The organism is Hydrogenophaga sp. IBVHS2 (assembly GCF_002127215.1).
Classification (GTDB): Bacteria; Pseudomonadota; Gammaproteobacteria; order Burkholderiales; family Burkholderiaceae_C; genus Hydrogenophaga.
The window spans coordinates 662703-718102 of sequence record NZ_NFUT01000001.1; the positions used below are offsets into that span (position 1 = coordinate 662703).

The window sequence follows — 55400 nt, forward strand, 5'->3', positions numbered from 1 at the left end:
GCTGGTGCTTCCCGTGGACGGTGGCCGCGCGGGCCGGGGTGAACGTGTGCCTGCGCCGGGTCGAGGCCCAGGCCATCTTCGATGCCATGCGCCAGCACGGCGTCACCCACTACTGCGGCGCGCCCATCGTGCATGGCCTGCTGGTCAATGCGCCGGCGGCCCTGAAGGCGGGCGTGCCGGCCGGTGTGAAGGCCATGGTGGCCGGTGCCGCGCCGCCGGCATCCATGATCGAGGGCATGGAGCAGATGGGCTTCGACCTGACCCATGTGTACGGCCTGACCGAGGTGTACGGCCCGGCCACCGTGTGCGCCAAGCACGAGGCCTGGGACCGCCTGGACATCGGCGAGCGCGCCCGCCTCAATGCCCGTCAGGGCGTGCGCTACCACCTGCAGCGCGACGTGCGCGTGCTCGACCCGCAGACGATGCAGCCGGTGCCCCAGGACGGCGAGACCATGGGCGAGATCATGTTCAAGGGCAACATCGCCATGAAGGGTTACCTCAAGAACCCCAAGGCCACGGCCGAGGCCTTTGCCGGCGGCTGGTTCCACAGCGGCGATCTGGCGGTGCAGTACGGCGACGGCTACTTCAAGATCAAGGACCGCAGCAAGGACATCATCATCAGCGGCGGCGAGAACATCTCGTCCATCGAGGTCGAGGACGTGCTCTACCGCCACCCCGATGTGCTGGCCGCCGCCGTGGTGGCCCGGCCCGACCCCAAGTGGGGCGAGACGCCGTGTGCCTTTGTGGAGCTCAAGGCCGGCGCCACCACCCGACCCGAAGACATCGTGGCCCACTGCAAGCAGCATCTGGCCGGCTTCAAGGTGCCGCGCGCCGTGGTGTTCGGCGAACTCCCCAAGACCAGCACCGGCAAGATCCAGAAGTTCGAACTGCGCAAGCAGGCCGGATCGGCAGCCGCCATCGACGTCTGATCAGTCGCCGGCCACCGCCCCTTCGCGGCGCGGGTCGGCGCCGCCCAGCCAGGCGCCATCGCGCCGCACCAGCGCCTGGGCGCCGCTGGTGAGTTCGCCTTCCTGCACCGTGTGGCCGCGCTGGCGCAGCTTGTCGGCGGTGGCGGCCGGGAAGCGACCCCCCTCCAGCACCAGCGGCCCGCCCAGCGTGCCGAAGTTGGGCAGGTCGACAGCGGCCTGCGGATGCAGGCCCCACTGCAGCACGCCGTGCAGCACCTTGGCGGTGTAGGGAATGATGAAGCTGCCCCCGGGGCTGCCGGCCGTCAGCAGTGGCTCGCCGGAGCGCTCGTCGAACACCAGGGTGGGCGCCATCGACGAGCGCGGTCGCTTGCCCGGCTCCACCCGGTTGGCCACCGGCAGGCCCTGCGCGTCCCTCGGGCTGAAGCTGAAGTCGGTCAGTTCGTTGTTGAGCAGGAAGCCGCCCGCACGGGCCGGTTGGGTGGTGACCATGCGCCGGCTCCCGAAGGCCGCCTCGATGGTGGTGGTCATGGCCAGCACATGGCCCTGGGCGTCCACCACGCCGAGGTGGCTGGTGCCCCATTCGGGCTGATCGGGCATGGGGGCCCAGCTCAGGGTGGTCCGCCCCGGCCGGCCCGGCCCCACCCGGGGCGCGCGTTGCGGGCCGATCAGCCGGGCGCGCTGGTCCAGGTAGTCGGCATCGAGCAGGCTGCCCCAGCGGCCGGCCGGGGCGGGCACGAAGTCGGGGTCGGCCAGGTACTGGCCCCGGTCGGCCATGGCCAGCCGCGAGGCCTCGGTGAAGAAGTGCAGCCATTCGGCGCTGGGCCGTCCGTCCTGCAGCGGCCAGGCGGCGGCCGGCGTACGGGCCATCAGGCCCAGCATCTGACCCACCGCCACCCCGCCCGAGCCCGGCGGCGGAAAACCGCAGATGCGCAGATCGCGCCCGTCGGCCCTGTGGCGGTGGCACAGGGGTGCGCGGCGTTTCGGCTCGTACCGCCGCAGGTCGTTCAGGGTCATGGCACCGGGCAAGGGATCGCGCTGGACGGCCGCGACGATGGCACGCGCCACCGGCCCGTCCTGCAGCGCACGCGGACCGAGGATGGCGATCTGCCGCAGCACCTCGGCGTATTCGGGATTGCGCAGCCGATGGCCCACCGGGTGGGGCGTGCCGTCGGCGCGGTAGAAGTAGGCCCGGGCCACCGGGTCCTGCCTCAGGGCCGGGTCGAGCGCCAGCAGGGTGTGCAGCCGGTGGCTCACCTCGAAGCCTTCGCGGGCCAGGCGGATGGCCGGCTCGAACAGGTTCACCCACGGCAGGCGGCCATGGTCCCGGTGGGCCAGCGCGAGCATCGCCACCGTGCCCGGCACACCGACCGCCCGGCCGCTCACCACCGCCTGTTCGAACGGCAGGGGTCGACCCTCGGCATCCAGAAAGAGCTGCTCGTTGGCGGCGGCGGGTGCGGTCTCCCGGCCGTCGTAGGCCACCACGCGGCGCCCGTCGAAGTGCAGCAGGAAGGCGCCACCGCCAATGCCGCTGGACTGAGGCTCCACCAGCCCCAGCACCAGCTGGGTGGTGATGGCCGCATCCACCGCGCTGCCGCCTGCCCGCAGCACATCGGCACCGGCCTGGGCCGCCAGCGGGTGGGCAGCGGCCACGGCCTGGCGTTCGTGGCGCCAGCCGGGCTGTGCACCCAGGCCGGAAGCGGCTTCTGGGACGCCGGGGAGCAGGGCGGCCGCGCGGGGCGGCGACGCCGGTGCCGCCACTGCAGGGGTTGGCGGGGGCGCGGGCGGCAGGCCGGCGGTGCACCCGGCCAGCAGCAGCGACACCAGCAGCGTCGCCCGGACCATGGTCAGCGCGGAGCCAGGCGGATGGCACCGTCCAGGCGGATCACTTCGCCGTTGAGCATGTCGTTTTCGATGATGTGCCGGGCCAGTCTGGCGTAGTCGGCCGGGGTGCCCAGGCGGCTGGGGAAGGGCACGCTGGCGGCCAGCGCGTCCTGCACCTCCTGCGGCATGCCGAACAGCATCGGCGTGCCGAAGATGCCGGGGGCGATCGTCATGTTGCGGATGCCGTTGCGCGCCAGATCGCGGGCGATCGGCAGCGTCATGCCGACCACGCCGCCCTTGGACGCCGCATAGGCCGCCTGGCCGATCTGGCCGTCGTAGGCGGCCACGCTGGCGGTGCTGATGAGCACGCCGCGTTCGCCGGTGGGCTCGGGCTCGTTCTTGCACATCGCCTCGGCGGCCAGACGGATCATGTTGAAGCTGCCGACCAGGTTGACCATGATGGTCTTGGTGTAGACCGACAGGGCATGGGCGCCGTTCTTGCCCACCGTCTTCTCGGCCGGGGCGATGCCGGCGCAGTTGACCAGTCCCACCAGCTTGCCCATGGCCGTGGACCGGGCCACCACCGCCTGGCCGTCGGCTTCCTGGCTCACGTCGCACTGGACGAAGGCGCCGCCGATCTCGCGGGCCACGGCCTCACCTTTGTCGACCTGCATGTCGGCAATCACCACCTTGCCACCGGCCGCGGCCAGCATGCGGGCCGTGCCTTCGCCCAGACCGGACGCGCCGCCGGTGACGATGAAAACCTTGCCTTGAATCTCCATGGGGTGCTCCTCGGGTGGATCGCGCGTTGCGCTTGACGTTGACGTAAACGTCAATTATGGCCCACAAAAAACCCGCCGGGAGGCGGGTTTCGGGGCTGGTTGAACGGATCGTTCACTTGAAGCCGACGCGGTCCAGCATCTGCTGCACCTTGGTCATGTTCTTGGCGACCGAGGCCAGCGGCACGTTCTCGGCCTTGAAGTTCTCGCCGCCCATGGCCTTGAGCGCGGCGTTGTCGACCTTCACGCCCTTGGCAGCGGCGAACTCGTTGTTGCCGTCGGCAAAGTACTGCTGGGCGAACGGGCTGGCCAGGTACTCCATGAACTGCACGGCGGCGTCACGGTTCTTGGCGTGTTTGGCCACTGCGGCGCCGGCGATGTTGACGTGGGTGCCGGTGGTGCCCTGGTTGGGGAACACCACACGCACCCGCTCCACCACCGCGCGGTCTTCCGGCTTGGTCGACTTGACCAGGCGCGCCATGTAGTAGGTGTTGGTCAGTGCCACGCCGCACTCACCCGAGGCGACAGCCTTGATCTGGTCGGTATCGCCGCCCTTGGGAGCGCGGGCCATGTTGTCCACCAGGCCCTTGAGCCAGGCTTCGCCCTTCTGGTCGCCCAGGCGCTCGACCACGGTCGAGAACAGCGACAGGTTGTACGGGTGCGAGCCGGAGCGGGTGCAGAGCATGCCCTTGAGCTTGGGATCGGCCAGCTGCTCGTAGGTGGCCACGTCGGCGGCCTTCACGCGGATCGGGTCGTACACGATCACGCGGGCGCGGGTGGAGAAGCCGGTCCAGGTCACGCCGTCGGCGGTGGGGGCGGCGCGCAGGTTGGCGGGGATGGCGGCGTCCAGCTTGGCCGACTTGATCGGCTGGAACAGCCCCTGGGCATCGGCGGCGGCCATGCGGGCGGCGTCCACCAGCAGCACCACGTCGGCTGGCGAGGCGGCACCTTCGGCCCGCAGGCGGGCCACAATGCCGGCGTCGTCGGCGTCCACCCGGTTGATCTTGATGCCCGTGGTCTTGGTGAAGGTGTCGTACATCACCTCGTCGGTCTGGTAATGGCGGGCCGAATACACATTGAGCACCTTGTCCTGCGCCAGCGCGGGCAGTGCGGTGGCAGCGGCCAGGGAGAGGGCAATGGCAGAAAAGCGGATGTTCATAAGACGCTGGGGTTGGGTGGAACGGGAGGGGAGTGAAGCTTGCTGCGGTGCGGCAGAATGATGATCATGGTAACACAAACGCGAATTGTTCTTAATAACTTTATGGGCATCAGGGCTTCATGGGTGGCGATGCTGCTGGCCTTGTGGCTGGCGGGCTGCTCCAGCGTGGCGGTGCGGCCGGAGGGCGCGCCCGGGCCGGTGCCGGGGCAGACCTCCGACCCGGCGGTGCCACCGGTGGTGGAGCCCGCCGTGCCGCCACCGGTGGTGGCTCAGCGACCGCCCCGTCTGGGTCTGGCCCTGGGCGGGGGAGCGGCCCGGGGCTTTGCCCATGTGGGCGTCATCCAGGTGCTGGAGCAGAACGGCATCCGGCCCGATCTGGTGATCGGCACCTCGGCGGGCAGCCTGGTGGCGGCGCTGTACGCCAGCGGCATGAACGCCGCCGAGCTGGAGCGTGCCGCGCTGGCCATGGAAGAGGCCACGCTGACCGACTGGACCTTGCCGTTCCTGGGCCGGGGCATGCTGCGGGGCGAAGCCTTGAGCCGTTATGTGCGCAAGGTGGTCAACGGCAAGCTGATCGAGCAGATGCAGATCCCGCTGGGCGTACTGGCCACCGACCTGTCCAACGGTCAGGGCATCGTGTTCCGGCGGGGCGACACCGCGCAGGCGGTGCGGGCGTCCAGTGCGGTGCCGGGCGTCTTCTCGCCGGTGCCGATTGCGGGTCGGGAGTATGTGGACGGCGGCCTGGTGGCGCCGGTGCCGGTGCGCCAGGCGCGCGACATGGGTGCCGAGGTGGTGCTGGCCATCGACATCTCCAGCGCACCGGATGGCAACCGGGCCGACGGCAGCCTGGAAGTCCTGCTGCAGACCTTCGCCATCATGGGCCAGAGCATCAACCGCCATGAGCTGGCGGATGCCGACGTGGTGGTCCGGCCTGCGCTCAAGGGCGTGGGCAGTGCCGACTTCGCCGCCCGCAAGCGGTCCATCGAAGCCGGGCGCGCCGCCATGAAGGCGGCATTGCCCCAGCTGCAGGCCCAGCTGGCCCGGCTGCGTCCCCGCTGAACGCCGACGGCCCGGGCATAAAAAAAGCCCTCACCGATTGGTGAGGGCTTGGAAGGGGTCCCGTGAAACCGTTTCCATCAGCGACCCGAGGAGACAACCAGAAACTGGGGTGGATGAGGCACGATTCAAGTATCAACGGACCGCTTCGGGGTCGATGCCCCGATCAGCGGCCCGTTTCGGGGGTTGATCAGCGCTTGCGGGCAGCCGTCTTGGTGGCGTTGACCGCGGTGGCGGTCACGGTGTTGAAGTTGGCTTCGGCCATTTCGGTGGCCTGCTTCACGGCTTTCTGCACCGATTCCATGGCGTTGTTGGCGGCGGACACGGCGCTCTTCATGACGGCCACGGCGGTCTCGGAACCGGCGGGAGCGTTCTTGGCGGCGTTGTCGACGACGGCCAGGATCTTCTTCTGGGTGTCGGCGGCGGTGGCTTCAGCGGCCTTGGTGAACTCGGCACCGGTGCCCGAAGCGATGTCGTACAGGTGACGGCTGTAGGCCACGGTCTTCTCGGCCAGGGGCTGCATCAGGCTGGCTTGCAGGGTCAGCAGTTCCTGGGCGTCCTTGACGCTGAGCAGCGCCTGCGCGTTGGAAGCGGATTCGGTCAGTGCGGCCTTGGTGGCCTGCACGTTGAGTTCCACCAGCTTTTCCACGCCTTCGAAGGCTTTGTGGGTGAGACCGAAGAGGGTCTCGAGGTGGGCTTTCTGGGCGGCAACGATTTGTTCGGCGGTCAGCATGTTCAGGCTCCTGAGGTGGGTGGGTGACAAGGATCTGTTGAAGGCTGCCGGTCGGGCCGTGTGGGCCGTTTCCGTTTTGCTGCGCTGCAACATGGAACGAATGATAGGGGCATGAAACCCGGTCTGCAAGCACTTTTTGCTGCGTTGCACCATTTTTGAGGGGCTTGCCTAAATCCGAGCCCGGGCGGACGTTGGAAGCCCCGCCCGACAATCCGGCGGTGCACGCCTTCTACGCCGACCATTTCGTCCTGCCGCTGCCCCCGGGGCACCGGTTTCCCATGGCCAAGTACGCCCGGCTGCGCGAGAGGCTGGCCCAGGAGCTGCCGCAGGTCCGGATGCACGAGGCCCTGCCCGCCACCGACGGCGAACTGGCGCTGGTGCACAGCCCGGCCTACATCGATGCCATTGCCCAGGGCACCCTGGCGGCCCCGCTGCAGCGGGAGATCGGCTTTCCCTGGAGTCCGGCCATGGCCGAGCGGGCGCGGCGCTCGGTGGGCGCCACGCTGCAGGCGGCCCGCGAGGTGATGGCGCATGGCGGGGTGGCGGCCAATCTGGCCGGTGGCACCCACCACGCTTACGCCGACAAGGGCGGCGGCTTCTGCGTCTTCAACGACTTTGCGGTGGCCGCCCGCCTGATGCAGGCCGAACATGCCCGGCAACGGGGCAGGGCGCCCTTGCAGGTGGCCATCATCGATCTGGACGTGCACCAGGGCAACGGCACCGCCCGCATCTTTGCCGACGACCGTTCGGTCTTCACCCTGTCGCTGCACGGCGCCCGCAATTTCCCGTTCCGCAAGGAGCCGAGCGACCTGGACGTGGAGCTGCCGGATGGCTGTGCCGACGACGAGTACCTCGATGCCGTCGACCGCGCGCTGGACGAGCTGGCCCACCGGTTCGATCCCGGCCTGGTGCTGTACCTGGCCGGTGCCGACCCGCACGAGGGCGACCGGCTGGGCCGGCTGAAGGTCAGTTACGACGGCATGGAGGCGCGCGACCGGCGGGTGATGCACTGGGCCTGGCAGCGGCGGCTGCCGGTGGTCATGGCCATGGGCGGCGGCTATGGCCACGATCTGGAGACCACGGTGCAGGTGCAGGTCAACAGCTACCGCGTGGCACTGGAATACCACCAGCGCCTGCAGCGCCAGCCCGGGGCGCTGGCGACAGCGCCGTGATGGCGGCGCTGGCACAATCGCGCCCCATGCCGTCCAGCCCGTCGTCCCGTCCGCAAGCCTTGCCCCGCAGCCATTACCGGGCTTTCCGCGCCATCGGCACCCGCTGGGCCGACAACGATGTGTACGGCCATGTGAACAACGTCGTGTACTACAGCTGGTTCGACACGGCGGTCAATGCCCACCTGATCGAGGCCGGCGCGCTGGACATCCACCAGGGCGAGGTCATCGGCCTGGTGATCGAGACCCAGTGCAACTACTTTGCGCCGCTGGCCTTCCCCCAGACCGTCTGGGCCGGCCTGCGCGTGGCGCACCTGGGCACTTCCAGCGTGCGTTACGAGGTCGGCCTGTTCGCCGAGGGCGAGGACCTGTGCGCCGCCTGCGGCCATTTCGTGCATGTGTATGTGGACCGCCAGACGCGCCGCCCGGTGCCGCTGCCGGACCGTCTGAAAACCACCCTGGAGACCCTGCGATGACCTCTGTCCCCGCCGCCGTGATCGATGCCGCCAGCGTCGACGCGGCCATCACCAGCCGGATGTCGGCCCGTGCCTTCCTGCCCGAACCGGTGCCGCGTGCCACCATCGAGCACATCCTGCAGGTGGCCAGCCGCGCGCCCTCGGGCACCAACACCCAGCCCTGGAAGGTGTACGTGCTTCAGGGCGCCAGCCGCGACACGCTGGTGGACAAGGTCTGTGCCGCCCACGACGCCTTGCGCGCCGACCCGTCGCTCGCCGCGCAGTACCGCGAGGAATACGACTACTACCCCGAGAAATGGGTCAGCCCCTACATCGACCGCCGGCGCGAGAACGGCTGGGGCCTGTACGGCCTGCTGGGCATCGGCAAGGGCGACAAGGACAGGATGCACCTGCAGCACCAGCGCAACTTCCGCTTCTTCGATGCGCCGGTGGGCCTGATGTTCACCCTCGACAAGGTCATGGGCCGGGGCTCGCTGGTGGACTACGGCATGTTCCTGCAGAACATCATGGTGGCCGCCCGTGCCCAGGGCCTGCACACCTGCCCGCAGGCCGCCTGGAACGGCTTTGCCAGGATCATCCTGCCGCACATCGGCGCGGCCGAGAACGAGATGCTGGTCTGCGGCATGGCCCTGGGCTTTGCCGATCCGGCCGATCCGGTCAACGGCTTCCACACGCCGCGCGAGACCGTGGCCTCTTTCACCACCTGGCTCTGAGCCAGACCCCGATTTCATTCAGGAGCATTCGATGACCATGATCACCACCCCCAGCGGCCTGCAGTACGAGGACACCGTGGTCGGCCAGGGCGAGGAAGCCCGCGCCGGCCGCCCGGTGCAGGTGCACTACACCGGCTGGCTCTACAACGACGGCCAGCAGGGCCGCAAGTTCGACTCCAGCAAGGACCGCGGCCAGCCGTTCGAATTCCCGCTCGGTGCCGGCCACGTCATCAAGGGCTGGGACGAGGGCGTGCAGGGCATGAAGGTCGGCGGCACCCGCCGTCTGGTGATTCCCGCCGCGCTGGGCTATGGCGCCCGCGGCGCCGGCGGCGTGATCCCGCCCAATGCCACGCTGCTGTTTGAGGTGGACCTGCTGGCCGTCTGAGCCACACAAGCAGGACACGGAGGAGTCCGATGATGAACAAGAAACTGCTGCCAGCCCTGCTGGCGGGCTGGCTGCTGCCGGCCGTGGCCCGTGCGGCCGATCTGGACGGCAGCCAGCTCTCGGTGCTGTGGGGCGTGCCTTTTGCCGGCGTGCTGCTGTCGATCGCCCTCATGCCCTTGCTGGCGCCTTCCTTCTGGCACCACCACTTCGGCAAGGTGGCGGCGGCCTGGGGCCTGGCCTTTCTGGTGCCGTTCGCACTGACCTTCGGTTTCCCGGCGGCCGGTGCGGCGGTGGTGCATGCGGCGCTGGCCGAATACATCCCCTTCATCATCCTGCTCACGGCGCTGTTCACCGTGGCCGGCGGCATCTTCGTGCGCGGCAACCTGCATGGCAGCCCGGGGCTGAACACCGGCCTGCTGGCCACCGGCGCCGTGCTGGCCAGCTTCATGGGCACCACCGGTGCCTCGATGCTGCTGATCCGCCCGCTGATCCGCGCCAACGACAACCGCAAGCACCAGGTGCATGTGGTGGTTTTCTTCATCTTCATCGTCTCCAACGCCGGCGGCGCACTCACCCCGCTGGGCGATCCGCCGCTGTTCCTGGGCTTCCTCAAGGGCGTGGACTTCTTCTGGACCGTGACCCATCTGTGGGGCCAGACGCTGTTCATGGTGGGCACGCTGCTCGCCCTGTTCTACGCCATCGACTGGTTCTACTTCCACAAGCGGGAAGAGGTGCGTCCGGTCGACCCGACGCCCGACACGACCCGGCTGGGCTTTGAGGGCGCGGTCAATTTCGCGCTGCTCGGCGGCGTGGTCGGGCTGGTGCTGCTGAGCGGGCTGTGGAAGTCGCCGGTGGTCTTCAACATCGCCGGCACCGAGGTCGGTCTGCCCGGCATCGTGCGCGACGTGGGCCTGATCGTCATCACCCTGGTGTCGCTGCGCATCACGCCGAAGTCGGCCCACGAGGGCAACCAGTTCGGCTGGGGCCCGATGCTGGAGGTGGCCAAGCTGTTCGCTGCCATCTTCCTCACCATCATCCCGGTGATCGCCATGCTGCGCGCCGGCGTGGATGGCCCGTTCGGTGCCATCGTGCGCGCCGTCACGCGGGCCGACGGTTCGCCCGATCCGGCCATGTACTTCTGGGCCACCGGCGCGCTGAGCTCCTTCCTGGACAACGCGCCCACTTACTTGGTGTTCTTCAACACCGCCGGCGGCGATCCGGCCGTGCTCATGACCACGCTGGCCACCACGCTGGTGGCGGTGTCGGCCGGCGCCGTGTTCATGGGTGCCAACACCTACATCGGCAATGCACCCAACCTGATGGTCAAGGCGATTGCCGAAGACCGCGGCGTGAAGATGCCCAGCTTCTTCGGCTACATGCTGTGGTCGTGCGGCATCCTGCTGCCGCTGTTCGGGCTGATGACCTGGATCTGGTTCGTCTGACCGCGCCACCGCCGCTCACCCGCTGCTCACCCACAACATTCAAGGAGACCCCCCATGAGCCAGAAACCGGCCATCTTCATCGCCCGCAAGGTGTTCCCCGAGGTGGTGACCCATCTCGCGCAGCATTTCGATGTGGAGATGAACGAATCCGACGAGGTGCTGCCGCCGGCCGAACTGATCGCCCGCCTGCAGGGCAAGCAGGGCGCACTCACCACCGGCAGCGAGCGGGTGGACGCCGCGCTGCTGGCGGCCTGCCCGCAGCTCAGGATCGCGGCCAACATTGCCGTGGGCTTCAACAACTTCGACGTGCCGGCCATGACGGCCGCCGGCGTGCTGGCCACCAACACCCCCGACGTGCTGACCGAGACCACGGCCGACTTCGGCTTTGCCCTGGTGATGGCCACGGCCCGCCGCGTGACCGAGAGCGAGCATTTCCTGCGCGCCGGCCAGTGGAACAAGTGGAGCCTGGACATGTTCGCCGGTGCCGAGGTGCACGGCAGCACGCTGGGCATCCTGGGCATGGGCCGCATCGGCCAGGCCATCGCCCGCCGGGGCGCCCACGGCTTCGGCATGAAGGTGATCTACCACAACCGCTCGCGCCTGGATGCCGCCCTGGAGGCCGACTGCAAGGCGAGCTATGTGGACAAGGCCACGCTGCTGGCACAGGCCGACCACCTGATCCTGGTGCTGCCCTACAGCGCGTCGTCGCACCATGCCATCGGTGCGGCCGAGATCGCGCAGATGAAGCCCACCGCCACGCTGATCAACATTGCGCGCGGCGGCATCGTGGACGACGCCGCGCTGGCCGTGGCCCTGCGGGAGCGACGCATCGCCGCCGCCGGCCTGGACGTGTTCGAGGGCGAGCCCAAGGTGCACCCCGACCTGCTCACCGTGCCCAACGTGGTGCTCACGCCGCACATCGCCAGCGCCACCATCGCCACCCGCAAGGCCATGGCCATGCTGGCGGCCGACAACGTGATCGGCTACCTGACCCAGGGCCAGCCGAAGACGCCGCTCAACGCCGAGATCATTGGCGCCGGCGCACGGGCCTGACGCATGGACACGGCCCTCCTGGCGGTTGCGGTCCTGCTGCTGCTGGCGCAGGGTGTGGGCCTGGCGCTGCTGTTTCGGCTGCGCTCGGGCCGGCAGGACGCCGAGCGCCGGTCCGAACAGCTGCAGGCCCGGCTGACCGAGCTCGAGCAATCGCGCCAGCAGGGCGAGCGCGAGTTGCGGCGGGAGCTGGCCGATGCTGCCCGCGAGCAGCGCCAGGAACTCACCCTTGCCCTGGGGGCATTCCAGGAAGCCCTGTTGCGCCAGGGCGCTGAAGCCACGCGGACCCAGAATGCCCAGATCGATGCCTTTGCCCAACAGCTGGTGCAGCTGCGCGGCAGCCTGGGCGACACCCTGGTCAGGCAGCTGCAGGACCTGTCGGAAGCCAACGCGCGCCGGCTGGCCGAGGTGCGCGCCACGCTCGAGGCCCAGCTCACCCAGTTGCAGCAGGGCAATGCCGCCAAGCTCGACGAGATGCGGGCCACGGTGGACGAGAAGCTCCAGAGCACCCTGCAGGCCCGGCTGGGCGAGAGCTTCAAGCAGGTGGCCGACCGGCTGGAGCAGGTGCACAAGGGCCTGGGCGAGATGCAGAGCCTGGCGCAGGGCGTGGGCGACCTCAAGCACCTGCTCACCAATGTCAAGACGCGCGGCATGTTCGGCGAGGCCCAGCTGGCCGCGCTGCTGGAGCAGGTGTTCGCACCCGACCAGTACGCCAGCCAGGTGGCCACCCGGCCCGGCAGCCGCAATGTGGTCGATTTCGCCATCCGCCTGCCGGGCCGGGGCGACGACGGCGCGCCGTGCTGGCTGCCGATCGACGCCAAGTTCCCCAACGAGGACTACGAACGCCTGCTCGATGCCCAGCAGCGCGCCGACGCCGAGGGCGCCGAGCTGGCCGCGCGCGGCCTGGAGCAGCGCATCCGGCTGGAAGCCAGGTCCATGGCCGAGAAGTACCTGGAGCCGCCCCACACCACCGACTTCGCCATCCTGTTCCTGCCCACCGAAGGCCTGTATGCCGAGGTGCTGCGCCGCCCCGGCCTGATGGAGCAGCTGCAGCGGGACTTCCGCGTCGCGCTGGCCGGCCCGACCACGCTGATGGCCATGCTGAATTCGCTGCAGATGGGTTTCCGCACCCTGGCGCTGGAGAAGCGCAGCTCCGAGGTCTGGCAGGTGCTGGGGGCGGTCAAGACCGAGTTCGGCAAGTTCGGCGACGTGCTGGCCAAGGTCAAGAGCCAGACCCAGACGGTGCTCAACACACTGGACAGCGCCGAGGTGCGCAGCCGCGCCATGGGCCGGGCGCTCAAGGCGGTGGAGGCCTTGCCGGCCGAACACGCCGAGCGGCTGTTGCCGGGGGAGCCGGCCGACCGCGACGGCGGCTGAAGCGGCCCCGGCCCGAGGCCGGTGCAAGGGTGTCAGCCGGGGTTCAGGCGGGAACCCCGGGGGGTGGCTTATGATCTTAAGTCTTTCTTAAATCATGGCAGCCACTCCCCACGACCCTTCACAGCCCGGCCTCTCGGTGGCCGCGCGCAGCGCCTTCGTGGCGCTGCCCTTGCTGTCGTTGTGCCTGCTGGTCGGCCTGTTGCTGGTCCATGACCTGCCCTGGATCTGGCGCGTGGACTGGGTGCCGGCGCTGGGCATCGAGGCGGCGTTCCGGGTCGATGGCCTGTCGGTGCTGATGCTGCTCATGATCACCGGCGTGGGCACGGCGGTGTTCATCTACGCCGGCGGCTACCTGGCCGGCGACCCGAACCAGCACAAGCTGCTGATCATGCTGTCGCTGTTCATGCTGGCCATGGTGGGCTGCGTGACCGCCGACAACCTCTTCGTGCTGTTCCTGTTCTGGGAAATGACCAGCCTCACCTCGTTCGCGCTGGTGGGGTATCACCACCACCAGGCGGCGAGCCGGCAGTCGGCCCAGCAGGCACTGCTGGTCACCGGCACCGGCGGGCTGGCATTGCTGGCCGGCTTCATCCTGCTGGCGCAGGTGATGGGCACCTCGCGCATCAGCGAGATCGTGGCCCGCCTGCCCGATGTCGCCACCACGCCGGCCCTGACCGCCGCCCTGGTGCTGATCCTGGTGGGCGCCTTCACCAAGAGCGCGCAGTTCCCGTTCCATTTCTGGCTGCCCAATGCCATGGCGGCGCCCACGCCGGTGTCGGCCTACCTGCACTCGGCCACCATGGTGAAGCTGGGCGTGTACCTGCTGGCGCGGCTGGACCCGGGCTTTGGCGAATGGCCGCTGTGGATCTGGTCGCTCAAGCTCGCCGGCAGCATGACCGCGGCCTGGGGCATGGTGCTGGCGCTGCGCGAGCGCGACCTCAAGCGCATCCTGGCCTGGTCGACCGTGGCCACCCTGGGCACGCTGGTGACCCTGGTGGGCCTGCCCGGCGAGAGCGCCACCGTGGCGGTGGGAGCCCTGCTGCTGGCCCATGCGCTGTACAAGGCGCCGCTGTTCTTCGTGGCCGGCAACATCGACCACGGCACCGGCACCCGGGTGATCGACCGGCTGGGCAACCTGCGCCATGCCATGCCCTGGACGGCAGTGGCCGCACTGCTGGCCGGCGCCTCCATGGCCGGCATGCCGCTGTCGCTGGGCTTCATCGCCAAGGACGTGATCCTGGTGGCCAAGACCGAGGGCGACGTGGCGGCCTTTGCCAATGTGGCCAACACCATCTTCGGCGCCATTGCGGTGGCGGTGGCCGGCGTGGCGGCCATCCGGGTGTTCTGGCGCCATCCGGGCACCAACGAGACCCCGCCCGATGCGCACGAGGGGGGGCTGGCCCTGGTGGCTCCGCCGCTGGCGCTGGCTTTCCTGGGCGTGATCCTGGGTCTGTTCCCCTGGCTGCTGGACCATCTGCTCGCCCAGGCGGCGGTGGCCATGACGCCGACCGACAACGCCGTGCTGCTCGACCTGACGCCCTCGTACGGCCCCATGCTGGGCTCGCTCGCCATCACGCTGGGCATCGGGGTGGCGGTGTATCTGCTGTGGGACCCGCTGCACCGCATCTTCGAGCGCATCGACCGGCAGCTCGGGCGGGTGTCGATGGCGGCCACCTACGAACGCTCGCTGGTGGCCATTCCGCGCGTGGCCGCCGGCATCACGCGGCTGTTCCAGCATGGTCGCCTGCCGGGCTATGGCGTCCTCATGCTGGGCGCGGTGGCGGCGGCCTTGCTGGGCCTGGTGGCCGCAGGTGCCGGGCGCTGGGTCTGGCCGGCGTGGGGAGCCGCGCCCGGTGCCGGGCTGCTGGGCGCCGGCGCACTCATCGTGTTCGGCGCGCTGGCCTCGCTGTTCGCCCGCGACCGGCTGGTGCTGCTGCTCACCGCCGGCCTGACCGGCTTCGGCAGCGCCGTGTTCTTCCTGTTCGCCGGTGCGCCGGATGTGGCCTTCACCCAGTTCGTGGTGGAGGCGGTGCTGGTGATCGTGGTGGCGTCGGTGCTGCTCACGCTGCGCCGGCTCGGCCGTGGCAGCGGCCTGCCCGATGGCTTCCGTCCGGGTGCCGCGCTGGTGGCCTGCGCCATGGGACTGGCGACGGCGCTGCTGCTGCTGCTGGCCAGCGCGCCGGCGCTGGACATGGCTCTGCCGGATTTCTTCGCCCGCGCCAGCGTGCCCGAGGCCTTCGGCCGCAACGTGGTCAACGTGATCCTGGTGGACTTCCGGGCCCTGGACACGCTGGGCGAGGTCACGGTGGTCATGCTGTCCTTCCTGGCCGCCGGGGGGCTGCTGGCCGCGGCGCGCCGTGAGCGCAAGGAGGGGGCATGACACCGCCGCGCCTGGTCATCCTGGCGGTGCTGGCCCGCCCGCTGTATGCGCTGATCCTGCTGGCCTCGGTGTGGGTGCTGCTGCGCGGCCACAACGAGCCGGGCGGCGGTTTCATCGGCGGCCTGCTGGCGGTGAGCGCCACCGTGCTGTGGGCGGTGGCCCGGGACGCCCGGGCCGCACAGGCCCGGCTGCCCACCGGAGACCCGGTGCGGCTGGCGGCGCTGGGTGCCGGTCTGGCCGCGGTGTCGGGTCTGCCGTCGCTGCTGGAGGGCGGTGCCTACCTGACCCACTGGTGGGGCACCCTGGACCTGTTCGTGACCTCGGTGAAGGTGTCCACCGTCATGCTGTTCGACCTCGGGGTGTACCTGTGCGTGTGGGGTGGTCTGGCCGGCTATGCACTGGGGCTGCTGGGTCTGGACGAGCCGGACTGCGAGGACGCCACATGATTTACTGGACCGCTCTGGTGGTGGGCCTCACGGTGGCCGCCGGCACCTACCTGGCCCTGTCGCGCGACGTGTTCCGCAGCGTCATGGGTTTCGTGCTGATGGGCGCGGCGGTGAACCTGGCCTTGTTTGCATCCGGTCGTCTGGGGTCGGCCCTGCCGGCGGTGGTGCCGGTCGGCCAGCAGGCGCTGGACGAGGCCGCCAACAGCCTGCCGCAGGCCCTGGTGCTCACCGCCATCGTCATCGGGCTGGCGCTGGCCTGTTTTGCCCTGGTGCTGGTGGTGCGTCTGGTGCAGCGCACCGGCAGCGACGATGCGCAGGCCTTGCGGCAGGCCGAGCCGCTGCCGACCGATCCGGTCAAGCCGCCGGAGTCGGTGGCATGAGCGCACTGGTGATCGCTCCGGTGCTGGTGCCGCTGACCACCGCGGTGCTCACGGCAGCCGTGCGCGACCGGCAGCGGCTGCAGGCCGCGCTGAGCGGAGCCGGCGTGCTGGTGTTGCTGCTGTGCAGCCTGGCCCTGGTGGAGCAGGTGCTGGGCGGCACGGTGCCGTCCATGGCCTTCGGCGGCTGGGCCGCGCCCTACGGCATCGAATTCCGGGTGGACCGCACCGGCGCGGCCCTGCTGCTGATCACCGCCCTCATGGGCGCTGCCTGCCTGCTGTTCATGAGCAGCGACGCCGATCCCGGCAGCCACCAGCCCCTGCGGCTGCCGCTGCTGCACGGCCTGCTGGCCGGTGTGGGCGGGGCGTTTGCCACGGCGGACCTGTTCAACCTCTATGTGTGGTTCGAGGTCATGCTGATCTGCTCGGTCGGCCTGTTTGCCATCGGCGGTCGCACCGACCAGCTCGATGCCACCTGGAAGTACCTCAGCCTCAACCTCATGGGCACGCTGCTGCTGCTGCTGGCGGTGGGCATGGTGTATGCGGCCACCGGCCACCTGAACTACGGCGCGCTGGCGCAGGCATCGCAGGGGCTGTCGGCGTCGTCCGGACCGCTGGGCGCGCTGGTGCTGGGGGCGCTGCTGCTGGCCTTCCTGGCCAAGTCGGGCGCCTTCCCGCTCTATGCCTGGCTGCCGGCGGCCTACCACACGCTGCCGGCGCCGGTGCTCGCGCTGTTCGCCGGTCTGCTGACCAAGGTGGGGGTGTATGCCGTGCTCAAGGCCACCACCGACATGCTGCCCGGCGCCATGACGCCGTGGCTGGCCGAGGCGCTGGGCTGGGTGGCGGCGGCCACCATGCTGCTGGGTGTGCTGGGTGCGGCCTACCACTGGGACATGCGGCGCATCCTGGCCTTCCACATCATCAGCCAGATCGGCTACATCCTGCTGGCGATCGCCCTGGGCGGCGAAGCCGGACAGGCCGCCACCTTGTTCTACACCCTGCACCACATCGTGGTGAAGGCCAACCTGTTCCTGGTGGCGGCGCTCATCTGGCGGGCCACCGGCAGCTACGACCTGCGCCACATCGGCGGCCTGTACGCGGCGCGGCCGGCACTGGCCCTGCTGTTCCTGGTGCCGGCGCTGTCGCTGGTGGGCATTCCGCCGCTCTCGGGCTTCTGGGCCAAGCTGCTGGTGCTGCAGGAAGCGCTGGCCCAGGGGCGGGTGGTGTGGACCCTGATCGCCCTGGCGGTGAGCGTGCTCACCCTCTATTCGATGATGAAGATCTGGATGCAGGCGTTCTGGAAGCCGCACCCCGACCCGCAGTGGCAGCCCGACGCCTCGGCGCGCGTGGCGCCCGCGTGGGTGGCCTGCCTGCTGCTGGCCGCCATCACCCTGGCGATCGGCCTGAACCCGCAGTGGCTGATCGAGTATTCGCAGGCTGCCGCGCTGCAGCTCGGGAGGTTGCCATGAGGCGTGTGACCGCCGCCCTGGGTCTGACCGGCCGGTTCGTGCGCGCCCTGGTGCTCTCGGCCTGGCAGACGGTGCGCGTGATCTTCCGCGCCAGCACCGACGCCGACCGTGCGCCGGTGCCGGCCTTCGTGCGGGTGCGGTTCGCCCCCATGACCGAAACCGGTGCCGCGCTGCTGGGCTGCATGGTCTCGCTCACGCCGGGCACCACCACGCTGGACATCGACATGGGCCAGCACGAACTGCTGGTGCATGTGCTGGACCGCGCCGACATCGACGGCCTGGTGGATGGCATCCGCACCGATTTCGAGCCAGGCCTGCTGGCCCTGTTCGGCACCGGGGAGGGCGCATGAGCGGCTGGGTGGTGAATGCATTGATCGTGGCCAGCCTGCTGGCCCTGGCCCTGGCGACGGTGCGCCTGCTCAAGGGCCCGACCAGCGCCGACCGCATCGTGGCGCTCGACATCTTTCTGGCCGCCTCGGTGGCCTTGTGCGTGGCGGCCTCGCTGGCCACCGGGCGCACCGTGTTCCTGGACGTGGCCATCGGCCTGGCCCTGGTGGGCTTCGTGGGTACCGTGGGCTGGGCCCGGCTGGTCGACCGCAGCGCCGACCTGCCCGACGGGTCCGGACGGCAGGAGGACCGTTCATGAATCTGCTGGCCACCCTGTTGCTGCTGGCCGGTGCCGCCTTGCTGGTGATCGCCGCCTGGGGTGTGATCGCGTTGCCCGATGCGCTGGCGCGCCAGCACGCCGCCACCAAGGCCGGCACCCTGGCCCTGGTGCTGGTGTGTCTGGGTGCGGGGCTGGCGGTGACCGACGACGGCGGGTGGGGCGAGTGGGCCTGGCGGCTGGGCCTGATCGTGGTGTTCCTGTGGATCACGCTGCCCCTGGCCTCGCACCTGCTGGCCCGCGCAGCGGTGCGCGAATCGCCCGATCAGCGGGCGCAGGCCGAACGGGCCGAGGTCCGCTCGACCCGTTGAGTCATCCCGGCCCGGCGACGTCGAAGCCCAGGCCTTTGAGGTAGGCGTCCATCGTCTGTCCGCCGGCCGCCACCAGGTCGAAGGCCTCGGGGTCGAGCAGCCAGTTCTGGATCAGCCCGTCCACCATCACGTGCAGTCCCAGCGCTGCCGTGGCCATGTCCACCGGCAGTTCGAGGTCGGCGCGTCGCGCAGCCTCGGTCAGGGCGGTGCGGGTCATGGCCATGCATTCGTTGCGCACCCGCAGGTGGCGGTCGCGCACCGCCTGCATCTCGGTGACGTATTCCACCTTGTGGGTGGCCACCTCGAACACCCGCCGGGTCTGGGCGTCGAGCGCGGTCTGGCGCAGCGCGTTCATCATCGAGTGGCGCAGGCCCTGCAGCGGGTCGCGGGTGTGGCTGGCGTTCTCGGCCGCCGAGGCCAGGGTGGCCTCCAGCGGCATGGTCACGCGCTCCATCATGGCGTTGAACAGGTCGGCCTTGTCCTTGAAGTGCCAGTAGATCGCCCCCCGGGTGGTGCCGGCCGCGGTGGCGATGTCATTGAGCGAGGTGCGCGAGACCCCACGCGCCTGGAACAGCTGTTCGGCGGCGTCCAGCAGGCTGTTGCGGGTGGCCAGGGCCTCGGATTTGGTGCGACGGACCATGGTGGATGGGGTGGGAAGGGGTGAACAGCCCGTCAATATACATACATTCGTGTGTGTATGTATACTCCGCCGTTTTCCGCCGCAGACATCCACCCGCCGAGGTTTTCATGCCGACGAACCCCATCCCCCGTTCCCTGAACCGTGGCCGCATGGCCGGTGCCTTCGGTGCCATGGCCTTCGCGGCGTTGCTGGCCGCCTGCGGAGGTGGTCAGCCGGCTGCCGGCGGCCCGCCTGCGGGGGGCATGCCCCCGGCCGAGGTGGGGGTGGTCACGGTCGCGCCCGGCGATGTGGGCCTGCTGACCGAGCTGCCGGGCCGGCTGGAGGCCTCGCGCACCGCCCAGGTCCGGGCGCGCGCCGCCGGCATTCTGCTCAAACGGGAGTTCACCGAAGGCAGCGACGTGAAGGCCGGGCAACGGCTGTTCACCATCGACCCCGCTCCCTACCAGGCGGCATTGCAGACCGCCCAGGCCAGCCTGGCGCGCGCCGAGGCCAATCTGGCCCAGGCCCGCGCACTGGCCGAGCGCTACGCACCGCTGGTGAAGGAAAACGCCATCAGCCAGCAGGAGTACGCCAGCGCGGTGGCGGCCCAGAAGACGGCCGAGGCCGATGTGGCTGCGGGCAAGGCTGCGGTGCAGACCGCCACCATCAACCTCAACTACGCCAGCGTGACCGCCCCCATTGCCGGTCGCATCGGCCGTGCCCTGGTGACCGAGGGCGCGCTGGTGGGGCAGGGCGAGGCCACGCAGCTGGCCGTCATCCAGCAGATCAACCCGGTGTATGTGAACTTCACCCAGTCGGTGTCCGAGGTCTACCGGCTGCAGAAGGCCCGGAAGGATGGGCGCCTGAAGGGGGCTGGCGACCAGGCCGCCACGGTGCGGGTGGTGCTGGAGGACGGCACCGAATACGGCCGCACCGGCCAGCTGCTGTTCTCCGACCTCACGGTCGATCAGGGCACCGGCCAGATCACCCTGCGCGCCGAAGTGCCCAATCCCGACGGCACCCTGCTGCCCGGCATGTATGTGCGGGTGCGGCTGGAGCAGGCCACGGCGGGCAACGCCATCACCCTGCCGCAGCAGGCGGTCACCCGTTCGGCCCAGGGCGACTCGGTCATGGTGGTGGACGCCGAGGGCAAGGCGGTGCGCCGCACGGTGAAGGTGGGCGGCCAGCAGAACGGCCAGTGGGTCATCCTGGATGGCCTGAAGGCCGGCGAGCAGGTCATGGTCGACGGCTTCCAGAAGCTGCGCCCGGGCGCCACCGTCAAGCCGGTGCCCTGGGTCAAGCCCGGCACCGGTGATGGCGCCAAGCCCGCAGGCCAGCCGGCCGCACCGGCGCCCAAGGCCGGCTGAGGAGCGCAGGCATGGCGAAATTCTTCATCGACCGACCCATCTTCGCGTGGGTGATCGCCCTCTTCATCATGGTGCTGGGCGCGGTGTCCATCACCCAGCTGCCGATCAACCAGTACCCGCCGGTGGCCCCGCCGTCGGTGGTGATCACCGCCACCTATCCCGGCGCCTCGGCCAAAACGCTGGAAGACAGCGTGCTGTCGGTCATCGAGCAGGAAATGAACGGCTCGCCGGGCCTGATCTACATGGAAGCCGTGGCCCAGGCCAACGGCACCGGCACCATCACGCTCAGCTTCCAGCCCGGCACCAATCCGGACCTGGCCCAGGTGGATGTGCAGAACCGGCTCTCGCGCGCCTCGCCGCGCCTGCCCTCGGCCGTGACGCAGCAGGGCGTTCGGGTGGACAAGTCGCGCAGCAACTTCCTGCTGTTCGCCATCCTCTCCAGCAGCAACCCGGCCTGGGACCCGGTGGCCCTGGGCGACTATGCCTCGCGCAGCGTGCTGCCCGAGATCCAGCGCCTGCCCGGCGTGGGCCAGGCCCAGCTGTTCGGCACCGAGCGCGCCATGCGCATCTGGATCGACCCGGCCAAGCTGCTGGGCTTCAACCTGAGCGCCGCCGACGTGAACAACGCCATCCGCGCGCAGAACGCCCAGGTGTCGGCCGGCGAGATCGGCGCGCTGCCCATCGTCGATGGCCAGGGCATCTCGGCCACAGTGGTGGTGGACGGCCAGCTGGGCTCCATCGAGCAGTTCGGCAACATCGTGCTGCGGGCCAATGCGGACGGCTCCACCGTGCGCCTGAAGGACGTGGCCCGCATCGAGCTGGGCGCCCAGACCTATGCCACCTCGGCCCGCCTGAACGGACAGCCCTCCACCGGCATCGGCGTGCAGCTCTCGCCCACCGGCAACGCGCTGGCCACGGCCAACGCGGTGCGCGCCAAGATGGCCGAGCTGGAGCGCTTCTTCCCCGAGGGCATGAGCTGGGCCATCCCGTACGACAGCTCGCGCTTCGTGAAGATCTCCATCGAGCAGGTGGCCAAGACGCTGGCCGAGGCCATCCTGCTGGTGTTCCTGGTGATGTATGTCTTCCTGCAGAACTTCCGCTACACGGTGATCCCCACCATCGTGGTGCCGGTGGCCCTGCTGGGCACGTTTGCCACGCTGCTGGCCATGGGCTTCTCGATCAACGTGCTCACCATGTTCGGCATGGTGCTGGTGATCGGCATCGTGGTGGACGACGCCATCGTGGTGGTGGAGAACGTCGAGCGCATCATGAGCGAGGAGGGCCTGCCACCCCTGCAGGCCACGCGCAAGGCCATGGGTCAGATTTCGGGCGCCATCGTCGGCGTGACCGTGGTGCTGATCGCGGTGTTCGTTCCGCTGGCCTTCTTCAGCGGCTCGGTGGGCAACATCTACCGCCAGTTCGCGGCGGTCATGGGCGTGTCGATCGCCTTCTCGGCCTTCATGGCACTCTCGCTCACACCGGCCTTGTGCGCCACGCTGCTCAAGCCGGTGGAGGCCGGGCACCACGATGAGAAGAAGGGCTTCTTCGGCTGGTTCAACCGCTTCTTCAACCGCACCACCGAGCGCTATGCCGGCGGCGTGGGCCGTCTGCTGCCGCGCGCTGGGCGCACCCTCATCGTTTACGTGGCCATCGTGGCCGCTGCGGTGGTGGTCTACATGCGGCTGCCCACGTCCTTCCTGCCGCAGGAAGACCAGGGCACCATGCTGGTCAACGTGCAGCTGCCACCGGGTGCCACCCGCGAACGCACGCTGGACGTGATGAAGCAGGTCGAAGGCTTCATGCTCAAGCAGCCCGAGGTGCAGAGCATGGTCAGCGTGCTGGGCTTCAGCTTCTCGGGCCAGGGCCAGAACGCCGCGCTGGCCTTCATCACCCTCAAGGACTGGTCCGAGCGCACCGACCCGGGCAGCTCTGCCGGCGCACTGGCCGGCCGGGCCTTCGGCGCGCTCTCGGGCATCCGCGACGCGTCCATCTTCCCGCTGAGCCCGCCGCCCATTCCGGAACTCGGTTCGTCCTCCGGTTTCGCCTTCCGCCTGCAGGACCGTGCCGGTCTGGGACGCGAGGCCCTGCTGGCTGCGCGCAACCAGCTGCTGGCCGCCGCCTCGCAGAGCAAGGTGCTGACCCAGGTGCGTCCCGACGGCCTGGAAGACGCGCCGCAGCTGCGCCTGAACATCGACCGCGAGAAGGCGGCTGCGCTGGGTGTGGGCTTCGACGCCATCAGCAGCGCCATCGGCACCGCGCTCGGTTCGAGCTACATCAACGACTTTCCCAACGCCGGCCGCCTGCAGCGCGTGGTGGTGCAGGCCGATGCCGCCGCCCGCATGCAGCCCGACGACGTGCTGCGGCTGAACGTGGTCAACCGTGAGGGCAGGGCGGTGCCGCTGTCGGCCTTCACCACCACCGAATGGGTCAACGGCCCGATGCAGACGGTGCGCTACAACGGCTATCCGTCCATCCGCATCAGCGGCAGTGCCGCGCCGGGCTACAGCACCGGCGCTGCCCTGGCCGAGATGGAGCGGCTGGCCGCCCAGCTGCCGCAGGGCTTCGGCTACGAGTGGACCGGCCAGTCGCGCGAAGAGAAGCTCGCCGGCGCACAGGCCATCGTGCTCTACGCCTTTGCCATCCTGGCGGTCTTCCTGTGCCTGGCCGCGCTGTACGAGAGCTGGAGCATTCCGCTGTCGGTCATCCTGGTGGTGCCGCTGGGCGTGATCGGCGTGCTGCTGGCCACACTGGCCAGGGGCTATGCCAACGATGTGTACTTCCAGGTGGGCCTGATCACCATCATCGGCCTCTCGGCCAAGAACGCCATCCTGATCATCGAGTTCGCCAAGGACCTGCAGGCCCAGGGCAAGAGCGCGATCGAGGCGGCACTCGCCGCTGCCCGCCTGCGCTTCCGCCCGATCATCATGACCTCGCTGGCCTTCACGCTGGGCGTGGTGCCGCTGTTCATCGCCTCGGGTGCCGGCTCGGCCAGCCAGCGCGCCATCGGCACCGGCGTGATCGGCGGCATGATCACCGGCACCGTGCTGGCGGTGGTCTTCGTGCCGGTGTTCTTCGTGGTGGTGCGGTCGATCTTCAAGGGCAGCGAACGCCAGCGTCTGCGCGACGCCGAGGCCGCTGCCGAGCACGGAGTCCACTGACATGAAATCCTCCCTGAACGTCCTGCGGCGGCCGTCCCTGGCCGCGCTGGCCGCAGCCGCCCTGCTGGCCGGCTGCTCCATGATCCCCGAGCTGCCCGGGCCCCACGCCGGCACACCGGACGCCTATCCGCTGGCCCCGGCCTCGGGACCGGCCACGGCGCCCTCCGGCGCCGACCTGGCCTGGTCCGGCTTCATCACCGATGCCCGGCTGCGCGACGTGGTGCAACGGGCCCTGACCAACAACCGCGATCTGCGCGTGGCCACGCTCAACATCGAGCAGGTGCGCGCCCAGTACCAGATCCAGCGGGCCAACCAGTTCCCCACCGTCAACCTGGCTGCCACCGGCAACCGCCAGCCCAACGCCAGCGGCGGCATCACCGACCTCTACAGCGTGGGCCTGGCGACGAGTGCCTGGGAGATCGATTTCTTCGGCCGGCTCGGCAGCCTCAAGGAGGCGGCCCTGGCCCAGTTCCTGGCCAGCGAGGAAGCCCGCCGCGCCGCCCAGACCAGCCTGGTCGCCACCGTGGCCAGCACCTGGCTGAGCCTGCAGGCCAACGAGTCGCTGCTGGCGCTCACCCGCCAGACCCTCAAGACCCGGGAAGACTCGCTGCGCCTGACCCGGCTGCGCTTCGACAACGGGGCCGCCTCGGCGCTGGACCTGCGCCAGGCCGAATCGCTGACCGCTGCGGCCCAGGTGGCGCTGGCCCAGGCCGAACGCGCCCGCCTGCTCGACGTGAATGCCCTGAACCTGCTGGTGGGCGAGCCGGTGCCGACCGACCTGCTGGCGCCTGCCGCGCCCGATGCGGCCCTGCCCGTGGCGGTGCTGGCCGAGGTGCCGGCCGGCCTGCCGTCCGACCTGCTGACCCGCCGTGCCGATGTGCGTCAGGCCGAGCAGCAGCTGGTGGCGGCCAATGCCAACATCGGTGCGGCCCGGGCGGCGTTCTTTCCGCGCATCTCGCTGACCGCCAGCGTGGGCACGGCCAGCAGCGCCCTGTCGGGCCTGTTCAAGGACGGCAGCTGGGGCTTCACCCTGGCGCCACAGGCGCTGCTGCCGATCTTCGACGCCGGCCGCAACCAGGCCGGCCTGGAGTCGGCCCGCGCCGGCCGCGACATCGCGCTCGCCCAGTACGAGAAGGCCATCCAGACCGCCTTCCGCGAGGTGGCCGATGCGCTGGCCGGTCAGGCCACGCTGGGCGAACAGCTGCGGGCCCAGGAAGCCCAGGCCACCGCCGAAGCCGACCGCTTCCGGCTGGCCGAGCTGCGCTACCGCAATGGCGTGGCCAGCTTCCTTGATGTGCTCGATGCCCAGCGTTCGCTGTTCGCCAGCCGGCAGGCCCTGGTGCAGACCCGCCTGGCCCAGCAGCAGAACCGGGTGGCCCTGTACCGCGCCCTGGGCGGCGGCTGGGCCGAGTGATCAGGCCTTGAGGTCGTAGAAGCGCACGATGGCGTCCCAGGCGGCCTGGGCGTCGTCCACATACTCGAACAGATCGAGGTCTTCGGGCGAGATGGTGCCTTCCTCGACCAGCACATCGAGGTTGATCAGGCGCTTCCAGTAGTCGGTGCCGAACAGCACGATCGGCACCGGCTTGGACTTGCGGCACTGCACCAGGGTGATCACCTCGAACAGCTCGTCCAGCGTGCCGAAGCCGCCCGGGAAGGCCACCAGCGCCTTGGCCCGCATCATGAAGTGCATCTTGCGCAGCGCGAAGTAGTGGAACTTGAAGCTGAGCTCGGGCGTGATGTAGGGGTTGGCCGACTGCTCGTGCGGCAGCGCGATGTTCAGCCCCACATTGAGGGCGCCTTCGTCGTGGGCGCCCCGGCTGGCCGCCTCCATGATGCCGGGGCCACCCCCGGTGCAGATGTAGAGACGTCTGTCCGGCGGGCAGCTGGCGCTGTGGCGCGCCACGATGCGGGCAAAGGCCCGCGCCTGGTCGTAGTAGCGCGCGTTGCGCACCAGGGCCTCGGCCTTGCGGATGGCCTGGGCATCGCCGCCGGCCTTGGCCTGGGCGAGGCTGGCGCGGGCTTCGTCGCTGTCGCGGAAACGGGCACTGCCGAACACCACCACGGTGTTCTCGATGCCGAGCGCCTGCTGGGCCAGATCGGGTTTGAGCATCTCGAGCTGCAGCCGGATGCCGCGCGTCTCGCGCTTGAGCAGGAATTCGGGGTCGTTGAAGGCCAGGCGGTAGGCATCGGGCTCCAGCGGCTGGCCGCTGTCGGCATGGGCCTGCAGTTCGGCCCAGGCATCGGCCAGGCGGCGTTCGTTGAAGTTGTGGGGTGACATGGGAAATCCCGAAGAAATGACGGAGGCGAAGGTCAGCAACGATGAACAGAAATGACGAAGGCTCCCTGGGGAGCCTTCGACGGGGTCAGCGGACGCGCAGGTCGTGCATCAGACGCGCTTGCGGTATTCGCCGGTGCGGGTGTCGATCTCGATCTTGTCACCCTGGCTGACGAACAGCGGCACGGGGATCTCGAAACCGGTGGCGATCTTGGCCGGCTTGAGCACCTTGCCGGACGTGTCGCCCTTGACGGCGGGCTCGGTCCAGGTGATCTCGCGCACCACGCTGGTGGGCAGTTCCACCGAGATGGCCTTGCCTTCGTAGAACACCACCTCGACGGCCATGCCGTCTTCCAGGTAGTTCAGGGCGTCGCCCATGTTCTCGGCTTCCACCTCGTACTGGTTGTACTCGCTGTCCATGCAGACATACATGGGGTCGGCGAAGTAGGAGTAGGTGCACTCCTTCTTGTCCAGGATGATCTGGTCCATCTTGTCGTCGGCCTTGAACACCACTTCGGTGCCGATGTTGCCCAGCAGGCCCTTGAGCTTCATGCGGACGGTGGCCGCGCCACGGCCGCCACGGGCGTACTCGGTGCGCAGGACGATCATGGGGTCCTTGCCGTGCATGATGACGTTGCCGGCGCGGATTTCTTGGGCGATTTTCATAGGGGATTCCGATGGAGGTGTCCGGGGGTGGCAGCCACGGATGCGGGCCGTCCGGTTTTTCGCAAAACCCCGGATTTTAGTGCTTTTCGATGTCGACCCGCCCTGCGGCGTGTCCGGCCACGAAAGCCTGCAGCTGCTGCAACAGGTCGGCCTGTTCCAGCAACCGTGCCCGGGCCGCCTGTGCCACTGCCCGCCACCCGGCCAGGGTGGCTGCGTCCGGCCAGACCACCTCGGCCGGGCCGATGCCGTTCCAGTGCCGGTGAAACGCCCGCAGGCTGGGCGGCGCCTGCAGCCAGTCGAGGAAGGCGTCGAGCTTGGCATGGTGGGCATCGTCGTGCTGCGGGTAGATGTGCCACACGAACGCCTGCCCGGCCCACAGCGCCCGCACCAGCGAATCTTCGCCCCGGACGAAGTTGAGGTGACCGCAGCGCAGCAGCCGGTCGAAGTCCACTTGCGTGACCGGCGGCAGCGGGATGCGGCGCGCGCCCGGCGCCAGTGGCAGGTTGCTGGCAGCCGCCTCGGCACGTCCGGGTGTGACCAGCCAGTCGACATCGGCGGCCTGAGCCATCACGGTGGCCAGGCTGGCCGGCTCGTAGCAGAACAGCAGCACCGGCATGGCCTGCGGCCGCAGCGGCAGGCCCAGCGAACCCAGCCTGGCCGCGTCGGCGGCCCGGTCGGGGGCCACGGCTTCCGGCTCGCGCAGCAGGCCGCCGGTGCCGGCGGTGAAGCCGGGGTAGAAGAACCATTTGGTCAGCCCCTGGCCCGGTCCGCGCAGCACCGGGGAGGGCAGGCGGTGGTTGCGCTCCACCCAGGATTCGGCGCTGAGGTACTCCAGGTTGAGCCACACCGGGTCGTGGCGGCGCGCGGCCACGAAGGCTTCGGGCAGCTCGCAACCGAAGGCCTCGATCCACACATCCCCGGGGGGCAGGGCGACCAGCGGGGCGGCATCGAAGGGCTCGGTCCAGCCGTGCACCGACACGCCCGGGTGGCCGGCCGGTGCCATCCAGGCCAGCGGCCCGGGCTGGTCGATCCACAGCCGCACGCTGTGGCCGTGCCGGGCCAGGTTGACCGCCAGCCGCCAGCACACGCCGATGTCGCCCAGGTTGTCGATGACGCGGCAGAACAGGTCCCAGCGCAGCGGGCGGGCGGGGTCGGTCGGGCAGGACGGCAGCATGGGTGCGCATCTTGCCGCAAGCCGGGTCCGGGCAAGGCCACAATACGCGCCATGTCCGAGGTGCATTCCGAACAACTGCTGAATGAAGTGGCCGCGCTGCCTGCGCTGCCGGGGGTCTACCGCTATTTCGATGCGCAGGGCCAGCTGCTCTATGTGGGCAAGGCGCGCAACCTCAAGAAGCGGGTGTCGAGCTACTTCCAGAAGGACCACGGCGGGACCCGCATCGGCCACATGGTGGGCCGCATCGTGCGCATGGAGACCACGGTGGTGCGCAGCGAAGCCGAGGCGCTGCTGCTGGAAAACAACCTCATCAAGACGCTGCAGCCGCGCTTCAACATCCTGTTCCGGGACGACAAGAGCTACCCGTATCTCAAGATCACCGGCACCCGCGAGACCTTCCGCACCGCGGCCAGGCTGCCGTCGCCCTCGGTGGCGTTTCCGCGCATGGCCTACTACCGGGGCGTGGTGGACCGCCGCCACAGCTATTACGGTCCGTACCCCAGCGCCTGGGCGGTGAAGGAGTCCATCACCTTGCTGCAGAAGGTGTTCCGCCTGCGCACCTGCGAGGACACGGTGTTCGCCAACCGCACACGGCCCTGCCTGCTCTACCAGATCAAGCGTTGCAGCGGCCCCTGCGTGGACCACATCACCACCGAGGATTACGCCCGCGACGTGCAGGACGCCGAGCGCTTCCTGCGCGGCGAGACCCAGACCGTGCTGCAGGGGCTGGAGCAGCGCATGCTGGCGCACGCCGAGCGGCTGGAGTTCGAGCAGGCGGCCGAGCTGCGCAACCAGATCACCGCGCTGTCCCGGGTGCTGCACCAGCAGTCCATGGACACCGCCACCGACCAGGACGTGGACATCCTGGCGGTGCGGGTGCAGGGGGGGCGTGCCTGCGTCAACCTGGCCATGGTGCGCGGCGGTCGCCACCTGGGCGACCGGCCGTATTTCCCGGCCCATGTGGAAGACGCCAGCGCCATCGACGAGCTGCTGGCCGACGGCGATGCCGCCGCCACCGCCCCCGACGTCGCCGAGCGCACCGCCGTGCGGGTGCTGGAAGCCTTCATGGCCCAGCACTACATCGGCACCGCCATGCCGGCCATTCTGGTGACCAGCCACGCGGTCTCGCGCGAGCTGCTCGACGCCCTGGGCGAGCAGCTCGGCACCCGGGTGAACGCGGTGCACAACCCGCGCGAGCACCGCCGCGTCTGGCTGGAGCTGGCCCAGAAGAACGCCGACATCGCCCTGGCCCGCCTGCTGGCGGAAGAGGGCAGCCAGCAGGCCCGCACCCGCGCCCTGGCCGATGCCCTCAACCTGCCGGACGACCAGCTCGAGGCCTTGCGCATCGAATGCTTCGACATCTCGCACACCGCCGGTGAGTCCACCCAGGCGTCGTGCGTGGTGTTCGAGGGCCACAAGATGCAGAACAGCCAGTACCGGCGCTACAAGATCGACGGCATCACCCCCGGCGACGATTACGCTGCCATGCGCCAGGTGCTGACCCGGCGCTATGGCCGCATTGCCCAGGCCCTCAAGGCCGAGGCCGGTGAGGCGGTGGAGCCGTCCCCGGCGCCAGTGTCCGAGGACGACGAGGCCCCGGCCGAGGCGGTGGCCGAACCCACGGCCGACAGCGCCGCGGCCCCCACCGGCCCGCGCATGCCCGATCTGGTGCTGATCGACGGCGGCAAGGGGCAGGTGGGTGTGGCCCGCGAGGTGTTCCAGCAGCTCGGCCTGGACCTGGCCTGCATCGTGGGTGTGGAGAAGGGGCAGGGCCGCAAGGTCGGTCTGGAGGAACTGGTGTTTGCCGATGGCCGACCCAAGGTCTACCTGGGCCACGATTCGGCCGCGCTGATGCTGGTGGCCCAGATCCGCGACGAGGCCCACCGCTTCGCCATCACCGGCATGCGGGCACAGCGGGCCAAGGTGCGCACCGGCGGCAGTCGCCTGGAAGACATCCCGGGCGTGGGGCCCAAGAAGCGCGCCCGGCTGCTGCAGCGCTTCGGCGGCGTGCGGGGCGTGGCCTCGGCCAGCGTGGAAGACCTGGCCACGGTGGAGGGCATCTCGCCCGAACTGGCCGACGCCATCTACCGCGCCCTGCACTGAGATCCATCCACCATAATCGCCGCCATGTTCTTCAACCTGCCGACCATGCTCACCTGGGCCCGCATCGTGGCCATCCCGCTGATCGTCGGCGTGTTTTATTGGGACGGCGTGTCCCCGGCGCAGCAGAACCTGATCGCCACCGTGCTGTTCGTGGTGTTCGCCCTGACCGACTGGGCCGACGGGTATCTGGCCCGGCGCATGAACCAGACCTCGGCCTTCGGCGCCTTCCTCGACCCGGTGGCCGACAAGTTCCTGGTGTGCGCCAGCCTGCTGGTGCTGGTGCACCTGGAGCGGGCCGACGTGTTCGTGGCGCTGATCATCATCGGCCGCGAGATCGCCATCTCGTCGCTGCGCGAGTGGATGGCCATCATCGGCGCCACCAAGAGTGTGGCGGTGCACATGATCGGCAAGGTCAAGACCACGGTGCAGATGGTGGCGATTCCCTTCCTGCTGTTCGACGGCGTGCTGCTGGGCCTGATCGACACCCGGCTGTGGGGCGTCTGGCTGATCTGGGCCTCGGCGGTGCTGACCGTGTGGTCCATGGTCTATTACCTGCAGAAGGCGCTGCCCGAGATCCGCGCCCGTTCCCGCTGATGCCGGCCGCCTCCCGCGAGTCCGCCTGGCTGCGGGCCATGCCCTGGGTCTTCGTGCTCATCTGGAGCACCGGGTTCATCGTGGCGCGCTACGGCATGCCCAACTCTCCGCCGCTGAAGTTCCTGGCCACGCGTTACCTGTTCTCCATCGCATGCCTCCTGCCCTGGGTGCTGCTGGCCGGCGTGGCCTGGCCGAAGAGCCGCTCGCAGTGGCTGCATCTGGCGGTCACCGGCGTGCTGATGCATGCCTTCTACCTGGGGGGCGTGTGGATGGCGGTGAAGGCCGGCATGGGCTCCGGCCTGTCGGCGCTGGTGGTGGGGCTGCAGCCGGTGCTCACCGCCATCTGGCTGTCCAGTACAGGGTCCAGCGTCACCGGCCGGCAGTGGCTGGGCCTGGTGCTGGGCTTCGGCGGTCTGGTGCTGGTGGTGTCGAACAAGTTCGGCGCCGGCGGTCCGGGCGATCAGGCCACCTGGGTCAATCTGACCATGGCCGTGGTGGCGCTGGTGTCCATCACCGCCGGCACGCTCTATCAGAAGCGGTTCGTGCAACCGTGCGACGTTCGCAGTGCCAACGCGGTGCAGCTGCTGGCGGCACTGGTGGTCACGCTGCCGCTGGCCCTGCTGGAGACCGAATCCATGCAATGGAACGGCGAGCTCATCGGGGCGCTGGCGTGGAGCGTGCTGGTGCTGTCGGTTGGTGGCAGTTCGCTGCTGTACATGCTGATCCAGCGCGGCGCGGCGGCCTCGGTGGCCAGCCTGATGTACCTGGTGCCGCCCTGCACCGCGGTGATGGCCTGGCTGCTGTTTGCCGAGCCGATCACGCCCACCACCTTGCTGGGCACGGCCATCACCGCGTTCGGTGTGAGCCTGGTCGTGCGCGCGCCGCGCTGACCGGCGTCGGTGCGGCCAGCGGCTTCCAGGGCTGGCCCTTGAAGCTGCGCACCAGATGGTCCACCAGCAATGCGATGCGCCGCGGTGTGCGGGGTCGCCAGGGCGCGAGCCACAGGATGTCGGCCTCGGGCATGCTCCACGCCGGCAGCACCCGCACCAGTTCGCCGCTGGCCAGCAGCGGCGCCACGTCCCACAGGCTGCGCAGCATGATGCCGTGGCCGGCCAGGCACCAGTCGCGCACCAGTTCGCCCGAGTTGCTCTGCAGCGGACCCTCCACCGCGACGTGACGGGGGGCTTCGTCACCGCTGCGGCGCAGGCGCCAGTGATCGAAACGCTGACCGCCCGGTCCGGTGTTCTCGCGCACCACCAGGCAGTCGTGGCCGGCCAGGTCGTCCGGCGTGCGGGGCGTTCCCCGTCGGGCCAGGTAGGCCGGGGCCGCCACCAGCACCCGCTGGTTGGGCGCCAGCCGCCGCGACACCCATTCGCCGGCATGTCGACCGGGCGCATCCCACAGCCAGATGGCGCCATCGAAGCCCTCGACCGCCAGGTCGTGCAGGGACTCAGAGAGCTGCACCTCGATCTGCACGCCGGGGTGGGCAGTCTGGAATGCCGCCAGTTCCGGGCCCAGCCAGCGTCGACCGAACCCCAGGGTGGCCACCAGCCGGATCGGGCCGCTGGCCTCGGCCCGGCGCTCCAGCAGCTCGCCTTCCAGCGCGGCGAAGCCCTGCAGCAGGGCGGCAGCGCGTTCGCAGAAGGCTTCGCCTTCGGCGGTGGCGCTGACGCGGCGGGTGGTGCGCTGGAACAGCCGCACGCCCAGCCGGGCCTCCAGTGCGGCCAGCCGGCGTGTGATGGCCGAAGGGGTCACCCCCAGCTGCCGGGCAGCCAGGGCCAGGCTGCCGTGCAGGCGGATGGCCATGGCCATCTCCAGATCAGGGCGGTCGGTGGTGGATTCCATTGCTGATCCTGAAGCATCAATCGATTGCTGCATTATTGCGAATCGAATGGGTACAGTCGTGCTCTTGATCCACCAGCCAGAAAGGCACACGCCATGAGCAAGCACCGCATCGCCGTCATCGCCGGGGACGGCATCGGCACCGAAGTCATGCCCGAAGGCCTGCGGGTCCTGGAAGCTGCAGCCACCCGTTTCGGCATCGACCTGCAGTTCGACCACTTCGATTTCTCCAGCTGCGACTATTACGAGCGCCACGGCCAGATGCTGCCGGACGACTGGAAGGACCAGATCGGCGGCCACGACGCCATCTACTTCGGCGCGGTGGGCTGGCCCGACAAGGTGCCCGACCATGTGTCGCTGTGGGGTTCGCTGCTGATGTTCCGCCGCGAATTCGACCAGTACATCAACCTGCGTCCGGCCAAGCTCATGCCGGGGGTGACCGCACCGGTGGTGCGCCGCGACGGCACGCCGCGTCAGCCGGGCGAGATCGACATGGTGATCGTGCGCGAGAACACCGAGGGCGAGTACAGCAGCATCGGCGGGCGCATGTACGCCGGCACCGAGCGCGAGATCGTCATGCAGGAAACCGTGATGTCGCGCCATGGCGTCGATCGCGTGCTGCGCTACGCCTTCGAGGTGGCCCGCTCGCGCCCCAAAAAACACCTGACCAGTGCCACCAAGAGCAACGGCATCGCCATCACCATGCCGTATTGGGACGAGCGTGTGGCCGAGATGGCCAGGCAGTATCCGGACGTCACGGTGGACAAGTTCCACATCGACATCCTGACCGCGCATTTCGTGCAGCGGCCGGACTTCTTCGATGTGGTGGTGGGCAGCAACCTGTTCGGCGACATCCTCTCCGACCTGGGCCCGGCCTGCACCGGCACCATCGGGATTGCACCCAGCGCCAACCTCAATCCCACGCGCCAGCATCCCTCGCTGTTCGAGCCGGTGCACGGCTCGGCCCCCGACATCGCCGGCAAGGGCATCGCCAACCCCATCGGGCAGATCTGGTGCGGCGCCATGATGCTGGACTTCCTGGGTCACCGCGACGCGCACGACGCCATCATGGGCGCCATCGAGTCCACGTTGCAGCCCGGCAGCGGTGCCCCGCGCACCCGTGACCTGGGCGGCACGGCTGGCACGGCCGATGTGGGCCGCGCCATTGCGCAGGCACTCGGCCGCTGAGCCCTGGCGGGTGGCGGGATTGCGTCTAGAATCCGCCGTTCGCGCGGGTTGTAGCCCATGCGGCATGGGGCGTATTGACACGTTCCGAGGCCCGTGGGTGTAATCCTCGAACGCAACGCAGTGCCCCCACCGGCCCCTGGTTGCGCTCTGGATGCTGGCTCAGGCACAGGTGACCTTCTTCATCACCTGCCACCGCCCGCCCGGGTCACCTGCCATCCGCACGATTCATCCAATTCACTTCCAAGAGGGGCTTTTCGTGAACAAAACCGAACTCGTCGAACACATTGCCAAGCACGCCGACATTTCCAAGGCGGCTGCCACCCGGGCACTCGACTCCACCATCACCGCGATCCGCACCACCCTCAAGAAAGGCGGCACGGTGTCCCTCGTCGGTTTCGGTTCCTTTGCAGTGACCAAGCGCCCCGCCCGCAAGGGTCGCAACCCCCGCACCGGCGCCGAGATTAAAATCAAGGCCGCCAAGGTGCCCAAGTTCCGCCCGGGCAAGGCACTGAAGGACGCATTGAACTGAAGCGCACCTGCGTTTCGGTGGGGTGCTTAGCTCAGTCGGTAGAGCGGCGCCCTTACAAGGCGTAGGTCGGCGGTTCGACCCCGTCAGCACCCACCACCAAAAAGGCGAACGCGGGTTCGCCTTTTTTGTTCCAGATTCAGGATTTCAGGCATGTTCGACACCATCCGCGATCACAAGAAGTTCCTCATGGGCTTCCTGCTGATCCTGATCATTCCCTCCTTCGTCCTGTTCGGCATCGAGGGCTACTCGCGGTTCAACGAGGGCGGGCCGCCGGTGGCCACCGTCAACGGCAAGGACATCACCCGGATGGAGTGGGACCGTTTCCACCAGGAAGAATCCCAGCGCGTGCGCCAGGCCATGCCGCAGATCGATGCCAAGCTGCTCGACAGCGAGGAAGCCCGATACGCCACCCTGGAGCGTCTGGTGCGCCAGCGCGTGGTGGCTGCAGCGGCCACCCAGGATCACCTCTACACCAGCGATGCACGCCTGGCCGCCTACCTGCAGCAGGACCCCGCCATCGCCGGCCTGCGCAAGCCGGACGGCTCGCTCGACGTCGAGGGGTACCGACAGCTGCTGGCCCGGCAGGGCATGACGCCCGAGGGCTTCGAGGCGGCGGTGCGCAACGAGCTGTCGCAGCGCCAGGTCACCGAGGGCCTGCTGGCTTCGGCCTTCACCCCCTCCGGTGCGGCCAGGCCGTCGCTCAATGCCTTCTTCGAGCAGCGTCAGGTACGCGTCATTCCCTTCAGCGCCGCCGACCAGGCCGGCCGGGTGCAGATCACCGACGCCGAGCTCGAGGCCTTCCACAAGGACAACCCGCAGCTCTTCCAGGCGCCCGAGCAGGCCGACATCGAATACCTGGTGCTCGATGCCGCGGCCCTGGAGCGGTCGGTGACGCTCAACGAGGCCGATGTGCGCGCCTATTACGAGCAGAACGCCCAGCGCCTCTCTGGTGACGAGCAGCGCCGCGCCAGCCACATCCTGCTGAGCGTGCCGGCGGGCGCCTCTGCCACGGACAAGGATGCCGTCAAGGCCAAGGCGCAGGCCCTGCTGGAGCAGGTGCGCAAGGACCCTCAGAAGTTCGCCGAGCTGGCCAAGGCCAACTCCCAGGACCCCGGGTCTGCCGATCTGGGCGGTGACCTCGACTTCTTCGGGCGCGGCGCCATGGTCAAGCCGTTCGAGGACGCGGTGTTCGGTCTCAAGAAGGGCGACATTGCCGATCTGGTGGAGACCGAGTTCGGCTTCCACATCATCCGCCTGACCGACATCAAGGCGCCGCCGCGCCGCAGCTTCGAGGAGATGCGCGCCAGCATCGAGGCCGACCTGCGCAAGCAGCAGGCGCAGCGCCTGTTTGCCGAGTCGGCCGACATCTTCAGCAATACGGTGTACGAACAGGCCGACAGCCTGCAGCCGGCGGCCGAGCGCCTCAAGCTCACGGTGCAGACCGCCAAGGGTCTGACCCGTCAGGGCAATGGCCAGCCCGGCGTGCTGTCCAACCCGCGCCTGCTGGAGGCGGTGTTCTCCACCGAAGCCATCAACAGCAAGCGCAACATCGAGGCGGTGGAGACCGGCGCCAACCAGCTGGTGTCGGCCCGTGTGGTGCAGCACCGCGCAGCCCGCACCCTGGATCTGGCCGAGGTGCGCGACCAGGCCACCGCCGCACTCAAGGCCCGCCGTGCCGGCGAGCTGGCCCGTGCCGAAGGTGAGAAGCGCCTGAAGGACCTCCAGGCCGGAACGGCCACCGGCAACCTGCCGGCTTCGGCCACCATCTCTCGCGGCATCCAGACCAGCCTGCCGCCGCAGGTGCTCAATGCAGCGCTCAGCGCCGACCCCGCCAGCCTGCCGCAATGGATCGGCGTGTCGCTGGGCGATCGCGGCTACGCAGTGGTGCAGGTGGAGAAGGTGCTGCCGGCCACCGAGCGCAACGCACAGCAGGTGGCGCAGGAGGTGCAGCAGTACGGTCAGTGGTGGAATGCCGCCGAGGCCGCTGCGCTGTACGAGATGCTCAAGGAGCGCACCAAGGCCAGGATCCTGGTGCCCCGTCCCGCCACGGAAACAACGGCGGCCCGCTGAGCCGGGGCGGCGTCAAGTCGGGCTATAATGCAAGGCTTGCGGTGGCTGTAGCTCAGTTGGTAGAGTCCAGGATTGTGATTCCTGTTGTCGTGGGTTCGAGTCCCATCAGCCACCCCAGATGAATGTTCAAAGCCCGGCCTGTGCCGGGCTTTGTCGTTTCAGGGGCTGCAGTTGCGCACCGTCAGTGAACGGAGTCGGGTGCCGGGTGCCAGAGCTGCGTCTCGGGCAGCCCGATGTCCAGCAGGGCCGCCCGGGGCGCCGGGGCGCCGGCAGCGGTCTGTTCGACGATGCCGTTCCAGTGCCCGTGCAGCCGCTGCACCACCAGCCTGAAGGGGGGCGGCAGGGCCGGGTGCTGGGCCAGCAGGTACAGGTTGGAGCGGATCTTTCGCGCCATGAGCAGCCGCTGCTGGGCGCAGGCGCATTGCGCATGGCCGGTGAGCAGGGCCAGGGTGCCGGCCAGCATGGCGTCGGCAGCCGCCATGATGTATTCGTCGTTCGGGGAGAGGGTGCTGGATGACATGGGCGCCTTTCGAAGATCGATGGCGCCATATTAAATGAGAATCGTTATCAATCAAAATCCATGTCGCTGGCCGGGTCGGGTCGGCGTCGTGGTGTCGTCCAGCGGTGCCGGGTGGGTCATGAGTTCGCCGGGCATGGAAGGCGGGCAGGCGATGCGGGCCAGCACGAAGAGCATGTTCTGCAGCAGCTTGGCCATCTGCGTGCGGGAGGCCCGGCTGTTCTGTGCGGCGGTCAGCGCGATGCCGGGGATGCAGGTCTCCACGTCTTCGTCCACCGAGGCGGCAGCGCGTTCCAGCAGCGGATCGCGCCCCATGGCCAGTCGGGATTCGACCAGGAAGAGGGCGCGCTCGAGCAGCTGGAAGTCGTCGAAGGCCACCTCCCAGATCACCTGACGGCCCTCCATCCGTTCGCTGAGCGTGCAGCCCAGCGGCAGCTGCCAGGAGCGCCGTGGTGCCCGCTGGCCCAGCAGGCGGCGTGCGCCCTGCCAGAGCGTGTCGGTGTCGGCCACAAAAGCCTGCAGCGCCTGCCGGATCTGCAAGGCCAGTTCGGACTGCGTGGAGTGCCCGTGCATCACCACCACCCAGTCGGTGTCCAGCCGCGATGCGTCCACCGATTCGCGCCGAGGGCTGATCTGGTCGCCCACGGTCACGGCCATGGCGCGCACGTCGTCGCGGGCGCTCCAGGGGGTCATGATCAGCGTGGCGCCGGTGCTGCTGAGCATCTGCGGCTCGTTGAGCAGCAGCGGTCCGCTGGCGATCAGGCGCAGCAGCGAATCGGCCGCTTCCCGCCTTTCGCGTCGCTCGCCACCGACCACCGCGGTCACGATGAAGGGATCGCCCTTGTGCATGGCTGGCGCCACGCACACCAGCAGCTGCACCGCACTGTCGGCGTGGGAATAGACCTCGCTCTGGGCCCGGGGCAGCAGCCAGCCCTGCTGAGCCAGCATCTGGTGCACGGCGACGGGCGTGTCGGTCAGCGGGGTGCTCATGCGGTCCTCGGGGCAGGCGGATGAAAGACTGGTGTCTGTTCCATCGGCCCCGGTATCCGGGCCTTGAGCGTGAATTTGTTCTCAATCGTTACCGGGGCGCGTCCCCGGCAGGCCCGATCAGCCCCGGATGGGGCCGGGCGTCACCAGCTGGCCGATGGCGGTGCGCAGGCGCGCCGGCATCTGCTGCACCCGCTGCACCACCTCGTGTGCGCTGTAGCGGTGTCCCGCTGGCAGCACGTGCAGGCGCACATCCAGCATCTCGAGCCGGTCGCCCGGTTCGATCAGGGGGTTGTTGGACTTCATGTCGCGGGCATCCACCAGCGTGACCGCGCCCTGGCCGATGACCTCGATGGCGCTGTCGCGCTCGATGACCAGGGCCGTGTCCTCGTCCACCCCCACACCCAGCAGCTCGGGGCGCTGGGTGATGGCCGACAGCAGCCTGGCGAGCCGGCCGCGCTCGGAGAAATGCTGGTCGATGATCGCCCCGCCGATGAAGCCCAGACCGATGTCGAGTTCGGCGGCTTCCTTCTCGGGCAGGCGGACGGCCTCGCCCCGCACCAGCATGTGGCGCGAGAGGGCGGCCGCGCCGGCGCTGGTGCCGCCGATGCAGCAGCCGCGCAGGTGGAACGCCACGTGCAGCGCCCGGAAGGCGTCGGTTTCCCAGAGCAGGTCCATGAGGCGGCGCTGGTCGCCGCCCGAGATGAAGATGCCGTCGGCCTCCAGGATGAGGTCGGTGACGGCGCTGCTGTCGGCGGCCGTTCGATCCGGGACGGGGATGGGCGCGCAGTCGGACACCCCGAGTTCGCCGAAGGCCCGCTGGTAGTTGTCCCAGGCGCGCTCGGGAGCGCTGCTGGCCGCGCTCAGCACACGGATGCGGCTGCCCGGTCCGCCGCACAGCTCGGTGAAGCGCTTGAGGATGACCTTGTCGTGCAGCCGGTCCTCGGCACCGCCGATCACCACGAGGCGACCGGTTCGGCGGGATTGGGATTCGGCTGTGGTGGCCATCAGGCCCAGGCCCACCAGGGAAACGTCGCGTCGTCGCAGCATGGCGCGCGATTGTAGGGGGGGTATCTGAAGGCCGAATGAAGGTGCTGCGGCATGATCGCCGCATGAGTCTCTCCCACGACAACACCAGCCCCGCAGCGGACGCGGCATGGGCGGTCCTGCTGGCGGCCGGATCGGCCTCGCGCATGGGGTACCGGCCCAAGTGCCTGCTCGAGCGCGACGGCATGCCGCTGGTGGTGCGGCTGATCCGGCAACTGCATGGAGCCGGTGTGGCGGGCGTGGTGGTGGTGCTGGGACACCACGCCGAGCGCATCGGCAGTGCCCTCGACCACATGCCCGCCTGCCCGGGCTTGCAGCTGCGCAGGGTGGTCAACCCCGATCCGGATGCCACGCAGGACATGTCGCTGCGCCAGGGTCTCTCGGCCCTGCCCGACGGCAACGGCCCGGTGCTGGTGCAGCTGGCCGACCAGCCCCTGATCACGTCGGACGATGTCGGGGTGCTGCTGTCGTTGTGGTCCCGTCGGCCGGCGGGCATCGGTTTCCTGCAGCCGGTGCATGCCGGTCGGCCCGGTCACCCGGTGATCATGTCCCGGCCGGTGGCGCGGGCCCTGCAGGACGCGCCGGCGGGGCAGGGCGGGCGGGAGTGGCAGCAGGCCCATGCCGATCAGGTGTGGCGGTGGCCGGCACCCCATGCCGGCTACGCCACCGATGTGGACCGACCGGAGGACATCGAGCAACTGCGCCGGACCGGGGTGCTGCTGCAGTGGCCGGCGGCCTAGGCCGGCGAGCTCAGAGGAAGCGCTCCAGCAGCCGGCGCGAGGCGCGGTCCAGCCGGGTGCGGTCCGGCACCTCGAACACCAGGCCGTGGCTGCTGGTGATGAGCAGTCGGCGCTGGCCGGGCAGGCGCCGGATGTCCTCCTCCACCTTCAGCACCAGCCGGGTCGGACCGCGGTCGGTCTGAACCTCCCAGGTGCTGGGCGTGGCGAAGGTGCTGACCGACACGATGCGCTCGATCACCGGCACCATCTCGCGTTCGGACAGGGCGTCCTGCACCGCCTGCCGCAGCGCTGGGGACAGGTCGTTGAGCAGCGGCACGAAGACCAGTTCGGTGCCGTCGGGGCCCACCACCGAGATGGCCTCGTCCGGGGCATTGAGCGGGAAGGCGCGCACCGCCTGCACGCCGCTGTGCTCGGTGCCGTCGGGCAGGCGGCAGACCCACTGGCCGTGGGCGTTGCGTCGAAGGTCGAAGTCGGGGGCGCTCATGCGGATGCAGATCAGTTCTGGGCAGTGGGGTGGGCCGAGGGCTGGGGCAGGTGGCGGGCCAGCAGGGCATCTTCGTGTTCGGCGTCTTCTTCGGCGGCCTGTCGGGCCTGGGCCTCGTACAGCCGCCAGTAATGGCCCTGGCGGGCAATCAGCTCGTCGTGCGGGCCCACCTCCACCACCTCGCCACGGTCCATCACCACGAGGCGGTCGGCCTTGCGCAGCGTGGAGAGCCGGTGGGCGATCGCGATGGTGGTGCGGCCCTGCACCAGGTTGTCCAGGGCTTTCTGGATCTCTTTCTCGGTCTCGGTGTCCACCGCCGAAGTGGCTTCGTCCAGGATCAGGATGCGCGGGTCGATCAGCAGGGCCCGGGCGATGCTGATGCGCTGGCGCTCGCCCCCGGAGAGTCCCTGGCCGCGTTCACCCACCAGCGAGTCGTAGCCCTGCGGCAACCGCAGGATGAAGTCGTGCGCGTGGGCGGCGCGGGCGGCGGCCACGATCTCGGCCCGGGTGGCGCCAGGCTTGCCGTAGGCGATGTTCTCGGCGACCGTTCCGAAGAACAGGAACGGCTCCTGCAGCACCAGGCCGATGTGGCGGCGGTAATCGGCCACGCGGAAGCGGCGGATGTCGGTGCCGTCGAGCTGGATGCTGCCGGCGCTCACGTCGTAGAAGCGGCAGATCAGGTTGACCAGGGTGCTCTTGCCGGAGCCGCTGTGGCCCACCAGACCGATCATCTCGCCGGGGCGGATGTCCAGATCCAGGTTGCGGATGACCGAGCGGTTGCCGTAGCGGAAGGCGATGTCGCGCATGGACAGCCCGCCCCGCACCACCGGGGCCTGCACCGGGTCGCTGGGCTCGGGCACGTTGGAGACGTGGTCGAGGATGTCGAAGATCCGTTTGGCGCCGGCGGCGGCCTTCTGCGTGACCGAGACGATCCGGCTCATGGAGTCGAGCCGGCCGTAGAACCGGCCGATGTAGGCGATGAAGGCGGTCAGCACGCCCACCGTGATGTCGCCCTTGCTGATCTGCCAGATGCCGAAGGCCCACACCACCAGCAGACCCACGTCGGTCAGCAGCGTGACGGTGGGCGAGAACAGGCTCCAGGTCTTGTTGATGCGGTCGTTGACGGCCAGGTTCTGGGTGTTGGCGTCCTTGAAGCGGTCGGATTCGCGCTTTTCCTGCGCGAAGGCCTTGACCACCCGGATGCCGGGAATGGTGTCGGCCAGCACGTTGGTCACGTCGCCCCACACCCGATCGACCTTCTCGAAGCCGGTGCGCAGGCGGTCGCGCACCAGGTGGATCATCCAGGCAATGAAGGGCAGGGGCAGCAGCGTGACCAGGGCCAGCCAGGGGTTGATGGAGAACAGGATGACCGAGGTCATGCCCAGCATGAGCACGTCGGTGAGGAAGTCCAGGGCGTGCAGCGACAGGAACACCGAGAGCCGGTCGGTCTCCGAGCCGATGCGGGCCATCAGGTCGCCGGTGCGCTTGGCCCCGAAGTAGTCCAGCGACAGCCCCAGCAGGTGGTCGAAGGCGCTGGTGCGCAGGTCGGCCGCGATGCGTTCGGACACCAGGGCGAGCAGCCAGGTCCGCGCCCAGCCCAGACCCCAGGCCAGCAGGCCGGCCCCCAGCAGCCCGCCCAGCAGCAGGGTGACGTAGGCGGTGTCGATGCGCTGACCGTTCTGGAACGGGATGAGCACATCGTCCATCAGCGGGATGGTCAGGTAGGGCGGCACCAGCGTGGCGGCGGTGGAGGCCAGGGTGAGCAGGAAGCCGGTGAGCAGTTTCCAGCGGTAGGGCCGGGCAAAGCGCCACAGCCGCAGCAGCACCCAGGTGGACGGCACTTCGGTGCGTTCACGGGCGCAGGTCTCGCAGTCGTCGCTGTCCGGGGGCAGCACCGACTGGCAGCTCGGGCACAGCTGAGGCGCTTCCTCGTCGGCGGCCCTGGCGTGCGATGCGGTCAGCAGTTCGACCTGCCGATCGAACTGCCGCACCAGGCGCAGCGCGGCCGGGTTCTGGGCCAGGGTGAAGCGCCAGCTCGCCAGACGCCGCTGTGCGTCGTGCAGCGACAGGGTGGCCACCCCCCCGTGGTCGGCATGCCGCAGGGTCATGCCGGGCTGCAGGGGCAGGTCGTGCGAGCCGCCACCGGGGGGGCGGTGGCGCAGCAGACCGGGGTGAAGCTCGAGTTCGCTCGGGGTGAAGCGTCCGGCCTCGTCGAGGTCGACGGTCAGGCGGGCGAGCGGTGCGGCGGGGGAGGGGTTGTGAACGGGCTGCATGGGCACTGGCATGGGTGCGGAATTGTCGGTCACTTCGCATCCGGCGAACGAGTCCCGCATTTCTTAACACGCGCTAAGCCCCGAGTGGCCCGGCTCAGCGGAGAATACGGGCCGCAAACCCGCGCACGGTGCGCCATCCGGACAGCCCATCAACTGCTTTTTATGGATTCCAACCGATTTGCCATCACCATCCTCCAGCACCGGTTCCTGGGGGGACCGAACGCCTGGACCTACCGTTCGGCCATGGAGGTCTGGCTGGACCTGGGGCCGCTGGAGGAGCGACCGTCCAACACCATCGACGGCCTGACCGACCGCCTGCTGGCCTGGCTCCCCGGGCTGGAAGCCCACCACTGCGGCGTGGGCGAACACGGCGGCTTCATCCAGCGCCTGCGCGAAGGCACCTGGGCCGGCCATGTGCTGGAACACTGCGTCATCGAACTGCTCAACCGGGCCGGCATGCCCACCGGCTTCGGCCAGACCCGCAGCACCAGCCGCACCGGCGTCTACCGCATGGTGTTCCGGGCCCGCAACCAGCCCACTGGCGAGGCCGCCCTGCGCCACGGCCATGCCTTGCTGGAAGCCGCCATCAACGACGAACCCTTCGACGTGCCGGCCGCCGTGGAGGCCTTGCGCGCCGTGGTCGACGACACCTGGCTGGGCCCTTCCACCGCCGCCATCGTGCAGGCCGCCACCGACCGGCGCATCCCGCATCTGCGCCTGAACGACGGCAACCTGGTGCAGATCGGACACGGCGCCAGCCAGCGCCGCATCTGGACCGCCGAATCCGAACTCACCAGCGCGATCGCCGAGAACATCGCCTGCGACAAGGACCTCACCAAGACCCTGCTGATCGCCTGCGGCGTGCCGGTGCCCGAAGGGCGGGTGGTGGCCAACGCCGCCGAAGCCTGGGAGGCCGCCGAGGACATCGGCCTGCCCGTGGTCGTCAAGCCCAGCGACGCCAACCACGGCCGTGGCGTGTCGCTGGAGCTGACCGAGCGGGCCGACATCGAGCAGGCGTTTGCCATTGCCGATGCCGAGGGCAGCGACGTCATCGTCGAGAAGTTCATCCCCGGCAACGAGCACCGGCTGCTGGTGGTGGGCGGCCAGGTGGTGGCGGCCAACCGGGGCGAGAGCCTGTGGATCACCGGGGATGGCGTCAACACGGTGCGCGCGCTGGTGGACTCGCAGCTCAACAGCGACCCGCGCCGCGGGGATGCCGAGGAGTTCCCGCTGGAGACCATCGTGCTCGATCGCGAGCCGGCCATGTGCCTGCTGCTGCAGCGCCAGGGGCTGGGGCCCGACGCGGTGCCCGCTGCCGGCCAGCGCGTGCTGGTCCAGCGCAACGGCAACATGGCCTTCGACTGCACCGACGAGGTTCATCCCGAGGTGGCCTACATGGCCGGTCTGGCGGCCCGCACCGTGGGCCTGGACATTGCCGGCATCGATCTGGTGACCACCGACATCCGCCAGCCGCTCAACGCGGTGGGCGGTGCGATCGTCGAGGTCAATGCGGGTCCGGGCCTGCTCATGCACCTCAAGCCCGCCATCGGCCAGCCGCGCCCTGTGGGCGAGGCCATCGTGCGCCAGCTGTTCCCGTCGGACGACCCCATGGCCGGTCGCATCCCGCTGGTGGGCGTGGCCGGCGAAGAGGGCAGCACCCTCCTGGCCCGCGCCGCCGCCCACCTGCTCGGTCTGGGCAACGGCCAGTCGCCGGCCGGTCTGGCCTGCCGCGACGGCATCTACCTGGGCCGGCGCCGGCTGGAAGCGGCCGAGGCCGGTTACTGGCACCAGTGCGAGCGTCTGCTCATGAACCGCGAGATCCGCAGTCTGGTGGTCCAGGTGTCGGCTGGCCTGATCCTGGACCAGGGTCTGCCCTACGACCGCTGCCTGGTCGGCGTGGTGACCGACCTGTCCGGATGGGAAGCGCTGGGCCGCCATGACGTGCAGGGCCCCGATGGCGTCGCCCGTGCCCTGCGCACCCAGGTCGATGTGGTGCTGGACCACGGTGCCTGTGTGCTCAACCTGGACCAGGCCGACGTGGTGGCGCTGGGCCGGCACTGCGATGGCGCGGTGTACGGCTACGGCCAGACCCCACCGCCCGCCGACAGCGGCATCCGCCGTCTGGCCCGCCCGCAGGAAGGTGGTGTGGCCCTGGTGGAAGACGGCTCCGTGCTGGGCCGCGCCCAGCTGCCCGCCGGCCTCCTGCCGGTCGACCTGATGGCGCTGTGCGGTGCCGCTGCGGCCGCCTGGGCGGCCGGCATGAGCCCCGGGCTCATCGTCGCGGGCCTCGAACGCTTCGAACTCCCCGCCGCCGTCTGACACAACCGCTCGCGTCCAACCCAAGAACACGATCCGATCCATGGAAATCTCTCGCATCCGTGCCCTGCGCGGACCCAACCTCTGGACCCGCCAGACCGCCATCGAGGCCATCGTCCACTGCACCCCCGAAGAGCGCTCGCTCGCCGGCATCCCGGCCTTCGAGCCGGCGCTGCGGGCCCAGTTTCCGCAGCTCGGCCTGTGGCGCCACGACCGGCAGGAAATGTCGATGGCCAATGTGCTCAAGCTGGTGGCCCTGGCGCTGCAGGCCCAGGCCGGCTGCCCGGTCAGCTTTTCCCGCTGCACCGAAACCGTGGAGAAGGGCACCTACCAGGTGGTGGTGGAGTACACCGAGGAGCCGGTGGGCCGCGAGGCCTTCCGTCAGGCCGAGCGCCTGATCGCCCATGTGCGTGCCGGTCACCCCAAGCCGTTCGACGTGGACACGGTGATTGCCGGCCTGCGCGAACTCGACGAGGACGTGCGCCTGGGCCCCTCCACCGGCTCCATCGTGAATGCCGCCGTGGCCCGGGGCATCCCGTTCCGCCGTCTGACGTCGGGATCGCTGGTGCAGTTCGGCTGGGGCTCGAAACAGCGCCGCATCTGGGCCGCCGAGGTCGACGGCACCAGCGCCGTGGCCGAGACCATCGCCCAGGACAAGGACCTGACCAAGACCCTGCTGCGGGCCGCGGGTGTGCCGGTGCCCTGGGGCCGGCCGGTCGACAAGCTCGAAGACGTCTGGAATGCCGCGCTGGAGGTGGGGTTGCCGGTGGTGGTCAAGCCGCAGGACGGCAACCAGGGCAAGGGCGTGACGGTGAACATCGTCGACCGCGACCACCTGGAACTGGCCTGGCGCGTCGCGTCCGAATACGGCACCCCCATGGTCGAGAAGTTCCTGCCGGGCAGCGACTACCGCCTGCTGGTGGTGGGCGACAAGCTCGTCGCTGCCGCCCGGCGTGATCCGCCGCAGGTGATCGGTGACGGCGTGCACACCGTGGCGCAGCTGGTGGACCAGGTCAATGCCGATCCCAGCCGCGGCGACGGCCACGCCACGGCACTGACCCGCATGCGCATCGACGAGATCGCCATGGCCCGACTGAAGATCCAGGGCCATGCCCCGGACACCGTGCCGGCCGTGGGCGAACGGGTGGTGCTGCGCAACAACGCCAACCTGTCCACCGGCGGCACTGCCACCGACGTCACCGACGACGTGCATCCCGAGGTGGCGGCCAGCGCGATTGCGGCGGCCCGCATGATCGGTCTGGATGTGTGCGGCGTGGACGTGGTCTGCGAGACCGTGCTGCGGCCGCTGCAGGAGCAGAGCGGCGGCATCGTCGAGGTGAACGCGGCACCCGGCCTGCGCATGCACCTCAAGCCGTCCTTCGGCAAGGGCCGTGCGGTGGGCGAGGCCATCATCGACCACCTGTATCCGCCCGGGAACAACGGCCGCATCCCGGTCGTGGCCGTCACCGGCACCAACGGCAAGACCACCGTGACCCGCATGATCGCCCACATCGTGGCCAGCAGCGGCCTGCGGGTCGGCATGACCAACACCGACGGCGTCTATGTGAACGGCCGCCAGACCGACAGCGGCGACTGTGCCGGTCCGCGCAGCTCACGCAATGTGCTGATGCACCCCGAGGTGGATGCGGCCGTGTTCGAGACCGCGCGGGGCGGCATCCTGCGCGAGGGCCTGGGCTTCGACCGCTGCCAGGTGGCGGTGGTGACCAACATCGGCGCCGGTGACCACCTCGGCCTGAACTACATCACCACGGTGGAAGACATCGCGGTGCTCAAGCGGGTGATCGTGCAGAACGTGGCGCCCGGCGGCTACGGCGTGCTCAATGCGGCCGACCCCCACTGCCAGCGCATGGCCGAGGTCTGTACCGGCCGGGTCATCTTCTTTGCGTCGGATGCCCGCCACCCGGTGCTGGCGACCCACCGCGAGCAGGGGCACCGCGCCGTCTGGGTGGAAGACGGCCACATCGTGGCCGGCGAGGGCGCCGAGCGCCACACGGTGGCCCTGAAGGACGTGCCCGTCACCTTCGGTGGCCGGATCGGTTTTCAGGTCGAGAACGCCATGGCGGCCCTGGCGGCCGCCTGGGGCCTGGGCCTGGACTGGGATGTGATCCGCCGCGGCATGGCCAGCTTCCGCACCGATGTGGGCAATGCGCCTGGCCGCTTCAACCTGATGAACCACCGGGGTGCCACGGTGATCGCCGATTACGGCCACAACCCGGACGCCATGCGGGCGCTGGTGTCGGCCGTGGACGCCATACCGGGCGAGCGCCGCATGGTGGTGATCAGCGGGGCGGGCGACCGCCGCGACGAGGACATCCGTGAACAGACCCAGATCCTGGGCGCTGCCTTCGACGAGGTCATCCTGTACGAAGACGCCTGCCAGCGTGGTCGTGCGCCGGGCGAGGTGGTGGGCCTGCTCCGCGAGGGCCTCGCCGGCGCCAGCCGCACCCGCCGCATCGACACCATCCAGGGCGAGTTCGTGGCCATCGACACCGCGCTGGAACGGCTGCAGAAGGGCGATCTCTGCCTGATCCTGATCGATCAGGTGGAGGAGGCGCTGGCGCACCTGCGTCAGCGCTGCGACGGCGTGGCCTGATTCAGGCCACCGAGGGGCGGGGGGCTCGCCCCAGCCGTCCCAGCCGCACTTCCACCGCGTGGTGGAAGGCCGCGCCCAACAGGTTGCAGGCCAGCCACGCCAGCACCACCCCCAGGGTCTGGACCCAAGGATCCTGGGGTGCATGCCGGTTGAACCACGCGTTGACCACCAGCGCCACCGGGAAGTTCAGCAGGAACACCGAGTACGAGATGCGGCTGAGGTAAGCCAGGACCGTGCTGCGCGGCCAGGTGTGCAGCCAGCCGGCGCGGCGGGACCAGGCCAGCGTGACGGCCACCAGCAAGGCCAGTGCGATGCGGGTGCGCCACTCCAGCGCCAGGGCCAGCAGGCACAAGCCCACCACCAGAAGGCCCAGCCTCAGGCCCCGACCGCGGTCGGCCGGGTCGCTGACCCACCAGGCCAGCACGCCCATGCCATAGGCACCGAAGAAATAGACGGCCCAGCTGTCCCAGTCGGCGTCGCGGTTGAAGTGGAACAGGGATGCGGCGACCACCAGCACCACCACCCGCCGGGCCCATCCGTCAACGCCCGATGCCGCTTCCGGCCGAAGGCGACGCACCAGCCAGAGCATGCCCAGCAGCAGGGCATACAGCTGGAAATCGATGGCCACGTACCACACCCCGGCCGAGAGCGAGTCCACGTCCAGCAGGGTGTGCACCAGCAGTGCATGGGTGACGAACTGCCAGAGGTCCGGGCGATCCGGCAGCGAGTCGTGGGTCATCCAGAACCGGGCGATTTCGGTGCACACCACGGCCACCAGCAGCGAGGCCAGGTAGGGCAGGGCCACCCGGGCATAACGCTGCCACAGCAGCGGCAGCGCCGAGGCCGTCCGCAGCGTGCCGTCGGGGGCCAGGCTGCGGGCGGCCAGGAAACCGGCCACCACCAGAAACATCTGTACCGCCATGCGCGCGTCCTGGCTCAGCCACTCCACCAGATCCGGCAGCAGGCGGTGCGTCCAGTCGGACATGGGGCCGTAGAAGGCCAGGTGGTGCAGCACGATCAGCTGCGCACCCACGGCCTTGAGGGCGTCGATGTAGGGCAGCCGGTCGTTCACTCGGCGTGCCAGTGCAGCGGAAACACGTAGTTCTCGGTCAGGGCACGGGCTGCCATGAGGGGCAGCAGCCGCGCCACGAACACCTCGCCGACCCATTGCCGTTCCGTCGGGCTGTCGTGTCCCGATTCCCGCACCAGGCGGATGCAGCTGAAGCTGGCAATGCCGTCTTCCACCGACAGCCAGGCCGGTGGCTTGGGGACCGGTTCGGTGTCGATGGGCACAGCCCCGAAGGCGCTCTTCCAGGCATCCAGAAAACGCTCGAAGTAGCCGACCGTACCGGCCCGCCAGACTTCGGCTACATAGAAGTTCCAGGCCCCGGCCGATTCGGTGACGAAGCCCCAGTCGAACTCGTGCACCGACAGATCGCCCTGGGCCATCACGCCGATGCGGCGCACATCGTCACGGGCGGCAAACTCGGCCGTCAGGGGCCCGGCGCCGGCCGGCAGGCCGCGCACCAGGCGATCGATCGCCTCGGGGGGGGTGCGGAACAGTGGTTCGGGCTCTTCCCAGGGGGAACGTGCCCGGCGCAGCAGCCGGTCGGTGGCATTCACGCTGTACTGGGCCAGGATGCACCGGTCCATGAAGGCCTTGCGGCCTTCGGGTGTGGAGATTTCCTGCACCACCTGCTCGAACGCGTCGTCGGCCCGCAAGGCGCCGGTCTCGCGCATGTGCAGGATGATGTCGAGCATGGAGCTGCGCGTGATGTGGTCCACCGCGTAGGCCAGATCGCCCCCTTCGTAGTCGACCATGGCCTGCTGGATCCAGGCCATGAGCTCTGCCCCGTCCAGCCCGTGCGGGGCGCGGGGCATGTCGTTGAAGAGGGCGCGCATGACGCGCACCGTGTCGAGGTCGGTGGCCATGGGGGGCTCTGTGGGCTCGGGTGTCGGGATCCGGGGTACCGTATGCCCGCATTATCCCCGGCTCAGTTCACCAGCACCAATTTGCCCTTGACAGACCGTGAACCCATCACGGCATAGGCCTGTACCAGCTCCTTCATGGGCAGGGTGCGGTCGATCATGGGCTTGATCTTGCCGGTGCCGTACAGGCCGGCCAGGGTCTGCATCATGGCGGCGTTGGCCTGCGGCTCGCGCTTGGCGAAGTCGCCCCAGAAGACGCCCACGATGCTCGCGCCCTTGAGCAGGGCCAGGTTGAGCGGCAGGCTGGGGATGGGGCCGCTGGCAAAGCCCACCACCAGATAGCGCCCGCGCCAGGCGATGGAACGGAACACCGGTTCGGCGAACGCGCCGCCCACCGGGTCGTACACCACGTCGGGGCCCTTGCCCCCGGTCAGGCGTTTGATCTCGTCGCGCAGGCCGCCGTCAGGGGTGTGGACGCTGTAGTTGATGGTCTCGTCGGCCCCGATCTCTCGGCACAGGGCACATTTGTCGTCGCTGGAGGCGGCGGCGATCACCCGCGCACCAGCCGCCTTGGCCAGCTGGATGGCGGCCGTGCCCACGCCGCCGGCAGCGCCCAGCACCAGCACCGTCTCGCCGGCCTTCAGGGCGGCCCGGTCCATCAGGGCGTGCCACGAGGTGGCGTAGATCATGATGAAGGCCGCCGCATCCACCGCCGGAAAGCCCTCAGGCAGCGGCATGCACAGCGCTGCCGGGGCCAGCGTGTGGGTGCCGAAACCGCCGGTGCCGCTCAGGCAGGCCACCTTCTGGCCGACCCGCAGGTGCTTCACGCCCTCGCCCACGGCCTGCACCGTGCCGGCGTACTCCGAGCCGGGCACGAAGGGCAGGGCCGGTTTCATCTGGTACTTGTTCTGCACGATCAGCAGGTCGGGAAAGTTCAGACTCGCCGCCTCGATGGCGATCAGCACCTCGCCGGGGCCGGGCGTGGGGGTGGGCAGCTCCTTCCACTGCAGGGCTTCGACGCCGACGGGGTTCTCGCAGAGCCAGGCATGCATGGGATGTCTCCTTGTGGTGGTCAGCGGCCATGATAGGGAAGCGCTGACCTGCGGACAGGGGTGTCCTTGTCCCGCCCGCGACGGGGGGCGCCGCCTAGAATCGCGGCATGAAAATCCTCATCTCCAACGACGACGGCTACCAGGCGCCCGGCATCCAGGCCCTGTACGAAGCCCTCAAGCCCCTGGCCGACGTGGAGGTGGTGGCGCCCGAACACAACAACAGCGCCAAGTCCAACGCCCTGACTCTGCACTCGCCGCTGTATGTGCATCGGGCGCCCAACGGCTTCCGCTACGTCAACGGCACGCCGGCCGACTGCGTGCACATCGCGCTGACCGGGCTGCTGGGCTACCGGCCCGATCTGGTGGTGTCCGGCATCAACAATGGCGCCAACATGGGCGACGACACCATCTATTCCGGCACCGTGGGTGCCGCCATGGAAGGCTATCTGTTCGGCATTCCGGCCATTGCCTTCTCGCAGACCGAAAAGGGCTGGGCCCATCTGGATGCGGCGGCCGACAAGGCGGCCGAGCTGGTGCGCCGGCTGCTGCCGTCGCTGGAGACGGCCCCGGACCGCCAGGCCCCCTGGCTGCTCAATGTGAACATCCCGTGCCGTCCGGCCAGCGAGATCCGGGGCTTCAAGGTGGCGCGCCTGGGTCGGCGCCATGCCGCCGAATCCGTGATCACCCAGGTCAATCCGCGGGGCGACACCATGTACTGGATCGGCAGCGCCGGCCCGGCCAAGGACGATGTGGACGGCACCGACTTCCACGCCACCAGCCAGGGCTACGCCACCATCACGCCGCTGCAGGTCGACCTGACCGACCATGACCGGCTGGCCTACTGGGCGCCCACCGCCGCCGCCCTGGGCGGGAGCGATCGGTGACCCAGACCCCCGGCGGACGGCAGCGGCCCGGGTTCCCGGCGCGGCTGCCGTCGTCCACCCCGGCCCCGGCGCGCCGCACTGCCACCGATACGTCGGCGGTCAAGGTCCCGCCGCCCACCGGCGTGGGCCTGGATTCCTCGGCGGTGCGCATGGCCATGGTGCGGCGGCTGCAGATGCAGGGCGTCTCGCATCCGGCGGTGCTTGCGGCGCTGGGCGCGGTCGAGCGGCACCGGTTTGTCGACACCGCGCTGGCCATCCAGGCCTACGAGGACACCAGCCTGCCCATCGGCCTGGGCCAGACCATCAGCAAGCCCAGCGTCGTGGCCCGCATGATCGAGCTGATCTGCCAGGGGCCGGGCGGCGTGGCCGGGCGGGTGCTGGAGATCGGCACCGGCTGCGGTTACCAGGCGGCGGTGCTCAGCCGCGTGGCGCGCGAGGTCTACAGCATCGAGCGGCTGCGCGGCCTGCACGACAAGGCGCGCGAGAACCTTCGGCCGCTGCGGCTCTCCAACCTGCACCTCCTGTTCGGTGACGGCATGCTGGGTTTCCCGGCGGGCGCGCCGTACGCGGCCATCATCGCGGCGGCCGGCGGCGACGACCTGCCCTCGGCCTGGATCGATCAGCTGGCGGTGGGCGGCCGGCTGGTGGCACCTGCCGTCACGGCTGCGGGCCGGCAGAACCTGGTGGTGGTCGACAAGACCCCAGCCGGCATCGTCCGCACCGAGCTGGAGGCGGTTCATTTCGTGCCCCTAAAATCGGGCATCGCCTGACGCGCCGCCCCGCCGGTGCGTCTTGCCTCTCACACACAGGGCCTGCACATGCAGGTCCGTCCCTGCTGGAGTCCTCATGAATCACGCACTTCCCATGACCACCGGCATTGACCGAGCGGCGGGCTGGACGGCCCGTCCCGGGCGGCGCGCCAGCACCCTGGCGGCTCTGATGGTCGCCGGCCTGATGGCTGCCGGCTGCAGCACCACCCGCGTCAGCGGGCCCGCGCCGGTGGAGGACCGAGGATTTTCCCGGTCCGAAACGGTGGCGCCCAAGCCCGGCGCCGAAAACGCCGGCAAACCCGGTTACTACACCGTCAAGGCCGGTGACACGGTCTACCGCATCGCGCTGGACAACGGCCAGAACTGGCGCGACATCGCGGCCTGGAACAACCTGGCCAACCCGTCTTCCATCGAGATCGGGCAGGTGCTGCGCGTGGTGCCCCCGGCGGCTGCGGCTGCCCCCGCTGCCCCGGTGGTGGCTGCAGCGCCCGTGAGCAGCGGTGGCGTGGTGGGTCGACCGCTGAGCGAGACCAGCCAGCCGGCACCGGCCGCAGCCCCTGCGCCGGCCCCGGCCCCGGCGGCGGCCCCTGCGCCGGCACCGGCCCCCGCGGCGGCGGCCACCCCTGCCGGCGACGAGCTCACCTTCGTCTGGCCCGCCAACGGCCCGGTGGTGGCCCAGTTCGACGAGGCCACCAACAAGGGCGTGGGCATCGGCGGACGCATCGGTGATCCGGTGGTGGCTGCGGCCGACGGTCGCGTGGTCTACGCCGGTGCCGGCCTGCGCGGCTACGGCAACCTGATCATCCTCAAGCACAACAACACCTACCTCACGGCCTACGCCCACAACCAGTCGCTGCTGGTGCGCGAGGACCAGGCCGTCAGGCAGGGCCAGAAGATCGCCGAGATGGGCAGCAGCGATGCCGATCGGGTCAAGCTGCACTTCGAGGTGCGCCGCCTGGGCAAACCGGTCGATCCGCTGGGCCACCTGCCCAAGCGCTGAGGCCCGCACCATGGCCTGGCCGGTGCTGGTGTTCGACATCGAGTCCATTCCGGACATCGAAGGCCTCAGAGCCTTGCGCGGCGAGCCGGCCGACAAGCCCGATGCCGACGTGTACGCGGGCTGGCTGGAGGAGCGCAAGTCCCGCAACCAGAGCGACTTCATGCCGCTGCACCTGCAGCGCGTGCTCGTCATCAGCTGCGTGTTCCGCAACGCCGAGGGCCTGCGGATCCATTCCTTCGTCGACCGCGATGGCCAGAGCGAGGGCAAGGTGGTGCAGACCTTCTTCAACGCGGTGGAGAAGCACTCGCCCCAGCTGGTGAGCTGGAACGGCGGCGGCTTCGATCTGCCGGTGCTGCACTACCGGGGCCTGCGTCACGGGGTGGAGGCCAGCCGCTACTGGGACATGGGCGAGGACGACCGCGAGTTCAAGTGGAACAACTACATCAGCCGCTACCACATGCGCCATCTCGACCTGATGGACCTGCTGGCCATGTACACGCCCAAGAACAACGCCCCGCTGGATGCGCTGGCCAAGCTGTGCGGCTTTCCCGGCAAGCTCGGCATGGACGGCTCCCAGGTGTACAGCCAGTACCTGGCCGGGCAGACGGAGGAGATCCGCCGCTACTGCGAGACCGACGTCATGAACACCTACCTGGTGTATTGCCGGTTCCAGAAGATGCGCGGCGGCTTCACCCCCGAGGAGTACGACCGCGAGATCGCCTATGTGCGCGAGACCCTGGGGCAGCTCGCGCCGGACGAAGCGCACTGGCAGGAATACCTCGCGGCCTGGACCTGAGTCGCCTGCGCCCGGCCTGAGACAATCGGGGGATGCAATCCGACGCCCCCGAACACAAATCTCCCGCACTCCCCGACGGCTGGCTGGCCGTCGAATCCCTCGACATCGAAGCCCAGGGCATTGCCCACCGACCCGACGGCAAGGTGGTCTTCATCGAAGGCGCGCTGCCCTTCGAGCAGGTCAGCGTGAGCGTGCACCGGCGCAAGAACAACTGGGAAGCCGCCACTGCCACCGCCATCCACCGCGAATCCTCGCAACGGGTGCGTCCGGGCTGCCCGCACTTCGGCCTGCACGCCGGTGCCTGCGGCGGCTGCAAGATGCAGCACCTGCACGAGAGCGCGCAGGTGGCCATCAAGCAGCGCGTGCTGGAAGACAACCTGTGGCACCTGGGCAAGGTGAAGGCCGAGACGTTGCTGCGTCCCATCGAAGGCCCGGCCTGGGGCTACCGCTACCGGGCCCGCCTGTCGGTGCGCCATGTGCACAAGAAGGGCGAGGTGCTGATCGGCTTTCACGAGCGCAAAAGCCGCTATGTGGCCGACATGCAGGTCTGCCACGTGCTGCCGCCTCACGTGAGTGCCATGCTCATGCCGCTGCGTGAACTCATCTTCGGCATGGATGCGCGCGAGACCTGCCCGCAGATCGAGCTGGCCTGCGGCGACGAGGTCACGGCGCTGGTGCTGCGCCACCTGGAGCCTCTGAGCGAGGCCGACATCGGCCGCCTGCGCGCCTTTGCGGCCGTGCATGGCGTGCAGTGGTGGCTGCAGGCCAAGGGGCCTGATACGGTCAAGCTGCTGGACCAGGGTGGACCGCAGCTCTCCTACAGCCTGCCCGAGTTCGGCATCACCATGCCGTTCAAGCCGACCGACTTCACCCAGGTCAATCCGCAGATCAACCGTGTGCTGGTGGGCCGGGCGCTGCGCCTGCTGGACGCGCAGCCGAACGAACGCGTCATCGACTGGTTCTGCGGTCTGGGCAACTTCACCCTGCCCATCGCGACCCAGGCCGGCGAGGTGCTGGGCATCGAGGGCAGCGAGGCCCTGGTGGCGCGCTCGCGCGAGAACCTGCGGTTCAACCAGTCCGGTCGCAGCCGACCGCTGGCCCCCACATCCTTCGTGGCGCGCAACCTGTTCGAGATGACGCCGGAGCTGCTGGTGGCCGATGGGGTGGCGGACAAATGGCTGGTCGATCCGCCGCGCGAAGGGGCGTTCGCCCTGGCCAAGGCCCTGGCCGATCTGCACCAGGAGCCGCAGCGCGCCGCCGGCTGGACCGCACCGAAGCGCATCGTCTATGTGAGCTGCAACCCGGCCACGCTGGCCCGCGATGCCGGGCTGCTGGTCCACCAGGCGGGTTACCGCTGCGTGGCAGCCGGGGCGGTCAACATGTTCCCGCACACGGCGCACGTGGAGAGCATGGCGGTGTTCGAACGCGCCTGAGGCGCGCGGATCAGGACCTGTCGGCCGGCTTGGCCTCGGCCGCATCCTTGGGCGGTTCGCTGCCTTCGCGGGGCATGCCCACGATGCTGTTCTCGCGCATGTACTGGTCCATCTCCTTCCAGCCCTCGAACACGGCCGACTTGCCGGCCTTGGGGTTGGACTCGAAGCACGATTCGATGCTGCGGATGGCGTGACGGCAGGCGCTGCCGATGGCCTTGCCTTCGGCTTCCTTGC

51 protein-coding genes and 2 tRNA genes (2 of these 53 cut by a window edge) are annotated in these 55400 nt (G+C 69.5%); 35 read left to right on the forward strand and 18 right to left on the reverse strand.

The window, feature by feature from the left end; genetic code table 11:
• Positions 1 to 929: the 3' portion of an acyl-CoA synthetase gene (locus tag CAP38_RS03285; RefSeq protein ID WP_086119426.1), read on the forward strand. It extends 736 nt beyond the left edge of the window; only the last 929 of its 1665 coding nucleotides appear in the window; the start codon falls outside the window, past its left edge; the stop codon is at positions 927 to 929.
• Here CAP38_RS03285 and CAP38_RS03290 read toward each other — a convergent pair whose 3' ends face one another.
• The 3 genes from CAP38_RS03290 to CAP38_RS03300 form a co-directional block, all read right to left on the reverse strand.
• On the reverse strand, positions 930 to 2771 hold the full coding sequence (locus CAP38_RS03290; protein WP_086119427.1) for a gamma-glutamyltransferase family protein: 1842 nt from the start codon (positions 2769 to 2771) through the stop codon (positions 930 to 932).
• Positions 2772 to 2773: 2 nt separating this feature from the next.
• Entirely contained in the window at positions 2774 to 3532 is a 759-nt protein-coding gene (locus CAP38_RS03295) for a 3-hydroxyacyl-CoA dehydrogenase (protein WP_086119428.1), read from the reverse strand.
• Positions 3533 to 3644: 112 nt separating this feature from the next.
• A complete protein-coding gene (locus CAP38_RS03300; RefSeq protein ID WP_086119429.1) occupies positions 3645 to 4688 on the reverse strand; it encodes an extracellular solute-binding protein in 1044 nt (347 codons plus the stop codon).
• A gap of 129 nt (positions 4689 to 4817) precedes the next feature.
• Here CAP38_RS03300 and CAP38_RS03305 point away from each other — a divergent pair, with 129 nt between their 5' ends.
• Positions 4818 to 5747: a patatin-like phospholipase family protein gene (locus tag CAP38_RS03305; protein ID WP_086119430.1), complete on the forward strand. Its 930-nt coding sequence runs from the start codon at positions 4818 to 4820 to the stop codon at positions 5745 to 5747.
• Between the two features lie 187 nt (positions 5748 to 5934).
• Here the strand turns inward: CAP38_RS03305 and phaP are convergent, their stop codons facing one another.
• Entirely contained in the window at positions 5935 to 6477 is a 543-nt protein-coding gene (phaP, locus tag CAP38_RS03310; RefSeq protein ID WP_086119431.1) for a TIGR01841 family phasin, read from the reverse strand.
• Positions 6478 to 6695: 218 nt separating this feature from the next.
• Here phaP and CAP38_RS03315 point away from each other — a divergent pair, with 218 nt between their 5' ends.
• The 14 genes from CAP38_RS03315 (at position 6696) to CAP38_RS03380 (ending at position 18736) form a co-directional block, all read left to right on the forward strand.
• Positions 6696 to 7649: a histone deacetylase gene (locus CAP38_RS03315; RefSeq protein ID WP_086119750.1), complete on the forward strand. Its 954-nt coding sequence runs from the start codon at positions 6696 to 6698 to the stop codon at positions 7647 to 7649.
• A 26-nt stretch (positions 7650 to 7675) separates the two neighbouring features.
• The gene (locus tag CAP38_RS03320; RefSeq protein ID WP_086119751.1) at positions 7676 to 8122 is read left to right on the forward strand and encodes a thioesterase family protein; all 447 of its coding nucleotides are present in this window, start codon (positions 7676 to 7678) and stop codon (positions 8120 to 8122) included.
• The gene (locus tag CAP38_RS03325) at positions 8119 to 8835 is read left to right on the forward strand and encodes a nitroreductase (RefSeq protein WP_086119432.1); all 717 of its coding nucleotides are present in this window, start codon (positions 8119 to 8121) and stop codon (positions 8833 to 8835) included. Before CAP38_RS03320 ends, CAP38_RS03325 begins: the two co-directional genes overlap by 4 nt.
• A gap of 31 nt (positions 8836 to 8866) precedes the next feature.
• Complete coding sequence (locus CAP38_RS03330) at positions 8867 to 9220, forward strand: FKBP-type peptidyl-prolyl cis-trans isomerase (protein WP_179188436.1); 354 nt, start codon at positions 8867 to 8869, stop codon at positions 9218 to 9220.
• A gap of 32 nt (positions 9221 to 9252) precedes the next feature.
• Positions 9253 to 10662 carry a sodium:proton antiporter gene (locus CAP38_RS03335; protein WP_086119753.1) on the forward strand — a complete coding sequence of 470 codons (1410 nt, stop codon included), beginning with the start codon at positions 9253 to 9255 and terminating at the stop codon, positions 10660 to 10662.
• 54 nt (positions 10663 to 10716) lie between these two features.
• Entirely contained in the window at positions 10717 to 11715 is a 999-nt protein-coding gene (locus CAP38_RS03340) for a D-glycerate dehydrogenase (RefSeq protein WP_086119433.1), read from the forward strand.
• Between the two features lie 3 nt (positions 11716 to 11718).
• The gene (gene rmuC, locus CAP38_RS03345; protein WP_086119434.1) at positions 11719 to 13089 is read left to right on the forward strand and encodes a DNA recombination protein RmuC; all 1371 of its coding nucleotides are present in this window, start codon (positions 11719 to 11721) and stop codon (positions 13087 to 13089) included.
• 94 nt (positions 13090 to 13183) lie between these two features.
• Positions 13184 to 15469 (forward strand): hydrogen gas-evolving membrane-bound hydrogenase subunit E, encoded by a 2286-nt coding sequence (gene mbhE / locus CAP38_RS03350; RefSeq protein ID WP_086119435.1) that lies wholly within the window; start codon positions 13184 to 13186, stop codon positions 15467 to 15469.
• Positions 15466 to 15915, forward strand: coding sequence for an MnhB domain-containing protein (locus CAP38_RS03355; protein WP_086119436.1), 450 nt, complete (start codon positions 15466 to 15468; stop codon positions 15913 to 15915). The genes mbhE and CAP38_RS03355 overlap by 4 nt, the downstream gene beginning before the upstream one ends.
• Positions 15912 to 16295: an NADH-quinone oxidoreductase subunit K gene (locus CAP38_RS03360; protein WP_086119437.1), complete on the forward strand. Its 384-nt coding sequence runs from the start codon at positions 15912 to 15914 to the stop codon at positions 16293 to 16295. The genes CAP38_RS03355 and CAP38_RS03360 overlap by 4 nt, the downstream gene beginning before the upstream one ends.
• Positions 16292 to 17761, forward strand: coding sequence for a complex I subunit 5 family protein (locus CAP38_RS03365; protein ID WP_086119438.1), 1470 nt, complete (start codon positions 16292 to 16294; stop codon positions 17759 to 17761). Before CAP38_RS03360 ends, CAP38_RS03365 begins: the two co-directional genes overlap by 4 nt.
• Positions 17758 to 18111 carry a Na+/H+ antiporter subunit E gene (locus CAP38_RS03370; protein ID WP_086119439.1) on the forward strand — a complete coding sequence of 118 codons (354 nt, stop codon included), beginning with the start codon at positions 17758 to 17760 and terminating at the stop codon, positions 18109 to 18111. The genes CAP38_RS03365 and CAP38_RS03370 overlap by 4 nt, the downstream gene beginning before the upstream one ends.
• Complete coding sequence (locus tag CAP38_RS03375; RefSeq protein WP_086119440.1) at positions 18108 to 18407, forward strand: monovalent cation/H+ antiporter complex subunit F; 300 nt, start codon at positions 18108 to 18110, stop codon at positions 18405 to 18407. Before CAP38_RS03370 ends, CAP38_RS03375 begins: the two co-directional genes overlap by 4 nt.
• Positions 18404 to 18736: a monovalent cation/H(+) antiporter subunit G gene (locus CAP38_RS03380; protein ID WP_086119441.1), complete on the forward strand. Its 333-nt coding sequence runs from the start codon at positions 18404 to 18406 to the stop codon at positions 18734 to 18736. The genes CAP38_RS03375 and CAP38_RS03380 overlap by 4 nt, the downstream gene beginning before the upstream one ends.
• A 1-nt stretch (position 18737) precedes the next feature.
• On the opposite strand, the gene CAP38_RS03385 is transcribed toward CAP38_RS03380, so the two are convergent.
• Positions 18738 to 19376: a TetR family transcriptional regulator gene (locus tag CAP38_RS03385; RefSeq protein ID WP_086119442.1), complete on the reverse strand. Its 639-nt coding sequence runs from the start codon at positions 19374 to 19376 to the stop codon at positions 18738 to 18740.
• 107 nt (positions 19377 to 19483) lie between these two features.
• Here CAP38_RS03385 and CAP38_RS03390 point away from each other — a divergent pair, with 107 nt between their 5' ends.
• The 3 genes from CAP38_RS03390 to CAP38_RS03400 are packed head-to-tail and all read left to right on the forward strand — an operon-like array spanning position 19484 to position 25294.
• Positions 19484 to 20722, forward strand: coding sequence for an efflux RND transporter periplasmic adaptor subunit (locus tag CAP38_RS03390; protein ID WP_086119443.1), 1239 nt, complete (start codon positions 19484 to 19486; stop codon positions 20720 to 20722).
• 11 nt (positions 20723 to 20733) lie between these two features.
• Positions 20734 to 23880 (forward strand): efflux RND transporter permease subunit, encoded by a 3147-nt coding sequence (locus CAP38_RS03395; protein ID WP_086119444.1) that lies wholly within the window; start codon positions 20734 to 20736, stop codon positions 23878 to 23880.
• Position 23881: 1 nt separating this feature from the next.
• Positions 23882 to 25294: an efflux transporter outer membrane subunit gene (locus CAP38_RS03400; RefSeq protein ID WP_143435746.1), complete on the forward strand. Its 1413-nt coding sequence runs from the start codon at positions 23882 to 23884 to the stop codon at positions 25292 to 25294.
• Here CAP38_RS03400 and CAP38_RS03405 read toward each other — a convergent pair whose 3' ends face one another.
• The 3 genes from CAP38_RS03405 to earP all read right to left on the reverse strand — a co-directional run bounded on the left by CAP38_RS03405 (position 25295) and on the right by earP (position 27998).
• Positions 25295 to 26161, reverse strand: a complete 867-nt coding sequence (locus tag CAP38_RS03405) for a TIGR00730 family Rossman fold protein (protein WP_086119445.1) — start codon at positions 26159 to 26161, stop codon at positions 25295 to 25297.
• A gap of 108 nt (positions 26162 to 26269) precedes the next feature.
• Complete coding sequence (gene efp, locus CAP38_RS03410) at positions 26270 to 26824, reverse strand: elongation factor P (protein ID WP_086119446.1); 555 nt, start codon at positions 26822 to 26824, stop codon at positions 26270 to 26272.
• Between the two features lie 76 nt (positions 26825 to 26900).
• On the reverse strand, positions 26901 to 27998 hold the full coding sequence (gene earP, locus CAP38_RS03415) for an elongation factor P maturation arginine rhamnosyltransferase EarP (RefSeq protein WP_086119447.1): 1098 nt from the start codon (positions 27996 to 27998) through the stop codon (positions 26901 to 26903).
• A gap of 51 nt (positions 27999 to 28049) precedes the next feature.
• Here earP and uvrC point away from each other — a divergent pair, with 51 nt between their 5' ends.
• From uvrC to CAP38_RS03430, 3 genes are read left to right on the forward strand one after another with little or no spacing between them, the layout of a single operon-like run.
• Positions 28050 to 30101, forward strand: coding sequence for an excinuclease ABC subunit UvrC (gene uvrC / locus CAP38_RS03420; RefSeq protein ID WP_086119448.1), 2052 nt, complete (start codon positions 28050 to 28052; stop codon positions 30099 to 30101).
• A 24-nt stretch (positions 30102 to 30125) separates the two neighbouring features.
• Positions 30126 to 30695, forward strand: a complete 570-nt coding sequence (pgsA, locus tag CAP38_RS03425) for a CDP-diacylglycerol--glycerol-3-phosphate 3-phosphatidyltransferase (protein WP_086119449.1) — start codon at positions 30126 to 30128, stop codon at positions 30693 to 30695.
• Complete coding sequence (locus CAP38_RS03430) at positions 30695 to 31585, forward strand: DMT family transporter (RefSeq protein ID WP_179188437.1); 891 nt, start codon at positions 30695 to 30697, stop codon at positions 31583 to 31585. Before pgsA ends, CAP38_RS03430 begins: the two co-directional genes overlap by 1 nt.
• Here CAP38_RS03430 and CAP38_RS03435 read toward each other — a convergent pair.
• Positions 31542 to 32540 carry a LysR family transcriptional regulator gene (locus CAP38_RS03435; RefSeq protein WP_086119450.1) on the reverse strand — a complete coding sequence of 333 codons (999 nt, stop codon included), beginning with the start codon at positions 32538 to 32540 and terminating at the stop codon, positions 31542 to 31544. The genes CAP38_RS03430 and CAP38_RS03435 overlap by 44 nt on opposite strands.
• 93 nt (positions 32541 to 32633) lie before the next feature.
• Between CAP38_RS03435 and CAP38_RS03440 the strand changes: the two genes are divergently transcribed.
• The 5 genes from CAP38_RS03440 to CAP38_RS03460 all read left to right on the forward strand — a co-directional run bounded on the left by CAP38_RS03440 (position 32634) and on the right by CAP38_RS03460 (position 36441).
• Positions 32634 to 33725: a tartrate dehydrogenase gene (locus tag CAP38_RS03440; RefSeq protein WP_086119451.1), complete on the forward strand. Its 1092-nt coding sequence runs from the start codon at positions 32634 to 32636 to the stop codon at positions 33723 to 33725.
• Positions 33726 to 33981: 256 nt separating this feature from the next.
• A complete protein-coding gene (locus CAP38_RS03445) occupies positions 33982 to 34254 on the forward strand; it encodes an HU family DNA-binding protein (protein WP_066158910.1) in 273 nt (90 codons plus the stop codon).
• A gap of 20 nt (positions 34255 to 34274) precedes the next feature.
• Positions 34275 to 34350: transfer RNA gene (locus tag CAP38_RS03450), tRNA-Val, on the forward strand.
• A gap of 54 nt (positions 34351 to 34404) precedes the next feature.
• Positions 34405 to 36324, forward strand: coding sequence for a SurA N-terminal domain-containing protein (locus tag CAP38_RS03455; protein ID WP_086119452.1), 1920 nt, complete (start codon positions 34405 to 34407; stop codon positions 36322 to 36324).
• 41 nt (positions 36325 to 36365) lie between these two features.
• Positions 36366 to 36441: transfer RNA gene (locus tag CAP38_RS03460), tRNA-His, on the forward strand.
• A gap of 64 nt (positions 36442 to 36505) precedes the next feature.
• Here the strand turns inward: CAP38_RS03460 and CAP38_RS03465 are convergent.
• From CAP38_RS03465 to CAP38_RS03475, 3 genes are all read right to left on the reverse strand, one after another.
• A complete protein-coding gene (locus CAP38_RS03465) occupies positions 36506 to 36844 on the reverse strand; it encodes a hypothetical protein (protein WP_086119453.1) in 339 nt (112 codons plus the stop codon).
• Between the two features lie 51 nt (positions 36845 to 36895).
• A complete protein-coding gene (locus tag CAP38_RS03470) occupies positions 36896 to 37831 on the reverse strand; it encodes a hypothetical protein (protein ID WP_086119454.1) in 936 nt (311 codons plus the stop codon).
• A 117-nt stretch (positions 37832 to 37948) separates the two neighbouring features.
• The gene (locus CAP38_RS03475; protein WP_179188438.1) at positions 37949 to 38878 is read right to left on the reverse strand and encodes a cyanophycinase; all 930 of its coding nucleotides are present in this window, start codon (positions 38876 to 38878) and stop codon (positions 37949 to 37951) included.
• Positions 38879 to 38940: 62 nt separating this feature from the next.
• Here CAP38_RS03475 and CAP38_RS03480 point away from each other — a divergent pair, with 62 nt between their 5' ends.
• Positions 38941 to 39615: an NTP transferase domain-containing protein gene (locus CAP38_RS03480; RefSeq protein ID WP_086119755.1), complete on the forward strand. Its 675-nt coding sequence runs from the start codon at positions 38941 to 38943 to the stop codon at positions 39613 to 39615.
• Between the two features lie 10 nt (positions 39616 to 39625).
• Here CAP38_RS03480 and CAP38_RS03485 read toward each other — a convergent pair whose 3' ends face one another.
• Both CAP38_RS03485 and CAP38_RS03490 read right to left on the reverse strand, forming a co-directional pair.
• Positions 39626 to 40099: a DUF1854 domain-containing protein gene (locus CAP38_RS03485; RefSeq protein WP_086119456.1), complete on the reverse strand. Its 474-nt coding sequence runs from the start codon at positions 40097 to 40099 to the stop codon at positions 39626 to 39628.
• Positions 40100 to 40110: 11 nt separating this feature from the next.
• A complete protein-coding gene (locus CAP38_RS03490; protein ID WP_256924235.1) occupies positions 40111 to 42372 on the reverse strand; it encodes an ABC transporter ATP-binding protein in 2262 nt (753 codons plus the stop codon).
• A 162-nt stretch (positions 42373 to 42534) separates the two neighbouring features.
• Here CAP38_RS03490 and cphA (CAP38_RS03495) point away from each other — a divergent pair, with 162 nt between their 5' ends.
• Both cphA (CAP38_RS03495) and cphA (CAP38_RS03500) read left to right on the forward strand, forming a co-directional pair.
• Entirely contained in the window at positions 42535 to 44691 is a 2157-nt protein-coding gene (cphA, locus tag CAP38_RS03495; RefSeq protein WP_086119458.1) for a cyanophycin synthetase, read from the forward strand.
• A 40-nt stretch (positions 44692 to 44731) separates the two neighbouring features.
• Positions 44732 to 47302 carry a cyanophycin synthetase gene (gene cphA / locus CAP38_RS03500; protein WP_086119459.1) on the forward strand — a complete coding sequence of 857 codons (2571 nt, stop codon included), beginning with the start codon at positions 44732 to 44734 and terminating at the stop codon, positions 47300 to 47302.
• A gap of 1 nt (position 47303) precedes the next feature.
• Here cphA (CAP38_RS03500) and CAP38_RS03505 read toward each other — a convergent pair whose 3' ends face one another.
• From CAP38_RS03505 to CAP38_RS03515, 3 genes are all read right to left on the reverse strand, one after another.
• Positions 47304 to 48374, reverse strand: a complete 1071-nt coding sequence (locus CAP38_RS03505; RefSeq protein WP_256924237.1) for an acyltransferase — start codon at positions 48372 to 48374, stop codon at positions 47304 to 47306.
• Positions 48371 to 49234, reverse strand: coding sequence for a hypothetical protein (locus CAP38_RS03510; RefSeq protein ID WP_086119460.1), 864 nt, complete (start codon positions 49232 to 49234; stop codon positions 48371 to 48373). The genes CAP38_RS03505 and CAP38_RS03510 overlap by 4 nt, the downstream gene beginning before the upstream one ends.
• Positions 49235 to 49296: 62 nt before the next feature.
• Complete coding sequence (locus CAP38_RS03515) at positions 49297 to 50283, reverse strand: NADPH:quinone oxidoreductase family protein (RefSeq protein WP_086119461.1); 987 nt, start codon at positions 50281 to 50283, stop codon at positions 49297 to 49299.
• Between the two features lie 107 nt (positions 50284 to 50390).
• On the opposite strand from CAP38_RS03515, the gene surE reads away from it, so the two are divergent.
• The 5 genes from surE to rlmD all read left to right on the forward strand — a co-directional run bounded on the left by surE (position 50391) and on the right by rlmD (position 55166).
• Positions 50391 to 51167: a 5'/3'-nucleotidase SurE gene (gene surE / locus CAP38_RS03520; protein WP_086119462.1), complete on the forward strand. Its 777-nt coding sequence runs from the start codon at positions 50391 to 50393 to the stop codon at positions 51165 to 51167.
• Positions 51164 to 51937, forward strand: coding sequence for a protein-L-isoaspartate(D-aspartate) O-methyltransferase (locus CAP38_RS03525; protein ID WP_086119463.1), 774 nt, complete (start codon positions 51164 to 51166; stop codon positions 51935 to 51937). Before surE ends, CAP38_RS03525 begins: the two co-directional genes overlap by 4 nt.
• A 169-nt stretch (positions 51938 to 52106) precedes the next feature.
• Complete coding sequence (locus tag CAP38_RS03530; RefSeq protein WP_086119757.1) at positions 52107 to 52937, forward strand: peptidoglycan DD-metalloendopeptidase family protein; 831 nt, start codon at positions 52107 to 52109, stop codon at positions 52935 to 52937.
• 10 nt (positions 52938 to 52947) lie between these two features.
• Positions 52948 to 53733: a 3'-5' exonuclease gene (locus CAP38_RS03535; RefSeq protein ID WP_086119464.1), complete on the forward strand. Its 786-nt coding sequence runs from the start codon at positions 52948 to 52950 to the stop codon at positions 53731 to 53733.
• Positions 53734 to 53765: 32 nt separating this feature from the next.
• Positions 53766 to 55166 (forward strand): 23S rRNA (uracil(1939)-C(5))-methyltransferase RlmD, encoded by a 1401-nt coding sequence (gene rlmD / locus CAP38_RS03540; protein WP_086119465.1) that lies wholly within the window; start codon positions 53766 to 53768, stop codon positions 55164 to 55166.
• A gap of 10 nt (positions 55167 to 55176) precedes the next feature.
• On the opposite strand, the gene CAP38_RS03545 is transcribed toward rlmD, so the two are convergent.
• Positions 55177 to 55400: the 3' portion of a hypothetical protein gene (locus tag CAP38_RS03545; protein ID WP_086119466.1), read on the reverse strand. It continues 97 nt past the right edge of the window; 224 of the gene's 321 nt are visible here — the last part of the coding sequence; its start codon lies off the right edge, out of view; its stop codon occupies positions 55177 to 55179.

What these genes read in the sequence shown, in the direction of transcription:
- CAP38_RS03370 (WP_086119439.1), top strand. Translation starts at nt 17,758, where the DNA reads ATGAGGCGTGTGACCGCCGCCCTGGGTCTGACCGGCCGGTTCGTGCGC.
- CAP38_RS03400 (WP_143435746.1), top strand. Translation starts at nt 23,882, where the DNA reads ATGAAATCCTCCCTGAACGTCCTGCGGCGGCCGTCCCTGGCCGCGCTG.
- CAP38_RS03435 (WP_086119450.1), bottom strand. Translation starts at nt 32,540, where the DNA reads ATGGAATCCACCACCGACCGCCCTGATCTGGAGATGGCCATGGCCATC.
- CAP38_RS03365 (WP_086119438.1), top strand. Translation starts at nt 16,292, where the DNA reads ATGAGCGCACTGGTGATCGCTCCGGTGCTGGTGCCGCTGACCACCGCG.
- CAP38_RS03515 (WP_086119461.1), bottom strand. Translation starts at nt 50,283, where the DNA reads ATGCATGCCTGGCTCTGCGAGAACCCCGTCGGCGTCGAAGCCCTGCAG.
- CAP38_RS03290 (WP_086119427.1), bottom strand. Translation starts at nt 2,771, where the DNA reads ATGGTCCGGGCGACGCTGCTGGTGTCGCTGCTGCTGGCCGGGTGCACC.
- CAP38_RS03440 (WP_086119451.1), top strand. Translation starts at nt 32,634, where the DNA reads ATGAGCAAGCACCGCATCGCCGTCATCGCCGGGGACGGCATCGGCACC.
- mbhE (WP_086119435.1), top strand. Translation starts at nt 13,184, where the DNA reads ATGGCAGCCACTCCCCACGACCCTTCACAGCCCGGCCTCTCGGTGGCC.
- CAP38_RS03360 (WP_086119437.1), top strand. Translation starts at nt 15,912, where the DNA reads ATGATTTACTGGACCGCTCTGGTGGTGGGCCTCACGGTGGCCGCCGGC.
- CAP38_RS03375 (WP_086119440.1), top strand. Translation starts at nt 18,108, where the DNA reads ATGAGCGGCTGGGTGGTGAATGCATTGATCGTGGCCAGCCTGCTGGCC.
- uvrC (WP_086119448.1), top strand. Translation starts at nt 28,050, where the DNA reads ATGTCCGAGGTGCATTCCGAACAACTGCTGAATGAAGTGGCCGCGCTG.
- CAP38_RS03485 (WP_086119456.1), bottom strand. Translation starts at nt 40,099, where the DNA reads ATGAGCGCCCCCGACTTCGACCTTCGACGCAACGCCCACGGCCAGTGG.
- CAP38_RS03405 (WP_086119445.1), bottom strand. Translation starts at nt 26,161, where the DNA reads ATGTCACCCCACAACTTCAACGAACGCCGCCTGGCCGATGCCTGGGCC.
- phaP (WP_086119431.1), bottom strand. Translation starts at nt 6,477, where the DNA reads ATGCTGACCGCCGAACAAATCGTTGCCGCCCAGAAAGCCCACCTCGAG.
- CAP38_RS03430 (WP_179188437.1), top strand. Translation starts at nt 30,695, where the DNA reads ATGCCGGCCGCCTCCCGCGAGTCCGCCTGGCTGCGGGCCATGCCCTGG.
- efp (WP_086119446.1), bottom strand. Translation starts at nt 26,824, where the DNA reads ATGAAAATCGCCCAAGAAATCCGCGCCGGCAACGTCATCATGCACGGC.
- surE (WP_086119462.1), top strand. Translation starts at nt 50,391, where the DNA reads ATGAAAATCCTCATCTCCAACGACGACGGCTACCAGGCGCCCGGCATC.
- CAP38_RS03340 (WP_086119433.1), top strand. Translation starts at nt 10,717, where the DNA reads ATGAGCCAGAAACCGGCCATCTTCATCGCCCGCAAGGTGTTCCCCGAG.
- CAP38_RS03475 (WP_179188438.1), bottom strand. Translation starts at nt 38,878, where the DNA reads ATGCTGCGACGACGCGACGTTTCCCTGGTGGGCCTGGGCCTGATGGCC.
- rmuC (WP_086119434.1), top strand. Translation starts at nt 11,719, where the DNA reads ATGGACACGGCCCTCCTGGCGGTTGCGGTCCTGCTGCTGCTGGCGCAG.
- CAP38_RS03535 (WP_086119464.1), top strand. Translation starts at nt 52,948, where the DNA reads ATGGCCTGGCCGGTGCTGGTGTTCGACATCGAGTCCATTCCGGACATC.
- pgsA (WP_086119449.1), top strand. Translation starts at nt 30,126, where the DNA reads ATGTTCTTCAACCTGCCGACCATGCTCACCTGGGCCCGCATCGTGGCC.
- CAP38_RS03530 (WP_086119757.1), top strand. Translation starts at nt 52,107, where the DNA reads ATGGTCGCCGGCCTGATGGCTGCCGGCTGCAGCACCACCCGCGTCAGC.
- CAP38_RS03385 (WP_086119442.1), bottom strand. Translation starts at nt 19,376, where the DNA reads ATGGTCCGTCGCACCAAATCCGAGGCCCTGGCCACCCGCAACAGCCTG.
- CAP38_RS03305 (WP_086119430.1), top strand. Translation starts at nt 4,818, where the DNA reads ATGCTGCTGGCCTTGTGGCTGGCGGGCTGCTCCAGCGTGGCGGTGCGG.
- CAP38_RS03380 (WP_086119441.1), top strand. Translation starts at nt 18,404, where the DNA reads ATGAATCTGCTGGCCACCCTGTTGCTGCTGGCCGGTGCCGCCTTGCTG.
- cphA (WP_086119459.1), top strand. Translation starts at nt 44,732, where the DNA reads ATGGAAATCTCTCGCATCCGTGCCCTGCGCGGACCCAACCTCTGGACC.
- CAP38_RS03470 (WP_086119454.1), bottom strand. Translation starts at nt 37,831, where the DNA reads ATGAGCACCCCGCTGACCGACACGCCCGTCGCCGTGCACCAGATGCTG.
- CAP38_RS03510 (WP_086119460.1), bottom strand. Translation starts at nt 49,234, where the DNA reads ATGGCCACCGACCTCGACACGGTGCGCGTCATGCGCGCCCTCTTCAAC.
- CAP38_RS03455 (WP_086119452.1), top strand. Translation starts at nt 34,405, where the DNA reads ATGTTCGACACCATCCGCGATCACAAGAAGTTCCTCATGGGCTTCCTG.
- CAP38_RS03490 (WP_256924235.1), bottom strand. Translation starts at nt 42,372, where the DNA reads ATGCAGCCCGTTCACAACCCCTCCCCCGCCGCACCGCTCGCCCGCCTG.
- cphA (WP_086119458.1), top strand. Translation starts at nt 42,535, where the DNA reads ATGGATTCCAACCGATTTGCCATCACCATCCTCCAGCACCGGTTCCTG.
- CAP38_RS03295 (WP_086119428.1), bottom strand. Translation starts at nt 3,532, where the DNA reads ATGGAGATTCAAGGCAAGGTTTTCATCGTCACCGGCGGCGCGTCCGGT.
- CAP38_RS03355 (WP_086119436.1), top strand. Translation starts at nt 15,466, where the DNA reads ATGACACCGCCGCGCCTGGTCATCCTGGCGGTGCTGGCCCGCCCGCTG.
- CAP38_RS03320 (WP_086119751.1), top strand. Translation starts at nt 7,676, where the DNA reads ATGCCGTCCAGCCCGTCGTCCCGTCCGCAAGCCTTGCCCCGCAGCCAT.
- CAP38_RS03325 (WP_086119432.1), top strand. Translation starts at nt 8,119, where the DNA reads ATGACCTCTGTCCCCGCCGCCGTGATCGATGCCGCCAGCGTCGACGCG.
- CAP38_RS03390 (WP_086119443.1), top strand. Translation starts at nt 19,484, where the DNA reads ATGCCGACGAACCCCATCCCCCGTTCCCTGAACCGTGGCCGCATGGCC.
- earP (WP_086119447.1), bottom strand. Translation starts at nt 27,998, where the DNA reads ATGCTGCCGTCCTGCCCGACCGACCCCGCCCGCCCGCTGCGCTGGGAC.
- CAP38_RS03465 (WP_086119453.1), bottom strand. Translation starts at nt 36,844, where the DNA reads ATGTCATCCAGCACCCTCTCCCCGAACGACGAATACATCATGGCGGCT.
- CAP38_RS03335 (WP_086119753.1), top strand. Translation starts at nt 9,253, where the DNA reads ATGAACAAGAAACTGCTGCCAGCCCTGCTGGCGGGCTGGCTGCTGCCG.
- CAP38_RS03330 (WP_179188436.1), top strand. Translation starts at nt 8,867, where the DNA reads ATGACCATGATCACCACCCCCAGCGGCCTGCAGTACGAGGACACCGTG.
- rlmD (WP_086119465.1), top strand. Translation starts at nt 53,766, where the DNA reads ATGCAATCCGACGCCCCCGAACACAAATCTCCCGCACTCCCCGACGGC.
- CAP38_RS03300 (WP_086119429.1), bottom strand. Translation starts at nt 4,688, where the DNA reads ATGAACATCCGCTTTTCTGCCATTGCCCTCTCCCTGGCCGCTGCCACC.
- CAP38_RS03480 (WP_086119755.1), top strand. Translation starts at nt 38,941, where the DNA reads ATGAGTCTCTCCCACGACAACACCAGCCCCGCAGCGGACGCGGCATGG.
- CAP38_RS03395 (WP_086119444.1), top strand. Translation starts at nt 20,734, where the DNA reads ATGGCGAAATTCTTCATCGACCGACCCATCTTCGCGTGGGTGATCGCC.